The sequence below is a fragment of the Paracoccus alcaliphilus genome, from assembly GCF_028553725.1.
Taxonomy (GTDB): Bacteria; Pseudomonadota; Alphaproteobacteria; order Rhodobacterales; family Rhodobacteraceae; genus Paracoccus; species Paracoccus alcaliphilus.
The window spans coordinates 630,001-684,585 of record NZ_CP067124.1; the positions used below are offsets into that span (position 1 = coordinate 630,001).

Annotated in this window: 59 protein-coding genes (2 of these 59 cut by a window edge); 27 read left to right on the plus strand and 32 right to left on the minus strand. The window is 63.9% G+C overall.

The features are described 5' to 3' along the window. The 4 genes from JHW40_RS03370 to JHW40_RS03385 form a co-directional block, all read right to left on the minus strand. On the minus strand, positions 1-86 hold the start of the coding sequence (locus JHW40_RS03370; protein ID WP_090611199.1) for a protein-methionine-sulfoxide reductase heme-binding subunit MsrQ. 535 nt of this gene lie to the left of the window's left edge; 86 of the gene's 621 nt are visible here — the first part of the coding sequence; its start codon is at positions 84-86; the stop codon falls past the left edge of the window. Continuing rightward, positions 86-982, minus strand: coding sequence for a protein-methionine-sulfoxide reductase catalytic subunit MsrP (msrP, locus tag JHW40_RS03375; RefSeq protein WP_090611198.1), 897 nt, complete (start codon positions 980-982; stop codon positions 86-88). Before msrP ends, JHW40_RS03370 begins: the two co-directional genes overlap by 1 nt. A 117-nt stretch (positions 983-1,099) precedes the next feature. Further along, positions 1,100-3,148 (minus strand): DNA helicase RecQ, encoded by a 2,049-nt coding sequence (gene recQ, locus JHW40_RS03380; protein ID WP_090611197.1) that lies wholly within the window; start codon positions 3,146-3,148, stop codon positions 1,100-1,102. Continuing rightward, positions 3,148-3,441, minus strand: a complete 294-nt coding sequence (locus JHW40_RS03385; protein ID WP_090611214.1) for a YggT family protein — start codon at positions 3,439-3,441, stop codon at positions 3,148-3,150. Before JHW40_RS03385 ends, recQ begins: the two co-directional genes overlap by 1 nt. 144 nt (positions 3,442-3,585) lie before the next feature. Between JHW40_RS03385 and JHW40_RS03390 the strand changes: the two genes are divergently transcribed. From JHW40_RS03390 to JHW40_RS03415, 6 genes are all read left to right on the plus strand, one after another. Then, positions 3,586-4,146, plus strand: a complete 561-nt coding sequence (locus JHW40_RS03390) for an acyl-CoA thioesterase (RefSeq protein WP_090611196.1) — start codon at positions 3,586-3,588, stop codon at positions 4,144-4,146. Between the two features lie 43 nt (positions 4,147-4,189). Beyond that, positions 4,190-5,560 carry an MFS transporter gene (locus JHW40_RS03395; RefSeq protein ID WP_090611195.1) on the plus strand — a complete coding sequence of 457 codons (1,371 nt, stop codon included), beginning with the start codon at positions 4,190-4,192 and terminating at the stop codon, positions 5,558-5,560. Beyond that, positions 5,557-6,420 carry a penicillin-insensitive murein endopeptidase gene (gene mepA / locus JHW40_RS03400; protein ID WP_090611194.1) on the plus strand — a complete coding sequence of 288 codons (864 nt, stop codon included), beginning with the start codon at positions 5,557-5,559 and terminating at the stop codon, positions 6,418-6,420. The genes JHW40_RS03395 and mepA overlap by 4 nt, the downstream gene beginning before the upstream one ends. After that, positions 6,393-7,337, plus strand: coding sequence for an esterase-like activity of phytase family protein (locus JHW40_RS03405; RefSeq protein ID WP_090611193.1), 945 nt, complete (start codon positions 6,393-6,395; stop codon positions 7,335-7,337). The genes mepA and JHW40_RS03405 overlap by 28 nt, the downstream gene beginning before the upstream one ends. An 89-nt stretch (positions 7,338-7,426) precedes the next feature. After that, positions 7,427-8,029, plus strand: coding sequence for a queuosine precursor transporter (locus JHW40_RS03410; RefSeq protein WP_090611192.1), 603 nt, complete (start codon positions 7,427-7,429; stop codon positions 8,027-8,029). A gap of 367 nt (positions 8,030-8,396) precedes the next feature. Next, positions 8,397-9,296 carry a DMT family transporter gene (locus JHW40_RS03415; RefSeq protein ID WP_211657247.1) on the plus strand — a complete coding sequence of 300 codons (900 nt, stop codon included), beginning with the start codon at positions 8,397-8,399 and terminating at the stop codon, positions 9,294-9,296. A 3-nt stretch (positions 9,297-9,299) separates the two neighbouring features. Here JHW40_RS03415 and JHW40_RS03420 read toward each other — a convergent pair whose 3' ends face one another. Next, a complete protein-coding gene (locus JHW40_RS03420) occupies positions 9,300-10,481 on the minus strand; it encodes an acetyl-CoA C-acyltransferase family protein (RefSeq protein WP_090611191.1) in 1,182 nt (393 codons plus the stop codon). A 124-nt stretch (positions 10,482-10,605) separates the two neighbouring features. On the opposite strand from JHW40_RS03420, the gene JHW40_RS03425 reads away from it, so the two are divergent. The 6 genes from JHW40_RS03425 (at position 10,606) to JHW40_RS03450 (ending at position 15,818) form a co-directional block, all read left to right on the plus strand. Then, positions 10,606-10,965, plus strand: a complete 360-nt coding sequence (locus JHW40_RS03425; protein WP_090611212.1) for a winged helix-turn-helix domain-containing protein — start codon at positions 10,606-10,608, stop codon at positions 10,963-10,965. 30 nt (positions 10,966-10,995) lie between these two features. Next, positions 10,996-12,549, plus strand: a complete 1,554-nt coding sequence (glpD, locus tag JHW40_RS03430; protein WP_090611190.1) for a glycerol-3-phosphate dehydrogenase — start codon at positions 10,996-10,998, stop codon at positions 12,547-12,549. Between the two features lie 21 nt (positions 12,550-12,570). After that, positions 12,571-14,046 (plus strand): glycerol kinase GlpK, encoded by a 1,476-nt coding sequence (glpK, locus tag JHW40_RS03435; protein WP_090611189.1) that lies wholly within the window; start codon positions 12,571-12,573, stop codon positions 14,044-14,046. 69 nt (positions 14,047-14,115) lie between these two features. After that, positions 14,116-14,697, plus strand: a complete 582-nt coding sequence (locus tag JHW40_RS03440; protein ID WP_090611188.1) for a transglycosylase SLT domain-containing protein — start codon at positions 14,116-14,118, stop codon at positions 14,695-14,697. Between the two features lie 67 nt (positions 14,698-14,764). Further along, positions 14,765-15,181, plus strand: a complete 417-nt coding sequence (locus JHW40_RS03445) for a PaaI family thioesterase (RefSeq protein ID WP_090611187.1) — start codon at positions 14,765-14,767, stop codon at positions 15,179-15,181. Positions 15,182-15,230: 49 nt separating this feature from the next. Continuing rightward, a complete protein-coding gene (locus tag JHW40_RS03450) occupies positions 15,231-15,818 on the plus strand; it encodes a glutathione S-transferase family protein (RefSeq protein WP_090611186.1) in 588 nt (195 codons plus the stop codon). Positions 15,819-15,821: 3 nt separating this feature from the next. Here the strand turns inward: JHW40_RS03450 and JHW40_RS03455 are convergent, their stop codons facing one another. The 6 genes from JHW40_RS03455 to JHW40_RS03480 form a co-directional block, all read right to left on the minus strand. Beyond that, positions 15,822-16,040: a hypothetical protein gene (locus JHW40_RS03455; RefSeq protein ID WP_090611185.1), complete on the minus strand. Its 219-nt coding sequence runs from the start codon at positions 16,038-16,040 to the stop codon at positions 15,822-15,824. A gap of 93 nt (positions 16,041-16,133) precedes the next feature. Beyond that, the gene (locus tag JHW40_RS03460; protein WP_090611184.1) at positions 16,134-17,342 is read right to left on the minus strand and encodes a BaiN/RdsA family NAD(P)/FAD-dependent oxidoreductase; all 1,209 of its coding nucleotides are present in this window, start codon (positions 17,340-17,342) and stop codon (positions 16,134-16,136) included. Continuing rightward, positions 17,339-18,367: a DNA polymerase III subunit delta gene (gene holA / locus JHW40_RS03465; protein WP_090611183.1), complete on the minus strand. Its 1,029-nt coding sequence runs from the start codon at positions 18,365-18,367 to the stop codon at positions 17,339-17,341. Before holA ends, JHW40_RS03460 begins: the two co-directional genes overlap by 4 nt. Continuing rightward, positions 18,364-18,858, minus strand: a complete 495-nt coding sequence (gene lptE, locus JHW40_RS03470) for an LPS assembly lipoprotein LptE (RefSeq protein ID WP_090611182.1) — start codon at positions 18,856-18,858, stop codon at positions 18,364-18,366. The genes holA and lptE overlap by 4 nt, the downstream gene beginning before the upstream one ends. Next, on the minus strand, positions 18,845-21,379 hold the full coding sequence (gene leuS, locus JHW40_RS03475; RefSeq protein ID WP_090611181.1) for a leucine--tRNA ligase: 2,535 nt from the start codon (positions 21,377-21,379) through the stop codon (positions 18,845-18,847). The genes lptE and leuS overlap by 14 nt, the downstream gene beginning before the upstream one ends. 173 nt (positions 21,380-21,552) lie before the next feature. Further along, on the minus strand, positions 21,553-22,023 hold the full coding sequence (locus JHW40_RS03480) for a DUF3576 domain-containing protein (RefSeq protein WP_090611180.1): 471 nt from the start codon (positions 22,021-22,023) through the stop codon (positions 21,553-21,555). Between the two features lie 284 nt (positions 22,024-22,307). Here JHW40_RS03480 and JHW40_RS03485 point away from each other — a divergent pair, with 284 nt between their 5' ends. Continuing rightward, positions 22,308-23,303, plus strand: coding sequence for a porin (locus JHW40_RS03485; RefSeq protein ID WP_170851769.1), 996 nt, complete (start codon positions 22,308-22,310; stop codon positions 23,301-23,303). Between the two features lie 68 nt (positions 23,304-23,371). Next, positions 23,372-24,025, plus strand: a complete 654-nt coding sequence (locus JHW40_RS03490; RefSeq protein ID WP_090611211.1) for a YggS family pyridoxal phosphate-dependent enzyme — start codon at positions 23,372-23,374, stop codon at positions 24,023-24,025. Here JHW40_RS03490 and JHW40_RS03495 read toward each other — a convergent pair. Next, positions 24,016-24,519, minus strand: coding sequence for a L,D-transpeptidase family protein (locus JHW40_RS03495; RefSeq protein ID WP_244519136.1), 504 nt, complete (start codon positions 24,517-24,519; stop codon positions 24,016-24,018). The two genes, JHW40_RS03490 and JHW40_RS03495, sit on opposite strands and share 10 nt — an antisense overlap. 111 nt (positions 24,520-24,630) lie before the next feature. Here JHW40_RS03495 and JHW40_RS03500 point away from each other — a divergent pair, with 111 nt between their 5' ends. Then, on the plus strand, positions 24,631-25,866 hold the full coding sequence (locus JHW40_RS03500; protein WP_090611209.1) for a UbiH/UbiF/VisC/COQ6 family ubiquinone biosynthesis hydroxylase: 1,236 nt from the start codon (positions 24,631-24,633) through the stop codon (positions 25,864-25,866). A 16-nt stretch (positions 25,867-25,882) separates the two neighbouring features. Here the strand turns inward: JHW40_RS03500 and glf are convergent, their stop codons facing one another. From glf to hrcA, 12 genes are all read right to left on the minus strand, one after another. Further along, positions 25,883-27,028 (minus strand): UDP-galactopyranose mutase, encoded by a 1,146-nt coding sequence (gene glf, locus JHW40_RS03505; RefSeq protein WP_090611208.1) that lies wholly within the window; start codon positions 27,026-27,028, stop codon positions 25,883-25,885. A 110-nt stretch (positions 27,029-27,138) separates the two neighbouring features. Further along, positions 27,139-28,089, minus strand: a complete 951-nt coding sequence (locus JHW40_RS03510; RefSeq protein WP_272849059.1) for a glycosyltransferase — start codon at positions 28,087-28,089, stop codon at positions 27,139-27,141. Between the two features lie 104 nt (positions 28,090-28,193). Then, positions 28,194-28,892, minus strand: a complete 699-nt coding sequence (locus JHW40_RS03515; RefSeq protein WP_170851768.1) for a 5'-nucleotidase, lipoprotein e(P4) family — start codon at positions 28,890-28,892, stop codon at positions 28,194-28,196. A gap of 64 nt (positions 28,893-28,956) precedes the next feature. After that, entirely contained in the window at positions 28,957-29,724 is a 768-nt protein-coding gene (locus JHW40_RS03520; protein ID WP_090611176.1) for a 5'-nucleotidase, lipoprotein e(P4) family, read from the minus strand. Positions 29,725-29,795: 71 nt separating this feature from the next. Further along, positions 29,796-31,037 carry an MFS transporter gene (locus tag JHW40_RS03525; protein ID WP_090611175.1) on the minus strand — a complete coding sequence of 414 codons (1,242 nt, stop codon included), beginning with the start codon at positions 31,035-31,037 and terminating at the stop codon, positions 29,796-29,798. Positions 31,038-31,166: 129 nt separating this feature from the next. Continuing rightward, positions 31,167-31,775 (minus strand): LolA family protein, encoded by a 609-nt coding sequence (locus tag JHW40_RS03530; protein ID WP_090611207.1) that lies wholly within the window; start codon positions 31,773-31,775, stop codon positions 31,167-31,169. A gap of 123 nt (positions 31,776-31,898) precedes the next feature. Next, positions 31,899-32,738: an S-formylglutathione hydrolase gene (gene fghA / locus JHW40_RS03535; RefSeq protein ID WP_090611174.1), complete on the minus strand. Its 840-nt coding sequence runs from the start codon at positions 32,736-32,738 to the stop codon at positions 31,899-31,901. A 201-nt stretch (positions 32,739-32,939) separates the two neighbouring features. Further along, positions 32,940-33,569, minus strand: a complete 630-nt coding sequence (locus JHW40_RS03540) for an ATP-dependent Clp protease proteolytic subunit (protein ID WP_090611173.1) — start codon at positions 33,567-33,569, stop codon at positions 32,940-32,942. Between the two features lie 76 nt (positions 33,570-33,645). Next, positions 33,646-34,773 (minus strand): S-(hydroxymethyl)glutathione dehydrogenase/class III alcohol dehydrogenase, encoded by a 1,128-nt coding sequence (locus JHW40_RS03545; RefSeq protein ID WP_090611172.1) that lies wholly within the window; start codon positions 34,771-34,773, stop codon positions 33,646-33,648. A gap of 102 nt (positions 34,774-34,875) precedes the next feature. After that, entirely contained in the window at positions 34,876-35,460 is a 585-nt protein-coding gene (gene gfa / locus JHW40_RS03550; protein WP_090611171.1) for an S-(hydroxymethyl)glutathione synthase, read from the minus strand. A 113-nt stretch (positions 35,461-35,573) separates the two neighbouring features. Further along, positions 35,574-36,104 (minus strand): nucleotide exchange factor GrpE, encoded by a 531-nt coding sequence (locus JHW40_RS03555; RefSeq protein WP_090611170.1) that lies wholly within the window; start codon positions 36,102-36,104, stop codon positions 35,574-35,576. A 6-nt stretch (positions 36,105-36,110) separates the two neighbouring features. After that, positions 36,111-37,166: a heat-inducible transcriptional repressor HrcA gene (gene hrcA, locus JHW40_RS03560; protein WP_090611169.1), complete on the minus strand. Its 1,056-nt coding sequence runs from the start codon at positions 37,164-37,166 to the stop codon at positions 36,111-36,113. Positions 37,167-37,238: 72 nt separating this feature from the next. Between hrcA and rph the strand changes: the two genes are divergently transcribed. From rph to JHW40_RS03580, 4 genes are all read left to right on the plus strand, one after another. After that, positions 37,239-37,952, plus strand: a complete 714-nt coding sequence (gene rph, locus JHW40_RS03565) for a ribonuclease PH (RefSeq protein WP_090611168.1) — start codon at positions 37,239-37,241, stop codon at positions 37,950-37,952. Next, positions 37,949-38,557, plus strand: coding sequence for an RdgB/HAM1 family non-canonical purine NTP pyrophosphatase (gene rdgB, locus JHW40_RS03570; RefSeq protein WP_090611167.1), 609 nt, complete (start codon positions 37,949-37,951; stop codon positions 38,555-38,557). The genes rph and rdgB overlap by 4 nt, the downstream gene beginning before the upstream one ends. Positions 38,558-38,623: 66 nt before the next feature. Continuing rightward, positions 38,624-39,811, plus strand: coding sequence for a radical SAM family heme chaperone HemW (gene hemW, locus JHW40_RS03575; RefSeq protein WP_090611166.1), 1,188 nt, complete (start codon positions 38,624-38,626; stop codon positions 39,809-39,811). A 4-nt stretch (positions 39,812-39,815) separates the two neighbouring features. Continuing rightward, a complete protein-coding gene (locus JHW40_RS03580; protein WP_090611165.1) occupies positions 39,816-40,169 on the plus strand; it encodes a YbaN family protein in 354 nt (117 codons plus the stop codon). Between the two features lie 6 nt (positions 40,170-40,175). On the opposite strand, the gene JHW40_RS03585 is transcribed toward JHW40_RS03580, so the two are convergent. From JHW40_RS03585 to JHW40_RS03615, 7 genes are all read right to left on the minus strand, one after another. After that, positions 40,176-41,063, minus strand: a complete 888-nt coding sequence (locus JHW40_RS03585; RefSeq protein WP_090611164.1) for a ParB/RepB/Spo0J family partition protein — start codon at positions 41,061-41,063, stop codon at positions 40,176-40,178. Next, the gene (locus JHW40_RS03590; RefSeq protein ID WP_090611163.1) at positions 41,063-41,848 is read right to left on the minus strand and encodes a ParA family protein; all 786 of its coding nucleotides are present in this window, start codon (positions 41,846-41,848) and stop codon (positions 41,063-41,065) included. Before JHW40_RS03590 ends, JHW40_RS03585 begins: the two co-directional genes overlap by 1 nt. Beyond that, positions 41,841-42,431: a 16S rRNA (guanine(527)-N(7))-methyltransferase RsmG gene (rsmG, locus tag JHW40_RS03595; RefSeq protein WP_090611162.1), complete on the minus strand. Its 591-nt coding sequence runs from the start codon at positions 42,429-42,431 to the stop codon at positions 41,841-41,843. Before rsmG ends, JHW40_RS03590 begins: the two co-directional genes overlap by 8 nt. Next, positions 42,428-44,287, minus strand: coding sequence for a tRNA uridine-5-carboxymethylaminomethyl(34) synthesis enzyme MnmG (mnmG, locus tag JHW40_RS03600; RefSeq protein WP_090611161.1), 1,860 nt, complete (start codon positions 44,285-44,287; stop codon positions 42,428-42,430). Before mnmG ends, rsmG begins: the two co-directional genes overlap by 4 nt. A 12-nt stretch (positions 44,288-44,299) precedes the next feature. Then, positions 44,300-45,565, minus strand: coding sequence for a tRNA uridine-5-carboxymethylaminomethyl(34) synthesis GTPase MnmE (gene mnmE / locus JHW40_RS03605; protein ID WP_090611160.1), 1,266 nt, complete (start codon positions 45,563-45,565; stop codon positions 44,300-44,302). A gap of 11 nt (positions 45,566-45,576) precedes the next feature. Further along, positions 45,577-46,848, minus strand: coding sequence for a transcription termination factor Rho (rho, locus tag JHW40_RS03610; RefSeq protein WP_090611159.1), 1,272 nt, complete (start codon positions 46,846-46,848; stop codon positions 45,577-45,579). A 118-nt stretch (positions 46,849-46,966) separates the two neighbouring features. After that, the gene (locus tag JHW40_RS03615) at positions 46,967-47,413 is read right to left on the minus strand and encodes a CopD family protein (protein ID WP_090611158.1); all 447 of its coding nucleotides are present in this window, start codon (positions 47,411-47,413) and stop codon (positions 46,967-46,969) included. A gap of 481 nt (positions 47,414-47,894) precedes the next feature. Here JHW40_RS03615 and JHW40_RS03620 point away from each other — a divergent pair, with 481 nt between their 5' ends. Genes JHW40_RS03620 through JHW40_RS03635 form a run of 4 tightly spaced genes read left to right on the plus strand, consistent with a single transcriptional unit; the run spans position 47,895 to position 50,928 of the window. Beyond that, positions 47,895-48,740: a shikimate dehydrogenase gene (locus JHW40_RS03620; RefSeq protein WP_090611157.1), complete on the plus strand. Its 846-nt coding sequence runs from the start codon at positions 47,895-47,897 to the stop codon at positions 48,738-48,740. Then, complete coding sequence (gene coaE, locus JHW40_RS03625) at positions 48,737-49,324, plus strand: dephospho-CoA kinase (protein ID WP_090611156.1); 588 nt, start codon at positions 48,737-48,739, stop codon at positions 49,322-49,324. The genes JHW40_RS03620 and coaE overlap by 4 nt, the downstream gene beginning before the upstream one ends. Beyond that, positions 49,317-50,021 (plus strand): DNA polymerase III subunit epsilon, encoded by a 705-nt coding sequence (dnaQ, locus tag JHW40_RS03630; RefSeq protein WP_090611155.1) that lies wholly within the window; start codon positions 49,317-49,319, stop codon positions 50,019-50,021. Before coaE ends, dnaQ begins: the two co-directional genes overlap by 8 nt. A gap of 16 nt (positions 50,022-50,037) precedes the next feature. After that, positions 50,038-50,928 (plus strand): YihY/virulence factor BrkB family protein, encoded by an 891-nt coding sequence (locus JHW40_RS03635; RefSeq protein WP_090611154.1) that lies wholly within the window; start codon positions 50,038-50,040, stop codon positions 50,926-50,928. Here the strand turns inward: JHW40_RS03635 and JHW40_RS03640 are convergent. Further along, positions 50,925-51,728 (minus strand): response regulator, encoded by an 804-nt coding sequence (locus tag JHW40_RS03640; RefSeq protein ID WP_090611153.1) that lies wholly within the window; start codon positions 51,726-51,728, stop codon positions 50,925-50,927. The two genes, JHW40_RS03635 and JHW40_RS03640, sit on opposite strands and share 4 nt — an antisense overlap. A 95-nt stretch (positions 51,729-51,823) precedes the next feature. Between JHW40_RS03640 and JHW40_RS03645 the strand changes: the two genes are divergently transcribed. The 4 genes from JHW40_RS03645 to JHW40_RS03660 all read left to right on the plus strand — a co-directional run. Continuing rightward, positions 51,824-51,973 (plus strand): NepR family anti-sigma factor, encoded by a 150-nt coding sequence (locus tag JHW40_RS03645; protein WP_090611152.1) that lies wholly within the window; start codon positions 51,824-51,826, stop codon positions 51,971-51,973. Between the two features lie 4 nt (positions 51,974-51,977). Continuing rightward, a complete protein-coding gene (locus JHW40_RS03650) occupies positions 51,978-52,577 on the plus strand; it encodes an RNA polymerase sigma factor (RefSeq protein ID WP_090611151.1) in 600 nt (199 codons plus the stop codon). Positions 52,578-52,601: 24 nt separating this feature from the next. Continuing rightward, positions 52,602-54,395 carry a sensor histidine kinase gene (locus JHW40_RS03655; protein ID WP_090611150.1) on the plus strand — a complete coding sequence of 598 codons (1,794 nt, stop codon included), beginning with the start codon at positions 52,602-52,604 and terminating at the stop codon, positions 54,393-54,395. A gap of 88 nt (positions 54,396-54,483) precedes the next feature. After that, a protein-coding gene (locus tag JHW40_RS03660) for a paraquat-inducible protein A (protein WP_336390104.1) crosses the window boundary here: on the plus strand, positions 54,484-54,585 show its start. The gene runs 573 nt beyond the window's last position; 102 of the gene's 675 nt are visible here — the first part of the coding sequence; it begins with the start codon at positions 54,484-54,486; its stop codon lies off the right edge, out of view.

Consider the following 54,585-nt stretch of genomic DNA (forward strand, 5'->3'; position numbering starts at 1 on the left):
ATCAGCAATGCCAGCGGAATCAGCCCCAGCAGCCAGACCAGCCAGACGGGTATCCGCCGCAGCCAGCGGTTCAGCCACGCCGCCATCAATAATCTTTCGCCAGATCCATCCCGGCATAGAGCTGCGCCACCTGATCGCCATAGCCGTTGAACATCAGCGTCTCCTGCCGTCCGCCGAACAGGCCCGCGCCGATCCGCCGCTCGGTTGCTTGCGACCAGCGCGGATGGTCCACCTGCGGATTCACATTGGCATAGAATCCGTATTCGCGCGGTTGCATACGCTGCCAGGTCGAGGCCGGTTGCTGGTCGGTCAGGATGATGCGGACAATCGACTTGATGGATTTGAAGCCATATTTCCACGGCACCACCAGCCGGATCGGCGCGCCGTTCTGGTTGGGCAGCACTTCGTCATAAAGACCCGTCGCCAGAATCGTCAGCGGATGGGTGGCCTCGTCCAGCCGCAACCCCTCGATATAGGGCCATGTCAGCAGCGGATAACGCTGGCCGTGCATCTCTTCGGGGCGCAGCAGGGTGCGGAACTCGACGTATTTCGCGCCGGACTGCACGCCCACGCGATCCAGCACCGAGGCCAGCGTCACCCCGATCCAGGGAATCACCATCGACCAGCCCTCGACGCAGCGCAGACGATAGATGCGCTGTTCCAGCGCGTTGTCGGGGGCCAGATCCTCGACACCATACTGGCCGGGGCGGTCCACCATGCCCCCGATCTCGACCGACCAGGGATCGGTGGTCAGCGCGCCCGCGTGACGGGCCGGGTCCTCTTTGCCGGTGCCGAATTCATAAAAATTGTTATAGTTGGTGATCTGCTCCAGCGTGTTCGGTTTCTCATCGGTGGAAAGTTGCGACGGCCTGCCGGTCAGCGCCCATGCGGGCGCGGATGCCAGCGCAGCGCCAGCCGCGATAAAGCTGCGACGGTTCAGGTAATCGGCGCGTGGTGTCACGTCGGACCAGTTCAGTTTCATCGCCACACCCCGGATTGCTGCCGCATCGCCAGAAAGACCATGCCAGAGGTTACGCCGCAAAACCCGCCCGCGTCACAATCGCGATGCCGGTTTCACGCAATCCTGATCGAAAGAGGGTTATCCGGCGCTGATTTCAGCCAGAAAGGCCGCGCCGAACCGTTCCATCCGCGCGGAATCAAGGTGTCGCGACAGGGCGGCGGGATCGGCGGGCCGGGTCTCGGCGATGCGTTTGATCTGCCCGGTCGAACAGGACAGCGGCTTTTCGGTGCCGTCCTCGCCCCGCATCAGCCGGTTCTGGGCCTCGACCAGCCGGTCGAACAGCGCACCTTCGGGCCGCCCCGCCAGCTTGCGCCGCATCGGGTGCATGTCGGACACCTCGCCCGCGATCACCTCAAGGAAGGCGCGACCATAGCTGTCCAGTTTTTTCGCGCCGACGCCGTTGATCTGCGCCATTTCGTCCAGATCGCGGGGGCGGCGCTCGGCCATCTCGATCAGGGTGCGGTCGGGAAAGATGACATAGGCGGGCACGCGCGCCGCCTCGGCCAGCGCGCGGCGTTTGGCCTTCAGCGCCGACAGCAGTGGCTCGTCCTCTTCCGAGACCTGCGTGCGCAGGACCACGGCGGGCTTTTCGCGCTGCGTCACATCATGGCGCAGCGTCACCGGCTGATCGCCGCGCAGCACCGGATGGGCGGCCTCGGTCAGATGCAGCGCGCCGTGGCGGGCGGGGTCGGGGCGGCACAGGTCGCGGCCCATCATCTGCCGGAAGATCGCCTGCCACTGGCCCTTGCCGTATTCGCGGCCGACGCCGAAGGTCGGCAGGCGGTCATGGCCGCGCTCGCGCACCTTTTCGGTCTGGTTGCCGGTCAGGATGTCGATCAGATGGCCCGCGCCGAACCATTCGCCGGTCCGCACTATCGCCGACAGCGCCTTGCGCACCGCCTGCGTGGCATCGAACAGACGCGGCGGACTGGCGCAGAGATCGCAATTCCCGCAATCGCCCTCCAGCGTTTCGCCGAAATAGCCCAGCAACTGACGGCGGCGGCAGCCTGTGGCCTCGGCCAGTCCCAGCAGCGCGTTCAGCCGGCCGTGATCGGCGGCCTTGCGGGCGTCCTCGGCCAGCCCCTCGTCGATCTGGGTGCGGCGCAGGCGGATATCGTCGGGACCATAAAGCGCCAGCGCCTCGGCCGGGTCGCCGTCGCGCCCGGCGCGGCCGATTTCCTGATAATAGCCCTCGATCGACTTGGGCAGGTCGGAATGCATCACCCAGCGGATGTCCGGCTTGTCGATACCCATGCCGAAGGCGATGGTGGCGACGACGATCAGCCCGTCCTCGCGCTGGAAACGGGTTTCCACTGCGCGACGATGCAGCGCCTCCATACCGCCGTGATAGGCGACGGCGGCGTGACCCGCCTGTTCCAGCGCTGCCGCCAGGGTCTCGGTCCGGGCGCGGCTGGCGCAATAGACGATACCGGACTGGCCGCGCCGCGCTGCGGCAAAGTTCAAAAGCTGCTTGCGCGGGCTGTCCTTGGGCTGGAAGGCCAGCCGGATATTGGGTCGGTCGAAACCGCGCAGGAAGGTCGTGGGGTCCTGCCCGTCGAACAGGCGGGTGACGATCTCGGCCCGGGTCTCGGCATCGGCGGTGGCGGTAAAGGCCGATAGCGGCACGTCCAGTGCGCGTTTCAGATCGCCGATGCGCAGATAGTCGGGGCGGAAGTCATGGCCCCACTGGCTGACGCAATGCGCCTCGTCCACGGCGATCGCCGTCACGCCAGAGCGGCGCAGCAGGTTCACCGTCCCGCCCGCAGCCAGCCGTTCCGGCGCCATATAAAGCAGCTTCAGCCCGCCGCGCGACAGCGCCTCGAACACCGCATCGGTTTCATCCTGCGTATTGCCCGAGGTCAGCGCCCCCGCCGCCACCCCGGCCTCGGTCAGGGCGCGGACCTGGTCGCGCATCAGCGCGATCAGCGGCGAAATGACGACCGTCAGCCCCTCGCGCATCAGCGCGGGCAGCTGGAAGCACAGCGACTTGCCGCCGCCGGTGGGCATGATCGCCAGCACGTCCCGGCCTTCGGCCACGGCCTCGACAATCTCGCCCTGACCGGGGCGGAAACCGTCGAACCCCCAGACCTGCCGCAGCAGATCGCCCGCTGTTGGCCGGTCCAGCATCACATGCCGTAAAAGAAGCCTGCGTTATTCGCCAGCGCGCGCTGCAGGATGATGATGATGATGAACAGAACCAGCGGCGCCAGATCCAGCCCGCCGGTATTGGGCAGGATATTGCGGATCGGGCCGTAAAGCGGTTCCAGCAGCCGGTTCAGCCCGTCCCACAGCTGCGCGATCAGTGGCTGACGCAGGTTCAGCACCTGAAAATTGATCAGCCACGACATGATGATGTGGACGATCATGATGAACCACAGCACCTGAAGGATCAGTTGCAATGCCTGATAAAGCGTTACCATCGTGCCCTCTTTGTCGCTTTCCCGCACTGTATGGCCGCGCCGGGGGCCGGGCGCAACCCGGTTGCCGCCGCGTCGGTGGTTGACCTTGCCCATCCGCCGCGCCAAGCCGGTCTGATCCGCGCCAAACTGCCAGAAGGGACGCCGATGTATCCGCTGCTGCGCTTCGTCAAGGAAATGATCAAGTTCCGCAATGCCCCGCGCCTCGGGCCGCTGGAGGCGCATGTCTCGACCCATATCTGCTGGCCCTGGGATCTGGACCCGTGGATCGAGCTGAACAACGGCCGCACCCTGACGCTTTATGATCTGGGCCGCATTCCGATGGCGCAGCGCGTGGGGCTGGTGCCGATCCTGCGGCAGCGGGGCTGGGGCATCACCGTGGCCGGAAACTCGACCCGCTATCGCCGCCGCATCCGCATGTTCGACCGTTTCTCGATGGTGTCGCGGATGGTCGGCTGGGATCACCGCTTCTTCTATATGGAGCAAAGCATGTGGCGGCGCGGCGAGTGCTGCAACCAGATGCTGCTGCGTTCGGCGGTGACATCCCCGGCGGGCATCGTCGATCCGGGTCAGGTGCTGGCCGCGCTGGGGCACAGCCCCGACAGCCCCGCCCTGCCCGGCTGGGTCGCCGCATGGATCGAGGCGGATGCGCAGCGGACATGGCCCCCCGAATTACCCCTTGAAGCAAAAGCACTCTTGTCAGCCTGACCGCAGCCTGCCTTATTGCGCCAAGCGACAGGAAGGGGCAGGCATGGACCGCAAGAGGATCTGGGGCTGGTGGTTCTTCGACTGGGCCAGCCAACCCTATCATACATTGCTGCTGACCTTCGTCTTCTCGATCTATTTCGCCGAGGTCGCACAACGCCATTTCATCGCCATGGGCGACAGCATCACGCTGGCGGGCGCGAAGGCGCAGACGCTGTGGGGTTACGGGCTGGCGATCAGCGGCGCGGTGATCGCCATGCTGGCGCCGATCCTTGGCGCCATCGCCGATACGTCGGGGCGGCGGATGCCGTGGATCTGGCTGTTCTCGGGGCTTTACGTCATCGGCGCGGCAGGGCTGTGGTATCTGATGCCCAACCAGCCGGCGCTGATCCAGGCGGTGACGCTGTTCGGCATCGGCCTGATCGGGGTCGAGTTCGCGACCATCTTCACCAATGCCCTGCTGCCCGGACTGGCGCCGCGCGATGAGATCGGCCGCCTGTCGGGCTCGGGCTATGCCTTCGGCTATCTGGGCGGCGTGATCGCGCTGGCGCTGATGCTGGCGCTGTTTCAGGAAACCCCGTCAGGCAGGACGCTGGCCGGGCTGGAGCCGCTGTTCGGGCTGAACCCTGAACTGCGCGAGGGCACCCGCTTTGTCGGTCCCTTCGTGGCGATCTGGTATGTGATCTTCATGGTGCCGTTCTTTCTGTGGGTGCGCGAACCGCGCGGCCCGCGCCAGCCGATCCGGCTGGGCGTGGCGATGCGCGACCTGTGGGCGCTGATCCGCAGCCTGCGCAACCGCCGCAGCCTGGCGATGTGGCTGCTGTCCTCGATGCTGTCGCGGGACGCGCTGAATGCGCTTTACGGCTTTGGCGGGGTCTATGCGGGCACGGTGCTGGGCTGGCCGGTGTTTCTGGCCGGGGTCTTCGGCGTCGTCAGCGCGGTGGCGGCGACCTTCGTCAGCTGGCTGGGCGGTCGCGCCGATCGCCTCTGGGGGCCGAAACCCGTCATCATCCTGTGCAGCCTGATGCTGATCGTGGTCTGTACCATCATCATCGGCATGGACCGCAACACGATCTTCGGCGTCACCGCGCCCGCGCAGCCGATGCTGGCAGGGCTGCGCCTGCCGGACCTGATCTTTTTCGGCTGCGGCATGCTGATCGGCGGCGCGGGCGGCGCGTTGCAGGCCGCCAGCCGCACGATGATGGTGCGCCACACGACCGAGGAGCGCGCGACCGAGGGCTTTGGCCTCTATGCGCTGTCGGGCAAGGCGACGGCGTTTCTGGCGCCGTTTTCCATCGCCCTCGTGACCGATCTGGTCGGAAATCAGCGCATCGGCTTCTCTCCTGTGATCGTGATGTTCCTTCTGGCGCTGGTCTTGCTAGTCTGGGTCAAACCGGAGGGAGAGACAGAACAGTGATCCGCAAAATTCTGACGACGGCGGCCCTGATGCTGGGGCTGGCCGCACCGGCGGCGGCAGATCCGCTGGCCAAGGATGTGTTCGGCGGCTTTCGCGCCGCGTCGCAGGGGCCGGCGGTGTCGATCGGCTTTTACTCGCAGGGTTGCGGGCAGGGCTTCGTGCAACTGCCCGAATCCGGGCCAAGCTGGCAGGCGATGCGCCTGTCGCGCAACCGCAACTGGGGCCACCCGCAGATGATCGAGTTCCTGATCGGCCTGTCGCGCGCGGCGCAGCAGGCGGGCTGGCCGGGGCTGTACATCGGCGATATCAGCCAGCCGCGCGGCGGGCCGATGACCTCCGGCCATGCCAGCCACCAGTTGGGGCTGGACGCCGATATCTGGATGCTGCCGCCATCCTCGCTGAACCTGTCGCCGCAGCAGCGCGAGAACCTGTCCTCGGTCTCGGTCACCAATCAGGCGGGCACGCAACTGTCGAACCACTGGACGCCGGGGCATATGTCGATCATGCGTGCCGCCGCCCGCGATCCGCGCGTGGAACGCATTCTGGTCGATCCCGTCGCCAAGGTCGCCATGTGCCAGATGGAGACCGGCGACCGGCGCTGGCTGAACAAGGTGCGCCCGATCAACGCCCACAACTATCACTTCCATGTCCGGCTGGCCTGCCCGCAAGGCTCGATCTGCCGGGTGCAGGACCCGCCCCCGCCGGGCGACGGCTGCGAAGAGGCGCGCGAATGGATCCGCAACCGGATCGATCCCAGCCGCGTCAAACCCGTGCCGCCCGATCCCAATTACCGCCACCCCCGCACCTATCGGATGAGCGAATTGCCCGCACAATGCCAAACTGTCGCCTCGGCACCCTGATCGCGACGGCGACCATCATTCTGCTGACGGCCGGCGCCCCTGCGCCGGCCGCTGTGCTGGAACATGTCGGAACCTTCGTCTGGCGCGAAAAGGTCAGCCATTTCGGCGGCTTTTCCGGCATCGAGATCAGCGAGGACGGCCACGGCTTTCACGCCCTGTCCGACCGGGCGCAACTGTTCTGGGGCAGCATCGACCGCGACGCGGAAGGCCGCATCCGGGGCATGAACATCGCCGGTCGCGCGCATCTGAAGGACAGCGCCGGGGTGCCGCTGAAGCCCGGCTTTCAGGGCGACAGCGAAGGCATCGCCATCGGCGCCGACGGCACCATCTGGATCAGCTTCGAGGGGCTGAACCGCATCGCCGGCTATGCCGACCCGGATGCCGCCGCCACCCGCCTGCCCCGCCCGCCGCGCCTGCCGGAACTGAAGGTCAATCTTGGCTTCGAATCACTGGCGATCCTGCCCGACGGCACGCTGATGACCATGCCGGAACTTTCGCTGTCGCCCGACGATCCCTTCCCGGTGCTGCATTTCCGCGATGACGAATGGAGCCAGCCCTATACGATCCGCCGCGACGGAGAATGGCGCCCGGTCGGGTCCGATTACGGCCCGGACGGCTGGTTCTATCTGCTCGAGCGCGGCTTTCACGGCATCCTCGGCTTTTCCTCGCGCGTGCGGCGGATGCAGCTGACCGAAACCGGCCCGATAAACGAGGAAATCCTGCTGGAGACCCGGCCGCTGCAATATGACAATCTGGAGGGCATTTCCGCATGGCATGACGGTCACGGCGTGCGGCTGACGATGATCTCGGACGACAATTTCCTGTTCGTCCAGCGCACCGAACTGGTCGAATACCGCGTGATCGAACAGGACCCGACCGAGACCGCCGCATCAGCGCCGATCAAGCCGCAAGATTGACAAGGACGGCAGGCGCGGCGTATGGGCCGCGCTGTCCCGCCTTGCGGGGCCGAGTTCTTCCGCCACCTTGTAAAACGGAAATCGCGTCCATGACCCGCTATCTGCCCGGCGTCCTCGCCATGGCCATCATCGTGGTGGCCTCGAACATCCTTGTGCAATTCGTGGTCGGCAACTGGCTGACCTGGGGGGCGTTCACCTATCCGCTGGCCTTTCTGGTGACCGAGGTGATGAACCGCGTCTATGGCCCCGCCGCCGCGCGCCGCGTGGTCTTCGCGGGTTTCATCGCCGGTGTGCTGTGTTCGGTGATCGCCGCCGGGCTGGACAAGACCACCCTGCGCATCGCCATCGGCTCTGGCGCGGCCTTCCTTTGCGCCCAACTGACCGATATCGTGGTCTTCAACACCCTGCGCGACCGCAAATGGTGGGTCGCGCCGCTGACATCGTCGATGATCGGGTCCTGCGTCGATACGGCGCTGTTCTTTACCATCGCCTTTGCCGCCGCCCTGCCCGCAGACGGCAATACCGGCTGGGCGAACGAGCAGGTGGCGCTGCTGGGCGCGGGTCCGGTCACGTCGCTGTGGATATCGTTGGCAATTGCCGATTGGCTGGTCAAGATGTTGCTGGCAATACTGACTCTTGTGCCATTTCGCATCATCGTCCGCAATTTGTTGCGAGGTCGGCAAGAAATCTGATTGACAGAAAAACAATCTGTGTCACGGTTGCCCTTACAACGGCAACTTATTGAAAGGAGGTGGTCCAGTGTCGAGAGTGATATTGGAGAGAGGTGTCGGAACAGTCAGGGGGGCCGTGGCCTGAGGGCAGCCCCAAGGGTCGTAAACCCTGATTGGGACCGGACGGATCTTATTCCATCCCTAACCGGACCATCTCCGTAGATCTCGCGGGCCGTCTGATCTGGACGGCCCGTTTCTGTTGCGGCCCCGGTTGTCGCCGGGCCACATCGGTCACTCGGCATGGGGCGGAACGTCGCCCGGCCTTGTCCCGGCCCGGCAAATGGGGGACTAGGGGGCCATACCACCCATGATCCTCAGAGAAACGCCGATGACCACCCAGACAACCCGCCACGGCGCGGCATGGAACCTGCAAGGCGCCGCGTTCATGGTGCTGGCAATGGCCGCTTTCGCCGTCGAGGATACGCTGCTGAAACAGGCGGCGACCTCATTGCCGATCTCGCAGGTGCTGATCAGCTTTGGCCTGCTTGGCGTGATCGTCTTTGCCGTCTGGGCCGTCCTGTCGGACGAAACCCCGCTGAGCCGCGACATGCTGCGCCCCGCGATGATCCTGCGGTCGCTGTCGGAGGTCACCGGGCGGCTGTTCTTCATGCTGGCCATCGCGCTGACGCCGCTGTCCACCGCCTCGGCGATCCTTCAGGCGACGCCGCTGGTGGTCATGGTGGGCGCGGTCTTCGTCTTTGGCGAAACCATCGGGCCGCGCCGCTGGCTTGCGGTGATGGCGGGTTTTCTGGGCGTGCTGATGGTCTTGCGTCCGGGGACCGAGGGTTTCGGGCCGCTATCGCTGCTGGCCGTCATCGGGATGCTGGGCTTTGCCGGGCGCGATCTGGCGACGCGGGCCGCCCCCGCCAGCCTGTCCTTCCGCCAGTTGGGCGTGCTGGGCTTTTCGATGCTGATCGTCGCGGGCCTGATCGCCATGCCCTTTGGTCCGGCGCCGGTCATGCCCTCGGCCGCGACTTGGGCGGGGCTGGTGGCGGCGGCGGTGGCGGGGATCGGGGCCTATACCTCGCTGACTATCGCCATGCGCACCGGAGAGGTCGGCGCGGTCACACCCTTCCGCTATACAAGGCTGGTCTTTGCGATGATCGCCGGTGTGCTGGTTTTCGGGGAAAGCCCGGATATGTGGACGATCATCGGCTCGACCATCATCATCCTGTCGGGAATCACGGCGCTGCGGCTGTCGCGGCGCGGGGCCGCGACAGCCGGCTAGGGTTCAAAGCCGCTCGATGGCCAGCGCGATGCCCTGACCGCCGCCGATGCACATGGTGATAAGCCCGCGCCGTCCACCGCTGCGTTCCAGTTCCGCCAGTGCCTTGACGGTCAGGATCGCCCCGGTCGCGCCGACCGGGTGACCCAGCGCGATGGCGCCGCCATTGGGGTTCACGCGGGCCGGGTCCAGCCCCAGCGCCTTGTTCACCGCCAGCGCCTGCGCGGCAAAGGCCTCGTTCGATTCGATCACGTCGAAATCGCCCGCCGTCAGCCCGGTTTTCGCCAGCAGCGCCTGAACCGCCGGGATCGGGCCGATGCCCATCACCTCGGGGCGCACGCCTGCCACGGCATAGCCCAGAATCCGCGCCCGGGGCGTCAGACCCGCCTGCCCCGCCGCATTCGCCCGTGCCAGAACCAGCGCCGCAGCGCCGTCATTGATGCCGCTGGCATTGCCCGCCGTGACAGAGCCGCCCTTCTGGAATACCGCCTTCAGACCGGCCAGCTTGTCCAGACTGGTCTCTTTCGGGTGCTCGTCCACCTCAAATGCCACGACGCCCTTGCGGGTCTTGATCTGAACCGGGGTGATCTGATCCTGGAAATACCCCGCCGCAATCGCCGCCGCCGCCCGGCGCTGAGATTCCAGCGCGAATTCGTCCTGCGCCTGACGGCTGATGTCATGTTCCGCCGCGACGTTTTCGGCGGTGACGCCCATATGGCCGGTGCCCATCGGGCAGGTCAGCGCGCCGGTCATCATGTCCAGCATCACCTGATCGCCCATCTTGGCCCCGAACCGGGCCGAGGGCACCGCATAGGGCGCGCGGCTCATGCTTTCGGCGCCGCCCGCGATGGCGAAATCCGCATCGCCCAACAGCAGCGCCTGCATCGCGGACACCACCGCCTGCGCGCCCGATCCGCACAGCCGGTTCACGTTCATGGCGGGTGTGGTGTCGGGGATGCCCGCCTGCAACATGGCCACGCGGCTGAGGTACATGTCGCGAGGCTCGGTGTTGATGACATGTCCGAACACCACCTGCCCGACCCGGTCCGGCGCAAGCGATGCCCGATCCAGCGCGGCGCGGATCACCGTTTCGGCCAGATCGATCGGCGGGACCGAGGACAGGCTGCCCCCGAAGCCGCCGATCGCCGTGCGCGCACCCGACAGGATCACGATTTCTTCTGCTGACATCTTGTCCTCCGTCAATGTTGCGCAAAGCTTAGCCCAGAAGAGACCGGTCGCAACGCAGAAAACCGCATCCTGCCGCTGCGTCTTTGGACTTGCACGATTGGCGGCGCGGGCCGATACATATGCCATGCAGCAGGACAGCACGGACGAAACCAAAATCAAACTTCGGCTGGAATATGCCGCGCCGCTGGTGCTGGGCCCCGGCAAGGCCGACCTGCTGGAGCGGATCGACCGGCTTGGCTCGATCTCGGCCGCAGGGCGAGAGATGGGCATGAGCTATAAGCGCGCTTGGTCACTGGTCGAGGAAATGAACACCGCCTTTGCCCGGCCGGTCGTGGACAGCAGCCGTGGCGGATCGGGCGGCGGCGGTGCGGTGCTGACCGATCAGGGGCGCAGGATGCTGGAACATTACCGCGCGCTGGAAGACGTGCTGCGACGGCAGGGCGCCGATCATCTGGCCGCGCTGACCGCCATGCTGCGCGACTGACCCGCCGCCATGCCACACGACAGAGAGCCTATGCCCGACACGCCCCAGATCAGCGATCTGTTCATCATCGGCGGCGGCATCAATGGCTGCGGCATCGCCCGCGACGCGGCGGGGCGCGGTTTGTCGGTCACGCTGGCCGAAATGGGCGATCTGGCGCAGGCGACCAGTTCGGCCTCGACCAAGCTGTTCCACGGCGGGCTGCGCTATCTGGAATATCTGGAAATCCGGCTGGTGCGCGAGGCGCTGCGCGAACGCGAGGTGCTGCTGCGCGCCATGCCGCATATCAGCCGGCCGATGCGTTTCGTGCTGCCGCTGGACCCCGGCATGACCTTCGAAAGCGACACCCCGGTCAGCAAGGCGCTGGCGCTGTTGATGCCGTGGAAAAAGGGCCACCGGCCCAATCTGCTGATCCGGGCGGGGCTTTTTCTTTACGACCATCTGGGCGGGCGGAAGATCCTGCCGGGCACGACCTCGCTGTCGCTGAAGGGCACGCCCGAGGGCGCGCCGTTGCAGGACCGGCTGCAAAAGGCCTATGAATACAGCGATTGCTGGGTGGATGATGCGCGACTGGTGGCGCTGAACGCCCGCGACGCCGCACAGCACGGCGCCCGCATCATGGTCGGCGCGCAGGTGGCCGAGGCCCGGCGCGACGATGGGCTGTGGCGGATCACGCTGAGCGACGGGCGCGTCTTCCGGTCCCGCGCGCTGGTCAATGCGGGCGGGCCGTGGGTCGGGCAGATCATCCGCGACGTGGCGCATCTGCCGCTGTCGGAATCGGTGCGGCTGGTGCGCGGCAGCCATATCGTCGTGCCGCGCCTGTTCGACCACGAAAAAGCCTATTTCTTTCAGGGCCATGATGGTCGGATCATCTTTGCCATCCCCTATCAGGACGATTTCACCCTGATCGGCACCACCGACCGCGATCATCACGGCAGCCCGCTGGACGCCGAATGCACCCCTGAAGAGCAGGATTATCTTTGCGCCTTCGCCTCGGAATATTTCGCGCAGCCGGTGACGCGGGATCAGATCGCCTGGACCTATTCCGGGGTGCGCCCGCTTTATGACGACGGGGCGAAAACAGCGACGGCGGCGACGCGCGACTATGTTCTGTCATTGCAGGCCGATGGCCCGCCCTGCCTGAACGTCTTTGGCGGCAAGATCACCACCTATCGCCGGCTTGCCGAGCATGCGCTGGAAAAGCTGGTGCCGTATTTTCCGCAGGCCACTCCTGCATGGACAGCGGGCGCATCCCTGCCCGGCGGCGATTTCCCGGTCGATGGCGTGGCGGCGCTGATCGGGAAATTACTGCATGATTACCCGTTTCTGGACCATAAATGGGCCGGGCGGCTGGTGCGCGCCTATGGCACCGATGCGGCGCTGATCCTGTCGGGGGCGGGCAGCGCCGCCGATCTGGGCCGCGATTTCGGCGCCACCCTGACCGAGGCCGAGCTGCGCTGGCTGATGACCCATGAATTCGCCCGCCATGCCGGGGACGTCGTCTGGCGGCGCAGCAAGCTGGGCCTGCGCCTGTCGCCCGACCAGATCACCGCCATCGGGGATTACATGAGCCGAAACCCGGCCTGAACATCGAACGGAGGGAAGCCAATGACGATTCTGGCAATGGATCAGGGAACCACATCGTCCCGCGCATTGATCTTCAGCCCCGATCTGACGGTTCTGGCCAGCGCGCAGCAGGAATTTCCGCAGCATTTCCCGCAATCCGGCTGGGTGGAAAACGACCCCGACGATATCTGGACCACATCCGCCGCCACCGCCCGCGCCGCCATCGAGCGTGCGGGAAACCCGCGGATCGAGGCCATCGGCATCACCAATCAGCGCGAAACCACGCTGATCTGGGACCGCAAGACCGGCAAGCCGATCCATAACGCCATCGTCTGGCAGGACCGCCGCACCGCCGCGCTTTGCGCCCGGTTGAAGCAGGAAGGCCACGAGGATCTGGTCAGCGCCACCACCGGGCTGCTGCTGGACCCCTATTTCAGCGCCACCAAGATCGCCTGGCTGCTGGAAAACGTCGAGGGTGGGCGCGAACGGGCGCAGGCGGGCGATCTGGCCTTCGGCACCGTGGACACATTCCTGATCTGGAAGCTGACCGGCGGGCGGGCGCATGTGACCGACGCCACCAATGCCGCGCGCACGATGCTGTACGACATCCGCAAGGGCGACTGGTCCGACGAAATGCTGGAACTGTTCGGCGTGCCCCGCGCGCTGCTGCCCGAGGTCCGCGACAGCGCCGACGATTTCGGCATGACCCGCGCCGACCTGTTCGGGCGAGAGATCCCGATTCTGGGCGTGGCGGGCGATCAGCAGGCGGCGACGGTCGGGCAGGCCTGCTTTCAGCCCGGCATGCTGAAATCGACCTACGGCACCGGCTGTTTCGCGCTGCTGAATACCGGCGATCAGGCCATCCGCTCGGACCACCGGCTGCTGACGACCATCGCCTATCGGCTGGATGGCCGGACGACCTATGCGCTGGAAGGCTCGATCTTTGTCGCGGGCGCGGTGGTGCAATGGCTGCGCGACGGGTTGCAACTGATCCGGCATGCCAGGGACACGCAGGCCCTGTCGGCGCAGGCGGATGCCAGCCAGAACATCATCATCGTGCCCGCGTTCACCGGGCTGGGCGCGCCCTATTGGGCGCCCGATGCGCGCGGGGCGGTCTTTGGCCTGACCCGCAATACCGGCCCCGCCGAACTGGCCCGCGCCGCGCTGGAAAGCGTCGGCTTCCAGACCCGCGACCTGCTGGAGGCCATGCGCGCCGACTGGCCCGATGCGGGCGATGCGGTGCTGCGCGTCGATGGCGGCATGACTGCCAGCGAACCGGCGATGCAGTTTCTGGCCGACATCATCGGCGCGCCTGTGGACCGGCCCAAGAACAGCGAGACCACGGCGCAGGGCGCGGCCTGGCTGGCGGGTTATCGCGCAGGCATCTGCCCCGGCCCGCAGGAATATGCCCGCGACTGGCAGCTTGACCGTCGATTCCAGCCCGATCTGGACGCCACCACCCGCGATCAGCGTTATTCCGCTTGGAAACGCGCCGTTCAGGCAGTCCTTTCGGTGTGATCCAAGGCTTTGTGATTTTATCCTGCGGCGTTTTTCCCTATGATTGCTGAAAAACGACAAGAGGGCAGGATGAACAGGTTTCTGAAACTGGCGATCGTGGCGCTGGTCGCATCCTGCGGTGGCGGCAACTATTCGGCCCCCCGCAATCTTGAAAACGCCTGCGCCATCGTGGCCGAGCGACCGGCCTATCTGCGGGCGATGAAACGGACCGAGGCGCGCTGGGGCGTGCCGGTGCATGTCCAGATGGCAACCATCCATCAGGAATCCAAATTCATCGGCGATGCGCGCACGCCGCATCAATATGCGCTGGGGGTGATTCCAATCGGACGCCAAAGCAGCGCCTATGGCTATTCCCAGGCGCTGGACGGCACGTGGGAGGAATATATGCGCGAAACCGGCAACCGCCGGGCCAAGCGCAACGACATCGCCGACGCGACCGATTTCATGGGCTGGTACATGCACGGATCGTCGCAGCGGCTGGGCATATCGAAATGGGACGCGCCGTCGCAATATCTGGCCTATCACGAGGGGCGCAGCGGCTTTGCCCGCGGCACCTATCGCAACAAGGCCTGGCTGATGCGCGTCGCCGCCGAGGTCGGGCAGCGATCCAACCTCTACCGCTCGCAACTGGTGGCCTGCCGCCGCGCCTGATCCGCCCTTGCCTTCGTTCCCGCGCTGCGGCGATATGATCGCAGCGGATAGCAAGGACGGGGACAGGATGAAAGACGACGAACAGCTGCGCAAACTGGTCGAGAGCCAGCCCGAATACGCCCATCACATCGGCGCGCGGCCAATCTCGGCCACGCCCGAGCGGGTGGAATTCGAGATGGAGGTCACGCCCCTGCTGTCCAACCGCAACGGTGTGTTGCATGGCGGCGCGATCATGGGTCTGGCCGACAATGCAGGCGGCACCGGCACCCATCTGCACCTGCCCGAAGGCAAGGCGACCACGACGCTGGAAAGCAAGACGAACTTCCTGCGCCCGGTGCGACTGGGCGATACGGCGCGGGCGGTCGCGGTGCCGCTGCATCTGGGCCGCACCACCCAGATCTGGCAGACGACCATCACCCGAGGCGACGGCAAGATCGCGGCGATCGTCACCCAGACCCAGATGATCATTGACTGGACCGACTGACTGCGGCCCCATGTCTGAAGACCCCGTATCGAGGGAAAGGGGAAAGACGATGTATGTTGTGATCGGCACGTCGAACAGCCGCGCCCTGCGGGTGCTGTGGCTGTTGGAGGAATTGGGCCTGCCCTTCCAGCACGTTGCCGCCACACCCCGCAGCGAAGGCGTCGTCACCTTCAACCCGACGGGCAAGGTGCCGGTGCTGATCGACGACGGCACCCCGATCACCGATTCGACGGCGATCCTGACCTATCTGGCCGACCGTCATGGCGACCTGACCCATCCGGCGGGAACGCTTGACCGGGCGCGTCAGGACAGCCTGACCCAGTTCCTGCTGGACGAATTCGACGCGGCGCTGTGGCTGGCGGCGCGGCACAGCTTTCTGCTGCCCGAGGAAATGCGGCTGTCGGCGATCAAGAACACCCTGCGCTGGGAATTCGAGCGCAGCCAGAAGGTGCTGGTCCATCGGCTGGCGGAAGGCGAATTCCTGATGGGCGACCGCATGACCGTGCCCGACATCATCCTGACACATTGTCTGGTCTGGGCGCTGACGGCGAAATTCCCGATCACCGAAAGCAGGCTGACCGATTATCTGGAACGGATGAAAGCGCGGCCCGCCTATCAGCGCGCCGCCGCAAGATAGCCCTCAGACCCAGACCCCGGGCCGCAGCACATGACGCATGATCCGATCATGCCGCAGCCCTGTCCCCGCCGCGCCTTCGTCGCTGCCGTCCTCGGGCGCCTGCATCTCGTCACGCCGCGCCTGCCCGTCGATATAGCTGTTCACGGCCTTGCCGACACGATCCACCAGCCCATCCAGCCGCTGTCGCATATCCGGCGTGAAATGCGTGATCGTATGTGCCATCGGAAACCCTTTCGCTTGTCCGAGTGGTTTCCCCCCGTCCTTCTTTTCTAGCCGAATCAGCGTCATGCCGCAATGCAGCGAAAGTCGTAGCCGCTAGCCCCGCAACCTCTCCAGCGCCGCCGCCCCGGCGATCCGCCCAGTGGCCAGACAGCCGGTCAGAAGATAGCCGCCGGTGGGCGCCTCCCAGTCCAGCATCTCGCCCGCGACAAAGGTGCCGGGCAGCGCCGTCAACTCCAACCCCGGCCCGATCCCGCTCCAGCAGATGCCGCCCGCCGAGGATATCGCCCGCTCCAGCCCCATCGGCCCGGCATGGTCCAACGGCAAGGCAGCCGCCCGCCGCGCCCAGCCATCCGGATCGCCGGGCCAGGGCCGCCCCCATTCCAGCAGCAGCGCCACCTTGACCGGATCGCCCAGAACCTTCCGCAGCCAGTTGCCCAGCGACAACCTGCCACGCGGCCTCGCAAACCGCCCGGCCAGCGCCCCATGATCCAGATCCGGCGCCAGATCCACGACCGCCGGGGCCCCATCCCGGATGGCGGCGGCAACTTCGTAAATCGCTCCGCCCTCGATCCCGCAACGCCCGATCACCCATTCGCCGCGCGTGACCAGATCGCCCGCGCGGATCCGGGTCCCCTTGACGGCCCTGCCGAAATGACGCGCCATCCGTTCCGACCACGCCACCCTGAATCCCATATTGGCAGGCCGGAAATCCACTACGGGCACCCCTGCCTCACGCAATACCGGCACCCAGGCGGCATCCGAACCCAGCCGGGGCCAGCTTGCCCCCCCCAGCGCCAGAACCGCGACGCCGGGCCGCACATGCCGCACCCCCTGCGCCGTCTCGAACCGAAACCCCTGCTCCAGCCCGACCCAGCGCCAGCGGGTCCGCAACTCGACCCCCTGCCCACGCAACCGCGCCAGCCAAGCCCGCAACAGGGGCGATGCCTTCATCCCCACCGGAAACACCCGCCCGGTCGAGCCGGTAAACAACCCGATCCCCAGCCCCCGCGCCCAGTCCATCACCTGTTCCGGACCAAATGCCCCATCTTTGGTGCAGAAATATCCTCGGGGGTGCGGGGGCAGACAGCCCCCGCTGCCAAGGCTGAACCGCAGCGCAAACATCTCCAAAGGCTCGGCCTTGGTCAGGTTCAACCCTGACTTGCCCGCCATCAGAAACTTCCGCGCGGGCGTCGGCATCGCCTCGGCCAGCAGAACCGATGCGCCGCCCTGCGACAGGACCTCGGCCGCCATCAGCCCGGCAGGCCCCGCGCCGATGACCAGCGCATCGGGCGTCAGCGTCATCGCCTGCCTTTCGGCATCATCGCCAGCCGCAGCAGCACCCGCTCGACCAGTGCCATGGCCGGGGCCGAGGTCGAACTGCGCAGCGCCAGATCCGTATCCAGCAACTGCCGCAGCGCGTCCTCCAGCGGCCCCATCCCCCAGCTCTGCGCCTGCCGGGCCATGCGGTCGCGGCGCGGCCCGAAGACCGGAGGCCGCATCCGCGACAACCCCGCCCCCGGCCCGCCCGGATCGCAGGCGGCCAGATGCAGCGCCCGGAAATGACGCAGCGCGGCGATGCACAGACTGACCGGAGTAATGCCCTGCCCCTCGATTCGCCGCATCAGCTGGCCGAACTCGTCCGCGCGCCCCTCGGCCACCACATGCAGCACTTCGTCGATATCGGCCTCGATGGTTGCGGGCGCCATCAGCGCCACCTCGCCCGGAGTCAGCGGCGTCGCATCGCCATGCTTATACAGGCCGATCTTCTCGATCACCTGCCGCAGATCGCCCGGCGTCAGCGCGCGGGCCAGATCACCCAGATCGCGCATCGCATCGCGGGGCACATCGCGCAACCCGGCCTCTTCCAGCCAGCGGCCGATTTCCTCGGCCCCCGGCGGATCGTCATAGATCGGCGCGACCACCGCATCGCGATGATTTTCGAACAACTTGCGCAGGGCCGAGGATTTCGACAATCCGCCCGCCGTGACCACGATCACCGCATCGCCCGGCTGCCAGGCGCCGATCGCCGCGCCGACCCCATCGGCACCCGCATCGGGCGTATCTTCGGCCAGAACGACGCGCTGACCGGGAAAGAATCCGACCGCCTTGACCGCATCCATCAGTTGCGCGGGGTCCTTTTTCAACCCGGCCCCCGCCAGCCGCGTCAGGCGCATTTCCTCTTCGGCGCCGGGACCGACAAGGGCTGCAACCGCCTCGGCACGTTTCAGCGATACCCGCATCGCATCCTGACCATAGATCAGCAGGGCCGGTCGTGACGGGTCGGGACGCGCCAGATAGCGCGCGATTTCCCCGCCCTTCAGTATCATTGCGGCAACTTGTCCGAGGCCGCGAGCAACCGCGTGACCACCTGATCGGCCAGCATATGGGCCAGCCGCTGCCGGGCATCGGCCTCGGCGGTCAGGGTCGCGATGGTGGTCTCGGTGGTCGAATAGGACGTGAATCCGCTGACCCGCCCCTGCACCAGCACCACCCCCGCAGCGTCCCGCAGCGCGAAATCGGCGGTGCCGTTCAGCGAATATCGCGTGGTGACCTCTTCCGGCGTGATGGCCTGCGACACGACGCCGATGCTCAGCCGGTATTCCAGCTGCAATGCGCCATCCGCCTCGGGGCCCAGCCGTTCGGCCAGACGGCGATTGAAGGCGAAATCCTCGAATGTCTCGGGGTCCTGCGGGCGGATGCGGCCGAACAGCCGCCTGCCCGCCCCATCCGGCCCGTAAACCGGGGTCAGCCCGCAGGCCGCAACCGCCAGCAGCCCCAGCAGGGCCGCGCGGCGGGTGATGCCCTCAGGCGACCACATTGACGATCCGCCCCGGCACCACGATCAGCTTTTTCGGCGCCGCGCCCTCAAGGAACCGCTGCACCGTTTCATCGGCCAGCACCAGCGCCTCGATCTGATCCTTGGGCATGTCTTTGGGCACCGAGATCTCGGCCCGGCGCTTGCCGTTGATCTGGATCGGCAGGGTCACCGTGTCATCCTCCAGCATCGCCGGGTCGGCCTTGGGCCAGGGCGCATCGACGACCATGCCCTGACCGCCGGCCATGGTCCAGACATCCTCGGCCAGATGCGGCACCATCGGCCCCATCAGCTGCGCCATGATCCGCAGCACGGCCCGGCGCGATTCGCCCCCGGCCTTTGATTTGCCGACGGCATTGGCCAGCTCATAGACCTTCGCCACCGCCTTGTTGAAGGCGAAACCCTCGATGGATTTCGTCACATCGGCAATGGCGCGATGGGCGGCGCGGCTCAGATCGGGATCGTCCTCTCCCTCGGCCGTCTCATCCGCCAGCCGCCATACGCGGGCCAGAAACTTGTGCGCGGCCTCGGCCCCGGCAGCGGTCCATTCCACATCGCGCTCGGGCGGGCTGTCGGACAGCATGAACCAGCGCGCGGTATCGGCCCCGAAGCCCGTCACGATATCGACCGGATCGACCACATTCTTCTTGGATTTCGACATCTTGGCCGAGGGGATGACCTGCACCGCCGTACCATCGGCCAGTTTGCCGTCCGTCACATCCTCGGGCAGGTGATAGACCGGACGCCCCCGATCATCGCGGGTCATATAGATCTCATGCGTGACCATGCCCTGCGTGAACAGCGCATCGAACGGCTCTTTCGCCGCCTCGGGCAGATGCCCGGTCTTGACCATCGCCCGGGCAAAGAACCGCGAATAGAGCAGATGCAGAATCGCATGTTCGATACCGCCGATATACTGGTCCACATTCATCCAGTAATCGGCATCGGCCCGATCCGTCGGCGTATCCGCGCGGGGCGAGGTAAAGCGCGCGTAATACCATGAACTGTCCACGAAAGTGTCCATGGTATCGGTCTCGCGCCGGGCCGCATTGCCGCATTTCGGGCAGGTCGCCTGCCGCCATGTCGGGTGCCGGTCCAGCGGATTGCCCGGAATGTCGAAACTCACATCCTGCGGCAGCAGCACCGGCAGGTTTTCCTTCGCCTCGGGCACCGTGCCGCAGGCGTCGCAATGCACCACCGGGATCGGACAACCCCAGTAACGCTGCCGGGAAATACCCCAGTCGCGCAGACGGTATTTGGTCACACCCTTGCCCCAGCCACCGGCCTCGGCATGGGCGATGGCGGCACTGACCGCCGCATCGCCGGTCTGATCCGTATCGCCCGCGAAACCGCGCACATAGGTCACGACCTCGGATTTCAGCGGCGTGAACGGCGCATCCGCCACCAGCGCATCGGCGGCCACCTGATCCATGCCCGGCTGACCAAAACTTGCCCGGATCGCCAGCCCGTATCTGGTGGCGAATTCGTGGTCGCGTTCATCATGCGCCGGGCTGCCGAAGATCGCGCCGGTACCGTAATCCATCAGCACGAAATTCGCGATCCAGATCGGCAGTTCCCATTCCGCGTCCAGCGGGTGCCGCACCTTCAGCCCGGTATCGAAACCCAGCTTCGGCGCCGTCTCGATCGCCTCTTCGGTGGTGCCGATCCTGCGACATTCCTCGACGAAAGCCGCGACCTCGGGATCGGCGGCGGCCAGCCGCCCGACCAGCGGATGATCCGGCGACAGCGCGACAAAGCTGGCCCCCAGCAGCGTATCGGGCCGCGTCGTGTAAACCTCGATCTCGGGGAAATCCGGCAGATCCACCGTCTCGAACCGGAACTGCAGCCCGCGCGACTTGCCGATCCAGTTCGACTGCATCAGCCGCACCTTCTCCGGCCAGCCCTTCAGCCCATCCAGCGCCGCCAGCAACTCCTCGGAATAGTCCGAGATGCGAAAGAACCACTGCGTCAGCTCGCGCCGCTCCACCGCCGCGCCGGACCGCCAGCCCTTGCCGTCAATCACCTGCTCATTGGCCAGCACGGTCATATCGACCGGATCCCAGTTCACCTGCGCCGATTTGCGGGTGATCAGCCCGGCCTCCAGCATGTCCAGAAACAGCGCCTGCTGCCGGGCCACATATTCATCGTCGCAGGTGGCGAATTCGCGGCTCCAGTCGATGGACAGCCCCAGCGGCTTCAGCTGCTCGCGCATGGTGGCGATATTGCCATAGGTCCAGTCACGCGGATGGCCGCCCTGCTCCATCGCGGCATTCTCGGCCGGCATGCCAAAGGCGTCCCAGCCCATCGGATGCAGCACCGAAAACCCCTGCGCGCGTTTGAACCGCGCCACCACATCGCCCATGGTATAGTTGCGCACATGGCCCATATGGATGCGCCCGGAAGGATAGGGGAACATCTCCAGCACATAATATTTCGGCCGCTCGTCGCGCGTGGCGGTAAAGCTGGCGGCATCGGCCCAGGCCTGTTGCCAACGGGGCTCAAGGCTGGAGGGATCATAAGGCATGTCGGACCCTTGGCGTCATTCGTCGCCACCGGGTTTATACGGCGGCGACTGAAGGGTCCAGTGGCCCGCAACCGGACCTTCCGCCTGCCTCATCTCTGGTGCGCAAATATCCTCGGGGGTGAGGCCGCCTGCGGCCGAGGGGGCGGACAGCCCCCTTCACACAGCACCAGACCTTACAACCGGCCGTCCCGGATGCGCAATTGACGCGCGCGCGTCAGAATCGCATCCTCGACCGCGCGCACCGTGCCGGGCTCGACCGCGCCGCCGCCCGGCCCCTGCAAGGACAGCTTCAGGCTGCGCGCATCCAGCGCCGGGTCGGCCACGCGGATCGTCGCGCGATAGGACCGTCCCCCGCCCGGAGGCGTGCCATAGCCGGTCACGATCACGCCGGTGAACGGATCGACCGACTGGATCGGCAGGAAATCCAGCACTTCCAGACTGGCATTCCACAGATACTTGTTCACGCCGACCGAGGTATGCGGGCTCTCGTTGCTGCGGACCAGATCCCAGATCGTGCGGCTGTCGGGGTCGTACCGGTCCGATGCGTCCGAAGAGCCGCCGCGGCTGCCGCCACCGCCACATGCGGCAAGCGCGGCGCAGAAGGCCGTTGCGGTGATCAGCTTCGCGGCGCGTGCGGTGTTCATTCCAGCCCCCGGATAATGTCGCGTCAGCCGCAGCTTTAACGCGGATTGCCCCGCCGCCACAAGCGCCTTGGCGCATCCCCGCCGGTGCCGCACCGCTGTCCCGGCGGCAAGCCGCAACCATTGGTCAATTAAATGTGTGGCCCATGTGCATCACAGAAATGGCTAAAGAAATCAGGCAGGCAGTGATTCCGTTGCATCATGGGGTCGAAAGGGCGAAATACCTGAATATACCCAAAGCGGCGATCCGTTCTGGGCATGAGAGAGAGACAAGAGGGAAAACGACCATGAAAAAGGCTCTTTTCGCCACGACCGCCCTGGTGCTGTCGGCCGGCGTCGCCGCCGCTGACGTGACCATCTCGGGCTATGGCCGCACCGGTGTGATCTATTACGAAGACGGTGTTCAGACCGGCGGTTTCAACAATTCGCAGGTCATTTCGCGTCTGCGGATGAACATCGACGCCGCGACCTCGACCGATCAGGGCGTTGACTTCGGTGCCCGCTTCCGTCTGCAGTGGGACCAGAACAACGGTTCGCGCGGCGATGGCGGCACGACCAACGCCGGCAAACTCTACGTGACCAGCCAAGGCCTGACCGTCGAGGTCGGTAACGTCGATACCGCGATGGACACCAACGGCCTGATCTACGCGACCGAGCTTGGCGCATTCGACCGTTCGGTCGGCGGCAACGCCCTCGGTGGGTTCTTCGCCTACGAATCGTCGAAATACGGCAACGTCAACCGCGTCGGCGTTCGCGCTCTCTATGAGATCGACAACCTGACCGTTCAGGCGTCCTATGTCGACCCGGATCAAACCGGCGCGCTCGAAGCGTTCCACAAGGAAGAGATCAGCTTCTCGGTTGACTACGTCTGGAACGATGTTCTGGAACTGTCGGCTGCCGCCTCGCTGAACGCTGCTGGCTATGACGATCACGACGTTTACTTCGTCGGCGCCCGTTATGCGATCACCGAGCAAGCTCGCATCGGTCTGAACTACATCGACAACGGCGACGTGGGTTCGATCCCGGGCATCGTCGGCCCGAACACGGTCAGCGACTTCGGCAAGACCATCGCCCTGTATGGTGACTACACCCTGCTGGACGGCCTGACCAACATCGAAGCCTATATCGCCAACAACGATGGCGACTGGACGCAGAAAGAAACCGACAACGCGTTCGGTATCGGCGTCAACTACGATCTGGGTGGTGCCCGTCTGGGTGCTTCGCTCCAGCGCGACTATCAAGAGCGCGTGACCGCCGACATGGGCGTCCGCTTCAACTTCTGATCCCCGGATCATTGGTTAAGGACAGAGCGGGCCTTGCGCCCGCTCTTTTCTTTTTGTTTGGTCGCGACATGGGACTGGAACAGATCAAAACCCGCATCACCGCCGCCGAGACCGCCGCAGGCAGGCAGCCCGGACAGGTCCGCCTGATCGCCGTCAGCAAGGTGCAGCCGCCCGACCGGGTCGAATCCGTGCTCGATGCCGGGCAGCGCGTCTTTGGCGAAAACTATGTGCAGGAAGCGCAGGGCAAATGGCCCGCATGGCGCGACCGCTTCAACGGGGTCGAGCTGCACATGATCGGCCCGCTGCAATCGAACAAGGCGAAACAGGCGGTGCAGCTGTTCGACGCGATCCATACGCTGGATCGCATGTCTCTGGCCCGGAAGCTGGCCCAGCAGATCGCCGAGCAGGGCCGCAGTCCCGATCTGTTCATTCAGGTCAATACCGGGGACGAGCCGCAGAAGGCCGGGGTTCTGGCCGATGAGCTGCCGGGCTTTCTGGCATCCTGTCGCGATCTGGGGCTGGACCCGCAGGGGCTGATGTGCATCCCGCCCGAAGCCGATGACCCGGTGCCGCATTTCCGCCTGCTGCGCCGTCTGGCGCAGGAAAACGGCCTGCCCAACCTCTCGATGGGGATGAGCGCCGATTTCGAATCCGCCATCGCCGAGGGCGCGACCCATATCCGCGTGGGTTCCGCCATTTTCGGCGCCCGCGATTACGGCTGATCGACGATGATCCGGGTGCCGGGCCGCGCCCGCCGCGCGATCCAGATCAGGTCGCGGCGGGCGAAGGCGATGCAACCCTCGGTCCCGTAACCCGGCCTGCGCCATTGATGCAGAAAGATGGCCGAGCCGCGCCCCGGCTCCGCATCCGGCCAGTTCCAGTCCGTCGTCAGGATCAGGTCATAAAGCGGGTCGGCCCGCCGCAACCGCTCGTGACTGGCCGCCAGCGGCGCGCGGGCATGGTGGTTATAGGCTGGATGGCCCGGCGCATCGCACCACAGGTCGTCCGGCCCGATGGCCCGCGCCCATGCCGCGGGACGCGCCAGCCGGTCGGGCCGATACCACAGCCCGGTCACCCGCCAGACACCCGCCGGGGTGGCGCCGTCGCCCTCGCGCTTGGTGGCGGTGATGCCGGTCTTGCCGATGCTGCACGGAAACCGGCGGCCAAGAAACAACAGCCCCGTCGGCGTCAGCCGCATCCCCGCCAAAGCCCGCATTCCGCCACCTTTCCCCTGCCGCCCTTGCCACCTTATCGCATGTCCGCCGCCCGGTCGCAGCCGTGAAAACACCGCATTGCCTTTGCCGCGCGCGCGTGCATGATCGCGGCCATGACTGCGCCAACAAGAACCGATGTGGATGTCCTGATCGCGGGGGGCGGGCTGAATGGCCCGACGCTGGCGCTGGCGCTGGCCGGGGCGGGGCTGAGTGTCGCCGTCGCCGATGCGCGACCCGCCGATGACCGTGCGGCCAGGGATTTCGACGGCCGCGCCTATGCGCTGGCGCTGGCCTCGACCCGGCTGCTGAGGGCCCTTGGCCTGTGGGACGAACTGGCCCCGCTAAGCCAGCCGATCCTTCAGGTAAAGGCATCGCAGGGCCGCGCGGGCGATGGCGCCGGGCCGTTCTTTCTGCATTTCGACAGCGCCGAGATCGAGGAAGGCCCGGTCGGCTGGATGCTGGAGGATCGTTTCCTTTATGGTGCGCTGCTGGCGGCGATGCAGGACCGGGTGCGGCATCTGCCGGGCATCGCGGTGACCGGGCAGGAACCCGGCGCGGCAGGCATCACCGCCACCCTGTCGGATGGCAGCCAGATCACCGCGCGGGTGCTGATCGGCGCGGATGGGCGCGGATCGGGCGTGGCGGAACGTGCCGGGATCGTGCGGCGCGGCTGGGATTACGGGCAGACCGCGCTGGTCGCCTCGGTCGATCACGATCTGCCGCATGACGGCATCGCGCATCAGTATTTCATGGCGACGGGTCCGCTGGCGATCCTGCCGCTGCCCGGCAATCGCAGCAATATCGTCTGGTCGGAAACCCATGCCAATGCCCGCGCCATCGCGGCGCTGGATGACGACGGTTTCCTCGACGTGCTGCGCCCGCGTTTCGGGGATTTTATGGGCGCAATCCAGCTTGCCGGGCCGCGCTTTTCCTATCCGCTGTCGCTGAGCCTTGCGGAACGCTATGCCGCGCCGCGTGTCGCGCTGGTGGGCGACGCCTCCCACGGTGTGCATCCGATCGCCGGTCAGGGGCTGAATCTGGGGCTGCGCGACGTGGCCGCGCTGGCCGAGGTTCTGACCGATGCCAGCCGCCGGGGCGAGGATATCGGCGCCATCGACGTGCTGCAACGCTATCAGACATGGCGGCGCTTTGACGCGACTAGTCTTGCGCTGGGGATGGATACGGTGAACCGGCTGTTTGCCAGCGACAACGCGCTGATCTCGGCGGGCCGGGGTCTGGGCATGGGGCTGGTCTCGGCCATCGCGCCGCTGCGCCGCCGCTTCATGCGGCAGGCGGCGGGGCTGTCGCTTGATCCGATGCCCCGATTGCTGAGCGGGCAGCCTCTGTGACCGCCGGTCCGGTGCTTTAACGCGGGGATTTGACGAAGGCGCGGGGCGATTTGCCCTCGGCCAGACAGCCAAGGAAGGTCGCGGCGGTATCCATCGCCTCGCGGATGGTCACATCCATGTCCAGATAGCGATAGGTCCCCAGCCGCCCGACAAAGGTCACGCCCTCGGTCGCCTCGGCCAGCAGGATGTAATCCTCCAGAAGCGCCTTTTCCTGCACCAGACGGATCGGATAATAGGGGATATCCTCGGGGCCTGCCTCGCGGCTGAATTCGCGGTAACAGACGCTGGATTCGTGGCTTTCCCAGGGGCTGAAATGCTTGTGCTCGGTGATGCGGGTATAGGGCACCTCGCGGTCGCCGTAATTCATCACCGCACAGCCCTGATAATCGCCGTCATAGGTGAAACGCTGAAAATCCAGCGTGCGATAGCCCAGCCGCCCCAGGCGGTAGTCAAAGAACCCGTCCAGCGGACCCGACCAGAAAACGTGATCCACGCCGTCGCGCATCTGCGGATCGAAGGGCGTGTTCAGTTCGACAGTGATGCCAGGATGATCCAGAATCCCCGCGATCATCGCGGTATAGCCGTCGCGCGGCATCCCCTGAAAGCGGTGAAAGAAGTAATTGTCGTCATAGTTGAAGCGCACCGGCAGCCGCTTCAGGATCGAGGCTGGCAGATCGCGCGGCGAGCAGCCCCACTGCTTTTCGGTATAGCCCTTGAAGAACGCCTCGTAGAGATCGCGGCCAACGAAACGCAGCGCCTGCTCTTCGAAGCTTTGCGGGTCGGTGATGCTGTGATCTGCCTGTTCGGCGATGAAATCGCGGGCCTCGTCGGGGCGCATGGTCTTGCCGAAGAACTGGTTGATGGTCAGCAGGTTGATCGGCAACGAATAAACCGCACCCTGCGCCGTGGTCTTGACCCGGTTCTGGAAGGGCAGGAATTCGGCAAAGCTGTTGACATAGGCCCAGACGTCCTCGTCATCGGTGTGGAAGATATGCGGGCCATAGACATGCATCATCACGCCGGTTTCATCGTCGCGGCGGGTATGGCAGTTGCCGCCGATATGATCGCGCGCGTCGATGATGCGGCATTCGTGCCCCGCCTCGGCCAGCTTGCGTCCGATCACCGCGCCGGACAGACCGGCCCCCACCAAGAGAAACTTCATCAACACCCGCCCGCTGTTCCGGGCCCGGTCAGGCCGGACCCCCATCGCCGCCGGACCCTAGCCCCAGCCCTGCCCTCTGCACAAGGTGATGCGCGAAAAGAACACGTCCGCTAGCTGTTTTCGGCATATTCGCGCAACTCGGCATGGCTGCGATCCAGCCGCCCCGCCAGCCCGTCGCGGATCGCCAGCCGCAGCAGGCGCCGGAACATGGCCGCATCCGGGCCGTAATCGCGCGCCTTGCGGTGCCATTTCACCAGCAGCACCGGCACCAGCGGCCAGAACCACGGCCCCGCCGCGACGCGATAGGCGATCAGCGCGTTGCGATACATGAAATAGACCTTCCACAGTGGCCGCAGCACCACCCCGCTGGCGCCCTGCCGGGCCTCGGTGTCATGCTCGAAGCGGATGCCGGGGGCAAAGCCGATCCGCAGCCCCTTGCGCCGCATGTTCAGCGTATAAAGCTGATCGTCGCCATAGATGAACAGCCGCTCGTCCGGCATGCCCACAGCCGTCAGCGCGTGGCGCGACAGAAACAGCCCGACGAAAGAGGACATATCGACCTCGACCACCGGCGCATCGGGGCGATAGGCGGCATCGGCCAGATGAAAACCGCGCCGCCCCTTGCCGACAAGCGTGTGCAGGAATTCCCTGACCCGCCAGAAGGGGTTGCGATAGGGGCGGTTCATTTCGCAGATCTCGCCTGCGGGCGTGAATACCGCCGCGCCGATGGCGTCCCAGCCGGTCTTGTCCATCTTGCGAAATGCGGCAATGGCACCGGGCGCGGGGCGACCGTCATCATCCATCACCAGCAGCCAATCGGGATCGAGCCCCTGCACCACCTCGGCCAGCGCATGGGCAAACCCACCCGCCCCGCCCCGATTGGTGTCGCTGCGGCGAAAGGACAGCCGCGGCCCCGCCTGCCCGGCCAACCAGTCGCCGGTCCCGTCCTCCGAGGCATTGTCATAGACGAAGATATGATCCACCGGCTCGGCCAGCAGCCGCGCAACAGTGACCTGCAACTGGCTCAGGCGATTATGCGTGACGACGACGGCTGCGATCATGGTCTGCCTTTCCGTTTCGCGGGTGCGTGGCTTGTGCCCCTTGCGACATCCGGCAGCCTCGATAACGGTTTTTGAACGGCCAGGGTTCTGGGCGGCATCGCGCCTCAGGCCCCTTCGGCATGGGGCGGCAGTTGCCACGGGCGCAGATCGGCCTCCAGCCATGTGCCGTGGGCGGCGTTGGGAAAGACGATCCAGTCCTCGCCAAAGCGGCCGGCATGGTCGGCGGCCAGCCGGTGCTGATCGTCCAGCGTCTGGCCAGCGAAAGCCCCGTCGAAATCATGCAGCGTATCGCCCAATTGCAGCACGATGCGAAAGCGGTTGGCGATGGCGGCGCGGCGTTCGGCCTTGGGCGGGCCAAACAGCATCACCTGATCGGCCACCACCTGCGGCAGCCCCAGCCGCGACAGCGTGGCGATGGTGGCAAACTTGTTCTCGTCGAAACGATCCGAGACATAGAAAACCGTCACGTCCAGACTGTCGGCCAGCGCAAAGAAATCCGCGGCCCCCGGGATCAGGGCGGGTTCGCCCTCGCGCTCCCACCGTTTCCAATGGGTGAAGTCGGTGAAATCATGGCCCTCGGTCATCACATGGGCCATGATCGCGGTATTGTCGAGGATGGTTTCGTCGATATCCGACACCACCGCCAGCCCAGCCCCGCCGCCATTGGCCCGCACCGCCTCGCGCAGCCGCAGCGTCGCCAGCGCATAGCATTGACGCTGCAACGCCCCCACCTCGGCCGAGCGTTGCTGATATCGGATCGCGACCGCATGTTCATACGGATTGCGGTTGTTCTGGTCGGTCATGGAATTTCCCCTTCGCGCGGGCTGCAAACTAGGGCCCGCGCGGGGCAAGGTCAAACGCGATGGATCACCATTCCTCGATGACGGTTTCGGCATCCCATGCGGTCAGCGGCGCATCGGACCAGTCGCCATAGCTGGCATTGGGAAAGACGATCCATTCGGTGCCCCATTTCGCGGCCTCTTCGGCGACGGTTGCCTTCTGATCCTCCAGCGGAGTCTTGCGGAAACGGCCATCGAAATCATGCAGCGTGTCTCCCAGCAACAGGATGATCTGATGGTCCGCGCTGACGATCTCTCGCCGTTCAACCTTGGGCGGCCCCAGCAGCAGGACGGTGTCCGCGCTGACCTGCGGCAGGCCCAGATCGGCCAGCGTCGCCAGCGTGTGGTCCTTCTGCTCGTCCGCGCGGTCCGAGACATAGCGGATCGCCACCCCCAGACTGTCGGCGTGGTTCAGAAACTCTTTCGCGCCGGGGATCAGCACGGGCTGGCCATCGCGTTCCCACGGAAGCCAGGTGTCCCATGCGTCATAGATGTGGCAATTGGCCAGATCGCGCGCCAGCAGGGCGGTATTGTCGATCACCGTTTCATCAAGATCGGTAACGATGGCCAGTTTCGACGGATCGTCGGCTGCGGCAACGGCGGCATCCAGTCTTTCGGTGGCGATGTTATAGGCCTGCAATTGCAGCGCCCGGATCTCAGCCGATTGCTGCTGGAAACGCAGGCCCATGGTGAACTCGGCCACCGGGCAGGCATCCCCGGACGCGGCGTCCTGGGCAAAGGCGGCAGGCGCGGCCAGCGTGGCGGCCAGAAGGCAGGTGGCAAGGTGACGGGTCATTGGCGGGCTCCCTGTTTTTGGTCAGGCCCTATTGATCACGCCAATGTCATCCGCCGCAAGCCAAACCGCGTTCAGGCCGCAGCGGGCAGGCGCGAGGGCTGTTCACGCACCGGCAGATGGATCAGCGCGCTGAACGCGCCGACGCCGACGCCGACCCACCAGACCATCATGTAATCGCCCTGACTGTCATAGAGGCTGCCGCCCAGCCAGACGCCCAGAAACGACCCGATCTGATGGGACAGGAACACGAAGCCATACAGCGTGCCCATATAGCGCAGCCCATAGATATAGGCGATCAGCCCAGAGGTCAGCGGCACCGTCGCCAGCCACAGCGCCCCCATCACCAATGAGAACAGGATCACCGTTCCGGGCGTGATCGGCGTCAGGATGAAGGCCGCGGAAACAAGTGTGCGCAGCGTATAGATCCCGGCCAGCAGGTATTTCTTGGTGTAACGCTTGCCCAGCCAGCCCGCCATGATCGAACCGGCGATATTGGCCAGCCCGATCAGCGAAATGGCGATGGCCCCCAGCGCCGATGTCGTCGTGATCCCCAGCGCGGCCAGCATGCCGCCGGGATCTATCGGGCCACACATCTCGGTAATCATGGCGGGGAAATGGGCGGTGATGAAGCCCAGCTGATAACCGCAAGAGAAGAAGCCCACGAAGATCATCAGGAAAGACGGGTCGCGGAAGGCGCGCGACAGCACGCTGCCCATGCTTTCCTCAAGCTCGGTCCGGCTGGCGGGTTTGCCGCTGCCCAGCATCGGCAGAAAGATCAGACAGGACAGAACCACCACGCCAAAAATGATGAACACCGATTGCCAGCTGTAGAACGCCAGCAATATCTCGGCAAAGGGCGCGCCAAAGACCTGCCCTGCCGATCCCGCCGCAGTGGCGATCCCCAGCGCAAGGCTGCGGTTTTCGTCGCTGGCCGCGCGACCGACGACGGCCAGAATGACGCCAAAGCCGGTGCCGGCGATGCCGAAGCCGACCATCACCTCCAGCAGCTGCATCGTGGCGGGGGTGGTGGCGAAGGCGGTCAGGATCAGGCCGGCGGAATACAGCGCCGCACCCAGAATGATCGCCCAACGGTCACCCCAACGCTCGGCCAGGGCGCCGAAGATCGGCTGGCCGATGCCCCAGGCCAGGTTCTGAATCGCGATCGCCATGCTGAATTCGACCCGGGGCCATGAGAACTCATCGGCAATCGGGATCTGAAAGACGCCGAAACTGGCCCGCAGGGCAAAGTTGATCAGCAGGATCAAACAGCCGCCGACAAGGACCGGCGTGAAAAGTCTGGCTTGGGACGACATGGGAAACCTGCGCGGGCTGATCAGTCCACGCAGGCTTGCCAAGTCCGGGACCCAAGATCAAGCCCGGTTCGGTTGATCCGTTCCATCAACGCGGCTGATGGGACGCCGCGCAAGCGTCAATCCGCGCGATCAATTACGGCGCCCGATCTCGTTGGTGATCGAGAAACGCGACGCGGGCATCGAGCCGACCTTCTGCAGGTCGCCCAGAATGACCGTGGTCTTCTGACCGCTGTCATCGGTGATGACCCATTGGCGCAGCTCGGTCGGGCCGGGGGTGAACACCATCTGGATATTGCCATATTCAGGATGTTTCGGGTCCTGCGCGGTGACCACGGTGGCGTTTTCGGTTTCCGTATGGCCGGTGACCATATTGGCCTGCCCCAGATTCACATTCGCCGCCAGAATGATTGACAGCGGCGTTTGCGACAGCGGATATTGCTGCGGCCCGCCCGAGGATTTGCCGTCGAAGATCGCCACATTTCCGCCCGAGGCCAGCACCAGCGTATTGTCATTGGCATATTCGAACCGCACCCGGCCCGGACGATGGATATACAGCGTCCCGGTCGAGACGGTGCCATCCGGATTCACCTGCGTAAAGGCCGAGGTCACAGTGCCGAGGCTGTTGAGATAGCGGGATATTTCGTTCAGCGGAATACGCTCGGCCAGCGCCGGAAAGGCAAGGCCGAGGCAAAGAACGAAGGCGGCGGCGGGCGCAAGGGCGAAAGAGCGAATGTTCATGGTCCGGATCATAATCCTTTCGTCGCATCATGCACATCACAAGACGCAGATCGGTTTGCCGGTTAACGCTCTCGGTGAAGTGAATGTTCCGGGCGGCGCGTCGGCCGCCCGGCAGGGGATGGGTCAGGCCAGACGCTCGGCATGCCACATGACGTGGTCGCCCATGAAGGACTGCACGAAGAAATAGCTGTGGTCATAGCCCGGCTGCATGCGGAACTGGCCGGGCTGGCGACGCTCCATCATGGCATGGGCCAGCGCCTCGGGTTTCAGCAGGTCCAGAAACTGGTCGCTGCTGCCCTGATCGATCAGGATTTCGCCGGGATAGCCGCGCTCGCGCATCAGCAGGGTCGAATCATGCGCCTTCCATGCCTCGCGGTCATCGCCCAGATAGGCGCCCAGCTGCTTGCGCCCCCAGTCCGATTCGGTCGGGTTGGCAATGGGCGAAAAGGCCGAGACCGACCGGTAACGCTCGGGGTGGGTCATGGCGATGGTCAGCGCGCCGTGACCGCCCATCGAATGACCGGAGATGCCCATCGCCTCGCGGTCGATGGCGAAATTGTCGCTGACCAGTTCGGGCAGTTCGTGAACGATATATTGCCACATCTGGTAATGCGGCTTCCACGGATCCTGCGTGGCGTTGACATAGAAGCCCGCGCCCTTGCCCAGATCATAAGCCTCGTCATCGGCGACATCGTCGCCGCGCGGCGAAGTATCGGGAAAGATGATCGCCAGCCCGGTTTCGGCGCACCATTCCTGCGCGGCGGCCTTGGTCATGGCGTTTTCATGGGTGCAGGTCAGACCCGACAGATACCACAGCACCGGCACCCGGCCATGCTGCGCGGCCTCGGGCAGGTAAACGGCGAAGGTCATGTCGGTCCCGGTCGCCTGCGACTTGTGGCGATAGACGCCTTGCGTGCCACCGAAGCTGCGATTTTCGGAAATGGTTTCAAAGCTCTGGGTCATTGGGATTCTCCCTTGGTCAGATCGGCAAACATGAACGGCACGCGGATGGGGCCGGTCGTCGGGGCGATCAAAGGCGGCGGGCAGGCCAGCGGCAATGGCTAATCCGGCTTTCTGCCACAAATGGACGGCATCGCCGCCCCTGGTGACGGCGATGGCGGTGAATGGCCGGGGCTGCGGGGCGAAGGATCACCCCGCCCGCCCTTACTTCAGTTCATCCGCGGAACGGATGACCTTGCCCAGCAGGCCGTAATCCAGCGCCTCTTGCGTGTTCAGCCAGAAATCGCGCTGGGTGTCCTTCTCGATCCGCTCGATCGGCTGGCCGGTGGCCTCGGCAAAGATCTGGTTCAGTCGGTCGCGCATCAGGCGCACCTGCTCGGCCTGGATCATCATGTCCGACGAGGTGCCGCCGATCCCGCCCGAGGGCTGGTGGATCAGAAAGCGCGTATTGGGCAGGCAGAAACGGTTTTCCTTGTCCGCGCCGACAAAGATCAGCGCCCCCGCGCTGGCCACCCAGCCCGAGCCGATGGTGCGCACGGTCGGGCGGATGAACTTGATCACGTCATGGATCATGTCACCCGATTCCACATGCCCGCCGGGCGAGGAAATCAGCATGTTGATCGGATCGTCGCTGTCTTCGGCCAGCGCCAGCAGATGCGCCACGGTGCGCTGCGCCAGCTTGTCATTGATCGGCCCGGCGACGATCACCGTGCGCGACTTGAAATACAGCTTGCCGATCTTGTCGCCTTCGGGAAGGCCCAGTCCGCCATCCTTGTCGCCCTGACGGCGATCATCGTCGTCGTCATCCTCATCGTCCAGCCAGTGATGGCGCATGCCTGCTCTCCTTCGTTTTCATGGCGACGGCGAGGCCATTGGCCCCGCCGTCTTTTAACTAAGCAGCCATGAAGGATCAGTAAAGGACGACCGAGCGGATCGATTCGCCCGAATGCATCAGATCGAAGCCCTTGTTGATGTCATCCAGCCCCATGGTGTGGGTGATCATCGGGTCGATCTCGATCTTGCCCTCCATGTACCAGTCAACGATCTTCGGCACATCGGTCCGGCCACGGGCGCCACCAAAGGCGGTGCCTTTCCAGACCCGGCCGGTGACCAGCTGGAACGGACGGGTGCTGATTTCGGCCCCTGCCGCCGCCACGCCGATGATGACCGACTGGCCCCAGCCGCGATGCGTACATTCCAGCGCGTCGCGCATAACCTTGGTGCTGCCGGTCGCGTCAAAGCTGTAATCCGCGCCGCCGATCTGGTCGAACGGGGTTTTCGTCATCTCGACGATTTCCTGCACGACATTTTCGACATTCTTCGGGTTGACGAAATGGGTCATGCCGAAACGCTCGGCCATCTCTTTCTTGTCGTCGTTCAGATCGACGCCGATAATCATGTCGGCACCGGCCAGACGCAGGCCCTGAATGACGTTCAGCCCGATGCCACCCAGACCGAAAACGACGGCCTTGGCGCCGATTTCCACCTTGGCGGTGTTGATGACGGCACCGATACCGGTGGTCACGCCGCAACCGATATAGCAGATCTTGTCAAAAGGCGCGTCCTCACGAACCTTTGCCACGGCGATTTCCGGCAGCACGGTGAAGTTCGAGAAGGTCGAGCAACCCATATAGTGATGGATCGGCGTGCCGTCGGGCAGCGAAAAGCGCGAGGTGCCATCGGGCATCAGGCCCTGACCCTGCGTGGCGCGGATCCGGGTGCAGAGGTTGGTCTTGCCCGACAGGCAGGACGCGCATTCGCGGCATTCGGGGGTATAGAGCGGAATGACATGGTCGCCCGGCTTGACCGAGGTGACGCCCGGGCCGACCTCGACCACGATACCGGCGCCTTCATGGCCCAGAATGGCCGGAAAGATGCCTTCCGGGTCCGCGCCCGAACGGGTGAATTCGTCCGTGTGGCAGATGCCGGTGGCTTTGATTTCGACCATCACCTCGCCGGCCTTGGGGCCTTCAAGATTGACCTCCATGACTTCCAGCGGTTTGCCGGCCTCAAGGGCCACGGCGGCGCGGGTTTTCATCGTTAATCTCCTGTCTTTGCGAAGAGCTTCCGTAAGAATGCACGGTCGGGCCAGTGCGGCCCGCCGTTTTGTTTTATCGCCACGTGCAGCCGGACAAAGCCCTCAGGCTGCCAGCGCGCCGGACTGTTTCGCCACATGGGTCGCAATCGCATCCATCAGCGGTGGCGACAGCGCATCATAGGGCTCCAGCCCCAGCTCGCGCAGACGCGACCGGATGCCATCCATACGCGACGGATCGACACCCGATTCGATGATCGAGCTGACGAATGCCGCGAATTCCGGCGCCGACCAGCCGTCATCCGACGACAGTTCGGTATGCACGAAATCCAGACCATAGAACGGATGGTCCTTGTTTTCGATGCGGCCATACATATGCACGCCGCAATCGCGGCAGGCATGGCGTTGAATGGGGGCGTCCCGGTTCACGATATCCAGCTTGTCGCCGTTTTCGACGACCTCGACCGAATCGCGTGACACGACGGCAACCTGACTGAAAATCGCGCCCGAAGGCTTCCAGCATTTGGTGCAGCCGCAGACGTGGTTATGCGCCGTCTGGGCGCCGACCCGAACCTTGACCGGGTTCGAGGCGCAATGACAGGTCAGAACGCCGCCGTTGAAATTGGGGTTACCCGCTTTGATGCCGTTATCCACGGCGGGGTGAATTTTCACCCCCTCAGTATTCGACATGGTCCCTTCCTCCGATAGACCGAACGCTGTCAGGGTCGCGCGCTGGCGCCGAATCAACAAGTCAGAGGAAGGTTGTAGCGCCCCGCGACCTTCAGCGGGGCGCAACGGGCGGATCAGGCCGCCGGAGTGGAGGAAACACCGACCTTTGCAGGCCGCAAAAGCCGCTCATGCAGGCTGAAGCCGTTTTCCATGACCTGAATGATCTCTCCGGCATTGGTGCCGGGGACGGCGGCCTCGAACATGGCTTCGTGAATCTGCGGATCGAATCGGTCGCCGGGCTGAGGCTTGATGATGGTGATCCCATGCTTGCCAAAGACGTTCGACAGCTCTCTCAGCGTCAGTTCGACGCCTTCGATCAGCGCGGCGGCAGCAGCACGCTGTTCATCGCCCGCCACATCCAGCGCGCGGGTCAGCGCATCATGGACCGGCAACAGATCGCGGGCCAGCCGCGAGCCGCCATATTGTTCGGCATCGCGACGGTCCTTTTCGGCCCGCTTGCGCGAGTTTTCGGCGTCAGCCAGCGCGCGCATGAACTTGTCGCGAAATTCGTCGCGTTCGGCGGCCAGCCGGACGATCTCGTCCGTCGGCTCGGCCAGCGGGTCATCCAGGATATCCTCGATCGGCTGTTCGTTCTGCTCGTTCATTTCCACTCATCCTTTCCGGCCGGACAGCACCCGCCCGACCAGTTGCGCGGTATAATCGACAATCGGCACGATCCGCCCATAGTTCAGGCGCGTCGGACCGATGACGCCAACCGCGCCGACAATCTTCCGGTCGGCATTCATATAGGGTGAAACGACCAAAGCGGAACCCGAAAGTGAAAAAAGCTTGTTTTCAGAGCCAATAAAGATCCGCACCCCCTCGCCCTGCTCGGCCAGCTCCAGAAATTCGACGATGTCGCGCTTGCGTTCCAGATCGTCGAACAACACTCGGATGCGGTCCAGATCGGCGGCCTCACTGTCCAGCAGGTTCGAGCGGCCGCGCACGATCAGCCGCGGATCGGTCTGCCCGTTGTCCCACAGCGCCAGACCGGATTCGACCAGATCGGCGGCCAGCGCGTCCAGTTCCGACCGCCGCGCGGCGATTTCACGGGCGATATGGCCGCGTAATTCCGACAGGGTGCGGCCTTCGGCCATGGCGTTGAGGAAATTCCCCGCCTCGCGCATCGATGACGGCGTCTGGCCCGGCGGCGGCGTGAACAGCCGGTTCTCGACATGGCCATCGGCAAAGACCAGCACCACCAGCGCCCGGTCATAGGCCAGGCTGACGAATTCGATATGGCGCACCGGCGCCTCGTGCTTGGGCATCAACACCAGCGAGGCGCCATGCGTGATCGAACTCAGCGCGGTGCTGATCCGGTCCAGCAGCGCGCCGGTATCGCGGCTGTCATTGCCGATGGTCTGGTCGATCATCTCGCGGTCGTTCTGGGTGACCGAATCGATTTCCATCATCCCGTCCACGAACAGCCGCAGCCCACGCTGCGACGGCAACCGCCCGGCCGAGACATGCGGACTGTCCAGCAGGCCCAGAAGTTCCAGATCCTGCATGACATTGCGCACGGTGGCCGCGCTCAGCTGTTCCGACAGCGCCCGGGTCAGCGTCCGGGAACCGACCGGCTCGCCGGTTTCCAGATAGGTCTCGACCACGCGGCGGAAAACCTCGCGAGAGCGGTCGTTCAGTTCTGACAGCAGCGATTCCTGGCTCATTTTCCTCGGGGGTTGCGCCTTGGGGTGACGGCCCTGTATTGGGCAGCCATTCTTCAGTGAAAAGGACTTCTCATGCGCCCTTCAGGCAGGAATTTAAGCGATATGCGCCCGATTTCAATCGAAACCGGGGTGATGGGGCACGCAGAGGGCTCTTGCCTGATCCGTTGCGGCAACACCCATGTGCTGTGCAGCGCCACCATCGAGGAAAACCCGCCGCGCTTTCTGAAGGGCACCGGGCTGGGCTGGGTGACCGCCGAATACGGCATGCTGCCACGCGCGACCAATACCCGCAACCGCCGCGAGGCCGCCTCGGGCAAGCAATCGGGCCGCACGCAGGAAATCCAGCGCCTGATCGGCCGCAGCCTGCGCGCGGGCGTTGATCGGGTGGCTTTGGGCGAACGCCAGATCACCATCGACTGCGACGTGATCCAGGCCGATGGCGGCACCCGCTGCGCCTCGATCACCGGCGGCTGGGTGGCGCTGCGTCTGGCGGTGAACAAACTGCTGAAGGCGGGCGCCATCGTCAGCGATCCGATCATCGACCATGTGGCAGCGGTCAGCTGCGGCATCTATGCCGGCCAGCCGGTGCTGGATCTGGACTATGCCGAGGACAGCGAGGCCGGCACTGACGGCAATTTCGTCCTGACCGGCGCGGGCAAGCTGATCGAGGTGCAGATGTCGGCAGAAGGCGCGACCTTCTCTCGTGACGAGATGGGCCAGTTGCTGGATCTGGCCGAGGCAGGCATGACGCAGTTGGTCGCCGCCCAGAAGGCCGCCGTGGCATGAGGCGTTTTACCGAAAAGCGCCTGCTGGTGGCAACGCATAACGCGGGCAAGCTGTCCGAGATGCGCGCCCTGCTGGCGCCTTACGGGGTCGAGGTCGTCGGCGCGGCAGAGGCCGGGCTGGCCGAACCCGTCGAGACCGAGGACAATTTCGTCGGCAATGCCCGCATCAAGGCCCGGGCGGCGGTGACCGCCACCGGCCTGCCCGCACTGGCCGATGACAGCGGCATCAGCGTCGATGCGCTGGACGGCGCGCCCGGCGTCTATACCGCCGACTGGGCCGAGACCGGCAATGGCCGCGATTTCGGCATGGCGATGCAGCGCACATGGGACGAGCTGGAGGCCAAAGGCGCCCCTGCCCCCCGCAAGGCGCAATTCCGCTGCACGCTGGTCCTGATGTGGCCTGACAGCCATGACGAGGTGTTCGAGGGCGTGCTGCCCGGTCAGGTCGTCTGGCCGCCACGCGGGGCCGAGGGGCATGGTTATGACCCGATCTTCATGCCCGACGGCCATGATGTGACCCTGGGCGAGATGTCGGCGCAGATGAAAAACAGCCTCAGCCATCGCGCCATCGCTGCCCGGAAACTGATCAAGGGTTGTTTTGCCTGACGCCGCGCACATCTTTATCCTTCAGGACCCGGCCTCGATGGCCGGGTTTTCACTGGTGGCGCCCGCATGATTGTCGAAGATTCAATCCGCTATGACATTGCAGAGGACTGGCGGCATGGCGGCTTCGGTCTCTATGTGCATTGGCCCTTCTGCGCCGCGAAATGCCCCTATTGCGATTTCAACAGCCATGTCGTCCCCGCCGTCGATCAACGCCGTTGGGCGGCCGCACTGGTGGCCGAGATCGCCCGGCTGGGCCGTGAACTGCCGGGGCGTACGCTTGGCAGCATCTTCTTTGGCGGCGGTACGCCCTCGCTGATGGCCCCCGACACCGTGGATCAGGTGCTGCGCGCCGCACGGGCCGCCTGGGGCTTTGCCAACGATATCGAGATCACGCTGGAGGCCAACCCCACCAGCGTCGAGAAGGGCCGCTTTCATGACTATGCGCAGGCCGGGGTGAACCGCCTGTCGATGGGCATTCAGGCGCTGAACGACGATGATTTGCGCCGTCTCGGGCGGTTGCATTCGGTGGCCGAGGCCCGCGCGGCCTTCGACGTGGCCCGTGCCAGTTTTCATCGGGTCAGTTTCGATCTGATCTATGCCCGGCAGGGGCAAGGCATCGACGCATGGCGCAGCGAATTGCGCGAGGCGCTGAACATGGCCGTCGATCATCTGTCGCTGTATCAACTGACCATCGAGCCCGGTACCGCCTTTGGCGCCCGCGCCGCCGCGGGGAAACTGCGCGATCTTCCGGATGATGACGTATCGGCGGACATGTATCTGGAAACGCAAGATATTTGTGCGGAATTCGGCATGTCAGGCTATGAGATTTCCAACCACGCCCCGCCGGGCCGCGAAAGCCGTCACAACCTTGTCTATTGGCGTCAGGGCGATTGGGCGGCTGTCGGACCCGGCGCGCATGGTCGCATCACCCTGCCCCGGGCGCGCTTCGCGACCGAGGCATATCGCGCCCCCGGCAAATGGCTGGAGCAGGTCGAGCAGAACCACAGCGGCGAATCGCTGCGCGAATTGCTGCCCCGATCCGAGATCGCAACCGAATATCTGCTGATGGCCATGCGCCTGTCCGAGGGGCTGGACCAGCACCGCTATGAACAGCTGGCCGGATCTCCGCTGAATGAGAATATTATCGAGTCTTTACAAGAACTTGGAATGATTTTGCATCGCGATGGGCGGATCTGCGCGACCACGCAAGGCCGCCCGCTGCTGAACGCCATCCTGAGAGAGCTGGCGGCGTGATCTGATGCGTATCCTCTGGGCCATCATCGGCAGTATCGCGCTGGCTTTGGGAATTATCGGGGCGTTTCTGCCGGTTTTACCGACCGTGCCCTTCCTGCTGGTTGCCGCGTGGGCCTTTGCCCGCTCATCGCCTGAATTGCGGCAACGTATTCTGGACAACCCAACCTATGGCCCGCAGGTTCGCGCATGGCAGGATAAGGGCGTGGTCAGCCGGGTTGCGAAGATCTGGGCGGTTTCCGCCATGACGCTGGGTGTCGCAATCGCGCTGTGGCTGGCGCTGCCCCTGTGGTTGATCGCGATTCAAAGCGGAATCTGCACCGCGGTCGCCGTTTTCATTGTCACCCGACCGGAAAGCTGAACGACCCTAGCGATCACCACCCAGAATCTGACAGATCCGGTCAAGCTGATCCAGATCCTTATAGGCGATGGTCAAACGCCCGCCCTTCTCGCCAGCGTGATCGATATCGACCTTCATCCGCAGATGCGCCGACAGATCGGATTCCAGCGCGATGGTATCTGCGTCCTTCTCGGACCTGCGCCGGCCGGGTTTCGGGGCGCCCGGCTGTTGCTGCGCCAGTTTGCGCACCATTTCTTCGGTTTCACGAACCGACATGCCCTTCTCGATCACCCGCTGCGCCAGCTGAACCGGGTTCGGCGCCGTTATCAGTGCTCGTGCGTGACCCGAGGTCAATTTGCCTTCCTTGACCCAGTCCTGAATCTGGTCCGGCAGGGTCAGCAAACGCAGAAGGTTGGCAATATGGCTGCGGCTTTTGTTCAGCGCCTCGGCCAGCCGCTCCTGCGTATGACCGAAGCGATCCATCAACTGACGGAACGAGGCTGCCTCTTCCATCGCGTTCAGGTCAGCGCGCTGGATGTTCTCGATGATGGCGACTTCCAGAACCTCGGTATCATCCAGATCGCGGATGATGACCGGCAGTTCGTGCAGTTGCGCCATCTGCGCCGCGCGCCAGCGACGCTCTCCGGCGACGATCTGATACAGCCCGTCATCGCGCGGATGCGGACGAACGATCAGCGGCTGAAGCACCCCGCGATTCTTCAACGAGGCCGCCAGTTCCTGCAACGCCTCGGGGTTAAAGCTGCGGCGCGGCTGATCCGGGTTGGCGGTGATCTGCTCGATCGGGATCATGGTCCGGTCACGCGCGGTCGGCGCCGGGCTGTTCAGATCGACATCCGCCATCAGCGCCGAAAGGCCCCGACCCAGACCCCGTTTAGCGATTTTATTGTCCGACATCACGCGGCCTCCGGGATCAATTTCAGTCTTGCGGCGAATTCGGCCGCGAAATTCCGATATGCGGTGCTGCCCTTGGACATCGGATCATAGTTCAGAACCGGCTGAGCATGCGACGGCGCCTCGGAAACGCGAACATTTCGTGGAATTACAGTAGGATAGACCAAATCACCCAATGTTGCGCGTGCGTCAGCCTCGACCTGTTGGGACAGGGTGGTCCGGCTGTCGGCCATGGTCAGCAACACACCATTGATCCGCAATTCGCGATTGGCCGATTGCCGCACCTGCCGCACCGTGGTCAGCAGTTGAGACAGCCCCTCCAGCGCCAGAAACTCGGTCTGCAAAGGCACCAGAACGCTGTCGGCGGCCACCATCGCGTTGACGGTCAGCAGCCCCAGAGCCGGCGGGCAGTCGATGAGAACAATCGTCCCCCGCGGCACCTGTTTCAGCTTCTTGCTAAGCACCCGAACCCGGTCCGCAGTCTGAGACAGTTCGATCTCGGCCGAGGACAGATCCGAAGTGGCAGGCACAATCCGCAGATTGCGGATTGCGGTATCCTGAACCACATCCTCGATCGTTTCATCGCCGACAAGCAGATCGAAGGTGGTTTTCTTGCGCCGCTCGGCATCGATCCCCAACCCGGTCGAGGCATTCCCCTGCGCATCCAGATCAATCAGGATCGTGTCATGCCCTGCCTGTGCCAGCGCAGCCCCAAGGTTGATGGCCGTTGTCGTCTTACCAACCCCGCCCTTCTGGTTGGCGATGGCCACTATATGCAGATCATCCATGGGAAAGCCCGCTGATTTTCAGAATTGCCGCACCCTGCTGAGTCTCACTGGGAAACGCCTCACAAGTGAAGGTCCAGTCTGCGCGCGCGTCCTCTATTTCGGTTTGCCACTGCTGCCCCTTCATAAGCCACGCCTGCCCGTCTTTTGAGAGATGATGATCCAGATATGCCATGAGCCGTGGCAACGGAGCAAGGGCCCGCGCGCTGATATAATCAGTATTAAGCGGTTCCACGCCTTCAATCCGCTTCGCAATCACCCGGCAGTTGGTCAAAGCCAGTTCCCGAACCACAGTTCGCAAAAATGTCGCCTTGCGCTGATCGCTCTCGATCAGGGTGAATTTCAGATCACTGTCAGCCTTGGCAATCGCCAGAATCAGGCCGGGAAGTCCACCACCGCTGCCGATATCCAGCCATGTCCCTTTGCTGGCAGGGCAGATCCGGGCCAGTTGCAGACAATCCTCGATATGACGTTGTCGAATATCGGACACTGTCGAGGGAGCAATGAGATTGATCCTGCTGTTCCAGTGTCTCAGAAGATCCTCGTACTGTTCCAGGCGCGCCTCTGTTTCACGTGAAACATTCATGCGCTGTACCGCTTTCCGTCTCGCGCGATGACCAACAACAGTGTGAGCGCCGCAGGCGTCATCCCTTCCAGTTTCGATGCGGCGGCCAGAGAGGTGGGTTTCGCCTTATTCAACTTAAGGCGCAGCTCGGAAGACAAGCCCGGAACCGCCGAATAGTCAAAATCACGGGGCAAAGCGACATCTTCATCAGCTTTCAGCAGCGCCACATCGCGCCGCTGGCGATCCGCATATTGATCGTAAAGCGCGTCAATCTCAATCTGGCGCAGCGTTCTCGGGTCAAAATCAGCCAATTCCGGGGCCAAAGAACTGGCAGTTTCCTGATCGATCACCTGGCTACCGAGAAGAGAGAATATCGACCTACGCTGACCATCCTGCCGCACCGCAACACCCAGAGATTGAAGCTGAGACGGCGTAAACGAAGTTTCCTCCGTCAAAACACGTGCGGAACTATAGCGATCCATTTTATCGTTGAACTGCGCTGCCCTTTCGGCGCCAACACAGCCCAGATCAATACCCTTTTGCGTCAACCGCTGATCGGCGTTATCCGCACGGATCATCAGCCGAAACTCGGCGCGAGAGGTAAACATCCGGTAAGGTTCCGTCACGCCTCTGGTGGTCAGATCATCGATCATAACGCCAATATAGCTGTCCGCGCGGCTGAAACGGCAGGTATCGCGACCAGTCGCGGCCAAAGCCGCGTTAATTCCGGCCAGCAATCCTTGGGCACCCGCCTCTTCATAACCGGTTGTGCCGTTGATCTGCCCCGCCAGAAACAACCCTTTGACCGTTTTGACGGAAAGATCAGCATCAAGCGCGCGTGGATCTACGTAATCATATTCAACCGCATAGCCCGGTTGGGTGATCTCCGCCCTTTCCAGTCCGACAATCGAGCGGACATAGTCCAGTTGCACATCGGCCGGAAGCGAAGTCGAAATCCCGTTCGGGTAAACAGTTGTATCGTCCAATCCTTCCGGTTCCAGAAAAATCTGATGCGATTCCTTCTCAGCGAAACGGACGACCTTATCCTCAATTGACGGGCAATAGCGTGGGCCACGACCCGATATGGCGCCCCCGTACATCGCGGAACGGTGCAAATTTTCTCTTATTATTTCATGTGTTACGGCGTTTGTATGGGTGATTCCGCAAGAAATCTGGCGCGCCACCACGGTATCATTCAGATATGAAAACAACGTTGGTTCCTGGTCGCCCTCTTGCATCTCCAACCGATCCCAGGCGATACTGCGCCCATCGATACGCGGCGGCGTACCTGTTTTCAGCCGACCTAACGGCAGGCTAAACCGATTCAGGGAATCCGCGAGGGAAACCGAAGCCGCGTTCCCCCATCTGCCCGCTTGCCGCGACACATCTCCGATATGGATGACGCCATTCAGGAACGTGCCCGTGGTCAGGACTACGGAAGTCGCAAGGATTTCGCTGCCATCTGCCAGAGTCACACCTGAAACATGATTGTCCCTGCCACTAAATGCTGCGACCTCCGCAAATATCATTTCAAGATTTGGTACAGTTGAAAGATAGCGTCGAGCAGCCACACGATACCGGGCGCGATCCATCTGCGCTCTTGGACCCTGCACAGCCGGGCCTTTCCGGCGATTCAGCAAGCGAAACTGGATCCCCGCCCAATCGGCAACCCGTCCCATGACACCATCAAGAGCGTCGATTTCGCGAACCAGATGCCCCTTGCCCAACCCGCCAATCGCTGGATTACAGGATAAAGTGCCGATATCGCTCTCTTGCATGGTGATCAGCGCCGTTCTGGCGCCCATACGCGCGGCTGCAGCCGCAGCCTCGATGCCCGCGTGTCCGCCGCCAATGACTATCACGTCGAAATGTTTCACGTGAAACACTCCTCACTTTCCAATGCAAAAAGAGCTAAAGATCACGTCCAGATACTCTTCCGCGCCGATTCTGCCAAGTAGTCTGTCCAGAGAAACAGCCGTTTGCCGAATTAATTCCGCAAGAATCTCGGGTGGCAAATCATCAACCTGTTGCAAGGTATCCCGGGCGTCGCGAATCGCGCTTAGCTGTCGCTGCCGACTGACAAGCCCTGCCCCGGAAACGCGAAGGGACAACCGTTCATAAAGTTCATCCAGCAGCTGATTGATCCCGGCCCCCGTCACCGAAGATATCGCCATGCCTGTGTTCTGCGCCGCAAGATCCGCCTTCGTTGTCACCGCAATATCGCCGTCAGACCACAGCGAATCATCCACCTGCCCCGTTGAAGACAAATGCAGACGAAGATCGGCCGTCAACGCCCGGTTTCTGGCCCGATCAACGCCCATCGCCTCGATCTGGTCGTTCGATTCTCGCAGACCTGCCGTGTCCAGAAGCGTGACCGCCAAACCCTTCAGATCAATCCGCAACTCGATGATGTCACGCGTTGTTCCGGAAATGTCGGACACCAAGGCAACCTCGCGCTGCGCGATCCGGTTGATCAGGCTTGATTTTCCGGCGTTGGGGGGGCCTATGACCGCCACCTCAAACCCTTTGCGCAAACGCTCTGCCGCGTGAAAGCCATCTATCTCGCCGCTGAACTCACTGCGCAACTGGTGCAAGATATGAAAAACCTCGTTCGGTACATCATCTGGCACATCTTCATCGGCGAAATCGACGCTGACTTCGATCAGAGCGCCCGCCCGGATCAGCATCTGTCGCCACGTCTCGACCTTCCGGCTCAGCCCACCGCTGGCATTTTGCAGCGCCAGCTTGCGTTGTGCTTCGGTTTCAGCCTCCAGCAGATCGCCCAGTCCTTCAACGGCCGCAAGATCCATCCTTCCGTTCACATAGGCGCGGCGTGTGAACTCTCCTGCCTCGGCCTGCCGGCAACCGGCGGCTTGCAACGCCGCGGAAACGCGCCGGACGACAACCGGCGCACCATGCAACTGCAATTCCGCGACTTCCTCACCGGTAAAGCTGCTTCCGGCTTCGAACCAGATCACCAGAGCCTGATCCAGTTGTTCGTCGCCATCCCGGATCAGACGCAGCACCGCCTTGCGTGGTTCAGGCACCCGACCCGCGAACCGTTCCAGCATCGCGCGGGCCCCGGCACCGCTGAGCCTGATAACAGAAACGCCTCCCCGACCAGGCGGGGAGGCTTCGGCAAAGATCAGATCCATTTCAGCCCCGTCTAGGCGTTCATAGAATCGAAGAATTCCGCGTTCGATTTCGTTTGCTTCAGTTTCGAGATCAGGAATTCGACCGCATCCGTCGTCCCCATCGGGTTCAGGATACGCCGCAGCAGATAGGTTTTTTGCAGATCCTTGCTATCGACCAGCAATTCTTCCTTCCGCGTACCGGATTTCAGGATATCCATCGCCGGGAAGACGCGTTTGTCAGCCACCTTCCGATCCAGCACGATCTCGCTGTTGCCGGTGCCCTTGAACTCCTCGAAGATCACTTCGTCCATGCGCGAGCCGGTATCGATCAGCGCCGTCGCAATGATCGTCAGCGAGCCGCCCTCTTCGATATTCCGCGCCGCACCGAAGAAACGCTTGGGCCGCTGCAGGGCATTCGCATCGACACCGCCGGTCAGAACCTTGCCCGAGCTGGGCACCACGGTATTGAATGCCCTACCAAGTCTTGTGATCGAGTCCAACAAGATCACCACATCTCGTTTATGTTCAACCAGACGCTTGGCCTTTTCGATCACCATTTCGCTGACCGCGACGTGACGGCTGGCAGGTTCGTCGAAGGTCGAGGAGACAACCTCGCCGCGAACGCTGCGCTGCATGTCGGTCACCTCTTCGGGGCGTTCGTCGATCAGCAGTACGATCAGATAGCATTCCGGGTGATTTTTCTCGATCGAATGGGCAATATTCTGCAGCAGCACCGTCTTGCCGGTGCGCGGCGGCGCCACGATCAGCGACCGCTGACCCTTGCCGATGGGCGCCACCAGATCAATGATGCGCGCCGAACGGTCCTTGATCGTCGGGTCCGGGATTTCCATGTTCAGCCGCTCATCGGGGTAAAGCGGCGTCAGGTTGTCGAAGGCAACTTTGTGGCGGGCCTTTTCGGGGCTTTCAAAGTTGATCTTTTCGACCTTGGTCAGCGCGAAATAACGCTCATTCTCGCCCGGGGCGCGGATCACGCCTTCGACCGTGTCGCCGGTGCGCAGGCTGTGCTGGCGGATCATGTCGGGGCTGACATAGATGTCGTCGGGACCGGGCAGATAGTTCGCCTCGGTCGAGCGCAGAAAGCCGAAACCGTCCTGCACCACCTCCAGCACGCCATCGCCGCCGATGTCCCAACCGTCTTCCGCATGTTCCTTGAGCAGCGAGAACATCATCTCGCCCTTACGCATGGTCGAAGCGTTCTCTATTTCCCATTCCTCGGCCATCGACAGCAGGTCGGCCGGGCTTTTCGCCTTGAGGTCGGACAGGTTAAGGCGCTCTTCGCTCATTTCATCACCGATTGGCCGCCAGATGCGGTCGCATATGTCATGTCGTGGAGAATCCCGTGCCGGACGGCCGGTTTGGCGGTTCAGATAGAGACGAAATCCCCGCGAGTCAATCTTTGAGTCAGAATTTGACGATCACCGCCAGAACAATGCCGATCATCAGCAGCGTCGGAACCTCGTTCATCATCCGATAGGTTCGTCCGCTCAGCGCCCTGCCCGCCGCCAGTTCGCGGCGCTGGACCGAACACCAGCCGTGAAACGCGCTCATCCCCAGAACGCAGATGGCCTTGATCCAGGGCCAGATCATCGACCAATCGACGATTCCGGGTGTCATCACCAGCGCCAGACCACTGATCCAGGTGGCGATCATCGCCGGGCGCATGATGAAGCGCAGCAATTTGTGCTCCATGATCGTCAGACTGGCCGCAGGCTCGGTCCCTGATTGCCCCCGTTCGGCGTGATAGACGTACAAACGCGGCAGATAGAACAGCCCCGCGATCCATGACAGCACCGCCATGACGTGAAACGCCTTCGCATAGGGATAGATCGTGACCAACAGGTCCTGCATCGCAAATTCTCCTGACCGAAAGGCTTCTAAAATAAAGATAGAGGAAAAGGAATGTTGTAGATGTAGGGGCTGTGGAGAACGGGATTACCATGATTTTCACCATTCGATCCCTAGTTCGTGGTGTTGTGGATAAACCCTGAATAACCTCACAAGTAAGAATTTTTAACATTTATATTCAATGTGTTGTATTGTGGATAACTATGTGGAAAGTTGCCACGACGACAGCTTATCCACATTTTTGTTCAAGCAGCGCGCCGGGTTGTGCACCTGTGGATGACCGGCATCTGTTGACGCTTCGTTCTGGCGTCATCTTCGAGGGTTTCGCGGCGGACGCCAGTTACCCACGGATTCGTTCAGCGATCCTCCACCGGGTTATCCACAGTTTGCCCGAAAGACACATAAAAGCCGCCAGATGGCTTTCCTCGGCGGACATCGCGGCCTAATCTGCCCTGACGGGAAATCAGCAGAAACAAGCAGCGCCATGTCCGATACGACGCCTCACCCCTCGATCCCGCTGGCCGGGGTCATCGGTATGCCCATCGCACACAGCCGTTCGCCAAAGGTGCATGGGTTCTGGTTGCAGCGTTATGGCATCGCCGGGCATTACATCCCCATCCCGGTGATGCCGGATCATCTGGCCGAGGTTCTGCGCGCCCTGCCCCGGATGGGCTTTGTCGGGCTGAACGTGACCATCCCGCATAAAGAAGCCGCGCTGACGCTGGCCGATGTGGTGACCGACCGGGCGGCGCTGATCGGCGCGGCAAATACGTTGATCTTCCGGCCAGACGGCAAGATTCATGCCGACAATACCGACGGATATGGCTTCATCGCCAATCTGCGCCAGCATGCGCCGCAATGGCAGCCCTCGGCCGGTGCGGCTGCGGTGATCGGCGCGGGAGGGGCTGCACGGGCGGTCGTGGCCTCGCTGCTGGACAGCGGCGTGCCGGAATTGCGCATCACCAACCGCACCAAAATCCGGTCCGAGCAGATCAAATCCGAATTCGGCGCGCGGGTCGTGGTCTATGACTGGGCGCAGGCGGGCAATATGCTGGAGGGCGCGACAACCGTGGTCAACGCCACCGCGATGGGGATGGATGGCAAGCAGCCGCTGCGGGTGCCGCTGGACGCGCTGTCAGGTGACGCGCTGGTGACCGATCTGGTCTATACCCCGCTGATGACCCCCTTTCTGGTCGAGGCGCAGGCGCGTGGCTGTCAGGTCGTCGATGGGCTGGGAATGCTGCTGCATCAAGCCGCGCCGGGTTTCGAGCGCTGGTTCGGCAAGCGCCCCGAGGTTGACGAGGACACCAGACAGGCCGCCCTCGCATGACATTCCGGCTGGGACTGACCGGCAGCATCGGGATGGGGAAATCCACCACTGCCCGCATGTTCCGCGATCTGGGTCACCCGGTCTGGGACGCGGATGAGGCCGTGCATCGCCTTTACGCCGCAGATGGCGCGGCGGTGGGGCCGGTCTCGCAGGCTTTTCCAGCGGCGCTGAAGGATGGCGGTATCGACCGCGCGGCGCTGAAATGTGCGCTGGCGGGCGATCCGGATGCGTTGTCGCGGCTGGAATCCATCGTGCATCCGCTGGTGGCCGCGGATCGGGCGCAATTTCTGGACCGCCACCGCGACCGGCCGCTGGTGGTGTTCGACATTCCGCTGTTGTTCGAGGCGGGCGGCGCGCAGGATATGGACGGAATCGCCGTGGTCTCGACCGACGCCGCCACCCAGCGCGAACGTGTGCTGGCCCGGCCCGGCATGACGCCGGAAATGCTGGAGATGATCCTGTCGCGGCAGCTTCCCGATGCCGACAAGCGTGCCCGCGCCGACTGGATCATTCCAACCGACAGCCTGACGACCGCCCGGGCCGCCGTCGAACGGATCTGCAAAGAGGTGACAACACATGCGTGAGATCGTTCTGGATACCGAAACCACCGGCTTTTACGCTGAAAAGGACGACCGCATCGTCGAGATCGGGGCGCTGGAACTGATCAACCACCTGCCCACGGGCCGGACGTTTCATGTCTATATCAACCCCGAGCGCCCGATGCCGCAAGAGGCGTTCGAGGTTCACGGGCTGGGCGACGATTTCCTGCGCGACAAGCCGAAATTCGCGGAAATCGCGCAGGGTTTCATTGATTTCATCGCCGATGATGCGCGGCTGGTGATCCATAATGCCAGCTTTGACATGAAATTCCTCAATGCCGAGCTGAAACGCGCAGGCCATGCCACCTTACCCTTCAGCCGCGCGCTGGACACGCTGGCGATGGCGCGCGAGAAATTTCCCGGCTCGCCCAACACGCTGGATGCCCTGTGCCGCCGCTTTGGCGTGGACAACTCGGGCCGGGAACTGCACGGCGCGCTTCTGGACAGCGAATTGCTGGCCGAGGTCTATCTGGAGCTGATCGGCGGGCGTCAGCCCGATCTGGTGCTGGACCGGCCCGGACAAGCTGCGCGGACGGGCGAAAGCCGCGACACCCGCGCCACGCCGCGTCAGGCCCGGCCTGCACCCCTGCCGCCGCGCCTGACCGAAGACGAGGCCGCCGCACATGCCGAATTCATCGCCCGTCTGGGTGAAAACTCCGTCTGGGCACGATATTCCGCCTGACCCGCAAGGAGATCGGATGCTGAATTACCTGCGCGACCTGTGGAGCTTCTGGGCCTCGGTCTTCGACCGGCTGGACAAGACGCATATGACGCTGATCGCCGCCGGGGTGGCCTTTTACGCCATGTTCGCCGTCTTTCCGGGCCTTGCCGCGATCCTTGCGCTGTGGAGCCTGTGGTTCGACCCCAACGCGATCATGGCCTATGTCGAGGTGGCGCATGAATTCGTGCCCGAGGGCGCGGTGGACATCATCGACGGGCAGATCACCGATCTGACCTCGGCGGGGCGGACCTCGATCGGCTGGGCGTCCTTCGTCTCCTTCATGATTGCGACGATCGCCGCCCGTGCCGGGGTGGATGCGCTGATCCGGGGGCTGAACGCGGCCCATGGGGTGCGGGCGCATTCCACGATCTTCGGCTTCATCCTTGCCTATGTGCTGACGCTGGCCATCGTCGGCATTTCGCTGGCCGGGCTGGCGACCATCGTGGCGGTGCCGGTGATCCTGAATTTCATGGTGATCGGACCGGTGCGGGCATGGCTTCTGACCGGCCTGCCCTGGGCGGGAATGTTCGCGCTGGTGATCGTGGGCATCGGCATCCTTTACCGATACGGCCCCAATGTGAAGGCGCCGCGCACGCCGATCTTTACATGGGGATCACTGTTCGCCGCATTGCTGTGGGCGGCGGGATCGGTGGCGTTTTCGGCCTATCTCAGCAGTTTCAACAGCTATAACCGCATCTATGGCTCTATCGGTGCGGTCGTGGCGCTGCTGATGTGGTTCTATATGGGCGGGTTTTCGGTGCTGCTGGGGGCGCTGGTCAATGTCGAACTGGCCCGGCGCAAGCGTATCGCCGCCGCGCGGGCGGCGCGGCAGGCGGGATCAGATGACGGGCTGGCCGAAAAGGCCTAGGCCTCCAGCCCCTCGGTCGTGGCAAAGAACATCGCCTGCGACACGGCCGAGCGGACCTGTTCCTCGGTATAGGGTTTCGAGATCAGGAAGGCCGGTTCGGGCCGGTCGCCGGTCAGCAGCCGTTCGGGGAAGGCGGTGATGAAGATCACCGGGATTTCGCCCAGATCGCCCAGCAATTCGTTGACCGCATCGATGCCGGAAGAACCGTCGGCCAGCTGGATATCGGCAAGGATCAGGTCGGGACGCGCCTTGCCGGCCAGATCGATGGCCTGGCTGTGGGTGCGCGCGACGCCGGTCACGTCATGGCCCATCGCCTGCACGATGCCCTTCAGGTCCATGGCGATGATGGTTTCATCCTCGATCACCATGACCTTGCCGCACAGGGCCGCGCCCATTTCGTTCAGCGCGATCTGCACCAGCTCTTCGGCCTCGGGCTGCTCGACCTGCATGATCCGCGCGATCTGGTCATAGCGCAGCTCTTCGATGGTGCGCAGCAGCAGCGCCTCGCGCGAATTCGGGGTCAGCGCCTGCAGGTGATCCTGCGCGCGCCTTTCCCGGGCGGTCTGGTCGTCGGTCGCGACCGGCTGGCCGGAACTTTGCCAGATGGCGTGGAAGGTTCGGAACAGGCCGACGCGGGTATCGTCTTCGCCACCCAGAACCGAGCGGTCCGACAGGATCGCCTCCAATGTGGCTGCCGCGTAATTGTCGCCTGCGCTTTGGCTGCCCGTCAATGCACGCGCATAACGACGCAGAAAGGGAAGCTCGCGCCCGATGGATTGGGCCAGGTCGGCAGTTGCCATGATCAAGTCCTTGGAATTCGCATATTGCGTGGAACCATTGTTAACCCCTACAGGTTGGTGCAGGTGCGCACAAGATTGTCGGGACTAACAAAAGCATGACCACCACCAAACGGGATGATCGTCGAAAGGCGGAAATAGAAAAACAGATCGACGAGAATCTGCGGCGTGTCTATGAGCAGGACGTCAGCGACGAGATTCCGGATCGCTTTCTTCAATTGCTTGACAAGCTGAAACAGCAGGACTGACCGCATGACTTCGGCTGCCAAGCGCAATGACGACGGTAACACCGCTGCGGATGAACGCCATCCCCGCGATCAACTGGTGGATCACCTGCCCGCCCTGCGCGCATTCGCCCTGTCGCTGACGCGCGAGGGCGCCTCGGCCGACGATCTGGTGCAGGACACCATCGTCAAGGCATGGACCAATATGGACAAGTTTCAGGCGGGCACCAATCTGCGCGCCTGGCTGTTCACGATCCTGCGCAACACCTTCTATTCGGCCCGGCGCAAGACCAAGCGTGAAGTGTCCGACACCGACGGCATCCATGCCGCGAAACAGGCGACCCGGCCCGACCATGACGGACGTCTGGCGTTGCGCGATTTCCGCGCCGCGTTCGAGCAATTGCCCGATGAGCAGCGCGAGGCGTTGATTTTGGTGGGCGCGTCCGGCTTTTCCTATGAACAGGCCGCCGCGATGACCGGGGTTGCCGTCGGCACGGTGAAATCACGCGCTAATCGCGGTCGCCGCAAACTGGCCGAACTGCTGGACCTGTCGGGCGCCGACGATCTGGACATGACCGATCAGGCGACGCTGGCCGTCATGTCGGCCAGCCAGACGATCATGCGCTGACATCCCCGGACAGAAAGGGCTGCCATGCTGCGCAGGCTTGCCAACCGGCTGGACTTCACCAAGGGCCTTGGCTTTCGTCTGGGCGCGCTTCTGTCGGTGGCGATCCTGCCCATCGGGATGATCTCGCTGATCCAGAATCTCAGCCTGTCGCAGCAGGCCGAACGCAGCAATGAAATGGCGATCCTGGGCCGCACCTCGCTGGCGGCAGCGGGCGAGCGGGCGCTGTTGCAAAGCGCGCTGGGGTCTGCCGATGCGCTGGGGCCCGCCGTGCTGGAGGTGATGGACGATCCGCAGGCCTGTTCCGACCTGATGCGCAGCTTCATCGAGCGCAGCGCCACCTATGCCGCCGCCGTCTTCGTGCGTGCGGATGGAATGTCGGACTGCACCTCGTCCCGCGACGGGCCGCAATTGCTGGATATGCGCGATTCCGTCAGCTATCGCACGTTTTCCGAAGCGCCGGGCACGCTGGTTACATCCGTTGACCGGGGGCGGGTCAGCGACCGCTCGGTCATTTCGGTGATCCAGCCGCTGTATCGTGAACGCGAGATGCTGGGCTTTGTCGCCATCTCGCTGACGCAGGAACTGCTGCGGTCCACCCATGCGATCTATCAAAGCTCGGACGAGGCGCGGATCGTCACCTTCAACCACCGGGGCCGGATCCTGACCTCGGATGTGCGCGACGGCGAGGAGGTGGGCGCGTTCCTGCCCAAGGATGTCGCCCTGCCCAGCCTGCTGGCGCGGACCGAAACCACCTTCCGCGGCAAATCGAACAATGGCGAGGCGCAGGTCTTTGCCGTGGCGCCGGTGGTGCCGGGTCTGGTCTATGCCATCGGCAGCTGGAATCCGCGGATGGTCGGCCTTGGGGCCTTTCAGGCATCGCATTTCGGCGCTTTCTTTCTGCCCATCGCGCTGTGGCTGGTGTCGCTGGCCGTCGCCTATTTCGCGGTTTTTCGCCTTGTGCTGCGCCATATCCGCGAATTGCGCGGCCAGATGCGCCGTTTCGCCATCGGCAGCCGTGCCAGCCCGCCCCCGGTCCTTCAGAACGCGCCAAGCGAGATTGCCGATGTCAGCCAGACCTTCCACAACATGGCGCGCATCCTGATCCGCGACGAAGCCGCGATGGAGGCCGCCGTCGCCGAAAAGACCGTGCTGTTGAAAGAGGTTCACCACCGGGTCAAGAACAACCTGCAACTGATCGCCTCGATCATCAACATGCAAAGCCGGGTGATCGACGATCCCGACGCCAAACGGGTGCTGCGCTCGGTTCAGGACCGGGTGGCGGCGCTGGCGACGATCTATCGCAACCTCTATCAGGCCGAGCATCTGGACGCGGTCGAGGCCGACCGGCTGATCGGCGACATCATCAACCAGATGACCAACGCCACCGTGGGACCGGGCAATTCGCTGCGGATCGACACGAAACTGCAACCGCTGATCCTGCTGCCCGATCAGGCGGTGCCGCTATCGCTGCTGGCGACCGAGGCCTTTACCAACGCGCTGAAATATGCCGGTACCGCGCCGGGCGAGGATCAGCCCTGGGTGCGGGTTTCGCTCAGTTCGCCGCAGCCGGGGCGGGCGGTGCTGGAAATCGTCAATTCGGTGGGGTCCAAAGAGGAAAACCCGGACGGTACCGGCCTTGGCAGTCAGCTGATCGAGGCGTTCTCGACCCAGCTGGAGGGCGATTCATTTTCGGGGATCGAGGGCGATACTTTCGTGTTGCGCCTGCCCTTCGCGGTTGAACAGGTGGCCTCGACGCAGCCAGACGATAGCCGGCAGGTGGTGCTGACCTCGGCCGCGCGACAGGGCGCAAGTCATTGAGACGCTGCGGCAGGAATGTCGCTGATGGCCACAGATCGCGGACCGGGCGCTTGTCTGTGGATGAAAGCGTCATATTCTGCGGGGAATGATGCAGGAAGGCGAATATGATCTGAGGACCGGCACGGGGCTGATCGCCTGTCCGCGCTGCGATGCCCTGCATGTTGAGCTTGAGCTGACCTCGGGCGAGACC

Excerpts from the sequence above, each read along its gene's own strand:
- msrP (WP_090611198.1), bottom strand. The coding sequence starts at position 982 with ATGAAACTGAACTGGTCCGACGTGACACCACGCGCCGATTACCTGAAC.
- recQ (WP_090611197.1), bottom strand. The coding sequence starts at position 3,148 with ATGCTGGACCGGCCAACAGCGGGCGATCTGCTGCGGCAGGTCTGGGGG.
- JHW40_RS03385 (WP_090611214.1), bottom strand. The coding sequence starts at position 3,441 with ATGGTAACGCTTTATCAGGCATTGCAACTGATCCTTCAGGTGCTGTGG.
- JHW40_RS03390 (WP_090611196.1), top strand. The coding sequence starts at position 3,586 with ATGTATCCGCTGCTGCGCTTCGTCAAGGAAATGATCAAGTTCCGCAAT.
- JHW40_RS03395 (WP_090611195.1), top strand. The coding sequence starts at position 4,190 with ATGGACCGCAAGAGGATCTGGGGCTGGTGGTTCTTCGACTGGGCCAGC.
- JHW40_RS03405 (WP_090611193.1), top strand. The coding sequence starts at position 6,393 with ATGCCAAACTGTCGCCTCGGCACCCTGATCGCGACGGCGACCATCATT.
- JHW40_RS03410 (WP_090611192.1), top strand. The coding sequence starts at position 7,427 with ATGACCCGCTATCTGCCCGGCGTCCTCGCCATGGCCATCATCGTGGTG.
- JHW40_RS03415 (WP_211657247.1), top strand. The coding sequence starts at position 8,397 with ATGACCACCCAGACAACCCGCCACGGCGCGGCATGGAACCTGCAAGGC.
- JHW40_RS03420 (WP_090611191.1), bottom strand. The coding sequence starts at position 10,481 with ATGTCAGCAGAAGAAATCGTGATCCTGTCGGGTGCGCGCACGGCGATC.
- JHW40_RS03425 (WP_090611212.1), top strand. The coding sequence starts at position 10,606 with ATGCAGCAGGACAGCACGGACGAAACCAAAATCAAACTTCGGCTGGAA.
- glpD (WP_090611190.1), top strand. The coding sequence starts at position 10,996 with ATGCCCGACACGCCCCAGATCAGCGATCTGTTCATCATCGGCGGCGGC.
- glpK (WP_090611189.1), top strand. The coding sequence starts at position 12,571 with ATGACGATTCTGGCAATGGATCAGGGAACCACATCGTCCCGCGCATTG.
- JHW40_RS03440 (WP_090611188.1), top strand. The coding sequence starts at position 14,116 with ATGAACAGGTTTCTGAAACTGGCGATCGTGGCGCTGGTCGCATCCTGC.
- JHW40_RS03445 (WP_090611187.1), top strand. The coding sequence starts at position 14,765 with ATGAAAGACGACGAACAGCTGCGCAAACTGGTCGAGAGCCAGCCCGAA.
- JHW40_RS03450 (WP_090611186.1), top strand. The coding sequence starts at position 15,231 with ATGTATGTTGTGATCGGCACGTCGAACAGCCGCGCCCTGCGGGTGCTG.
- JHW40_RS03455 (WP_090611185.1), bottom strand. The coding sequence starts at position 16,040 with ATGGCACATACGATCACGCATTTCACGCCGGATATGCGACAGCGGCTG.
- JHW40_RS03460 (WP_090611184.1), bottom strand. The coding sequence starts at position 17,342 with ATGACGCTGACGCCCGATGCGCTGGTCATCGGCGCGGGGCCTGCCGGG.
- holA (WP_090611183.1), bottom strand. The coding sequence starts at position 18,367 with ATGATACTGAAGGGCGGGGAAATCGCGCGCTATCTGGCGCGTCCCGAC.
- lptE (WP_090611182.1), bottom strand. The coding sequence starts at position 18,858 with ATGTGGTCGCCTGAGGGCATCACCCGCCGCGCGGCCCTGCTGGGGCTG.
- leuS (WP_090611181.1), bottom strand. The coding sequence starts at position 21,379 with ATGCCTTATGATCCCTCCAGCCTTGAGCCCCGTTGGCAACAGGCCTGG.
- JHW40_RS03480 (WP_090611180.1), bottom strand. The coding sequence starts at position 22,023 with ATGAACACCGCACGCGCCGCGAAGCTGATCACCGCAACGGCCTTCTGC.
- JHW40_RS03485 (WP_170851769.1), top strand. The coding sequence starts at position 22,308 with ATGAAAAAGGCTCTTTTCGCCACGACCGCCCTGGTGCTGTCGGCCGGC.
- JHW40_RS03490 (WP_090611211.1), top strand. The coding sequence starts at position 23,372 with ATGGGACTGGAACAGATCAAAACCCGCATCACCGCCGCCGAGACCGCC.
- JHW40_RS03495 (WP_244519136.1), bottom strand. The coding sequence starts at position 24,519 with ATGCGGGCTTTGGCGGGGATGCGGCTGACGCCGACGGGGCTGTTGTTT.
- JHW40_RS03500 (WP_090611209.1), top strand. The coding sequence starts at position 24,631 with ATGACTGCGCCAACAAGAACCGATGTGGATGTCCTGATCGCGGGGGGC.
- glf (WP_090611208.1), bottom strand. The coding sequence starts at position 27,028 with ATGAAGTTTCTCTTGGTGGGGGCCGGTCTGTCCGGCGCGGTGATCGGA.
- JHW40_RS03510 (WP_272849059.1), bottom strand. The coding sequence starts at position 28,089 with ATGATCGCAGCCGTCGTCGTCACGCATAATCGCCTGAGCCAGTTGCAG.
- JHW40_RS03515 (WP_170851768.1), bottom strand. The coding sequence starts at position 28,892 with ATGACCGACCAGAACAACCGCAATCCGTATGAACATGCGGTCGCGATC.
- JHW40_RS03520 (WP_090611176.1), bottom strand. The coding sequence starts at position 29,724 with ATGACCCGTCACCTTGCCACCTGCCTTCTGGCCGCCACGCTGGCCGCG.
- JHW40_RS03525 (WP_090611175.1), bottom strand. The coding sequence starts at position 31,037 with ATGTCGTCCCAAGCCAGACTTTTCACGCCGGTCCTTGTCGGCGGCTGT.
- JHW40_RS03530 (WP_090611207.1), bottom strand. The coding sequence starts at position 31,775 with ATGAACATTCGCTCTTTCGCCCTTGCGCCCGCCGCCGCCTTCGTTCTT.
- fghA (WP_090611174.1), bottom strand. The coding sequence starts at position 32,738 with ATGACCCAGAGCTTTGAAACCATTTCCGAAAATCGCAGCTTCGGTGGC.
- JHW40_RS03540 (WP_090611173.1), bottom strand. The coding sequence starts at position 33,569 with ATGCGCCATCACTGGCTGGACGATGAGGATGACGACGACGATGATCGC.
- JHW40_RS03545 (WP_090611172.1), bottom strand. The coding sequence starts at position 34,773 with ATGAAAACCCGCGCCGCCGTGGCCCTTGAGGCCGGCAAACCGCTGGAA.
- gfa (WP_090611171.1), bottom strand. The coding sequence starts at position 35,460 with ATGTCGAATACTGAGGGGGTGAAAATTCACCCCGCCGTGGATAACGGC.
- JHW40_RS03555 (WP_090611170.1), bottom strand. The coding sequence starts at position 36,104 with ATGAACGAGCAGAACGAACAGCCGATCGAGGATATCCTGGATGACCCG.
- hrcA (WP_090611169.1), bottom strand. The coding sequence starts at position 37,166 with ATGAGCCAGGAATCGCTGCTGTCAGAACTGAACGACCGCTCTCGCGAG.
- rph (WP_090611168.1), top strand. The coding sequence starts at position 37,239 with ATGCGCCCTTCAGGCAGGAATTTAAGCGATATGCGCCCGATTTCAATC.
- rdgB (WP_090611167.1), top strand. The coding sequence starts at position 37,949 with ATGAGGCGTTTTACCGAAAAGCGCCTGCTGGTGGCAACGCATAACGCG.
- hemW (WP_090611166.1), top strand. The coding sequence starts at position 38,624 with ATGATTGTCGAAGATTCAATCCGCTATGACATTGCAGAGGACTGGCGG.
- JHW40_RS03580 (WP_090611165.1), top strand. The coding sequence starts at position 39,816 with ATGCGTATCCTCTGGGCCATCATCGGCAGTATCGCGCTGGCTTTGGGA.
- JHW40_RS03585 (WP_090611164.1), bottom strand. The coding sequence starts at position 41,063 with ATGTCGGACAATAAAATCGCTAAACGGGGTCTGGGTCGGGGCCTTTCG.
- JHW40_RS03590 (WP_090611163.1), bottom strand. The coding sequence starts at position 41,848 with ATGGATGATCTGCATATAGTGGCCATCGCCAACCAGAAGGGCGGGGTT.
- rsmG (WP_090611162.1), bottom strand. The coding sequence starts at position 42,431 with ATGAATGTTTCACGTGAAACAGAGGCGCGCCTGGAACAGTACGAGGAT.
- mnmE (WP_090611160.1), bottom strand. The coding sequence starts at position 45,565 with ATGGATCTGATCTTTGCCGAAGCCTCCCCGCCTGGTCGGGGAGGCGTT.
- rho (WP_090611159.1), bottom strand. The coding sequence starts at position 46,848 with ATGAGCGAAGAGCGCCTTAACCTGTCCGACCTCAAGGCGAAAAGCCCG.
- JHW40_RS03615 (WP_090611158.1), bottom strand. The coding sequence starts at position 47,413 with ATGCAGGACCTGTTGGTCACGATCTATCCCTATGCGAAGGCGTTTCAC.
- JHW40_RS03620 (WP_090611157.1), top strand. The coding sequence starts at position 47,895 with ATGTCCGATACGACGCCTCACCCCTCGATCCCGCTGGCCGGGGTCATC.
- coaE (WP_090611156.1), top strand. The coding sequence starts at position 48,737 with ATGACATTCCGGCTGGGACTGACCGGCAGCATCGGGATGGGGAAATCC.
- dnaQ (WP_090611155.1), top strand. The coding sequence starts at position 49,317 with ATGCGTGAGATCGTTCTGGATACCGAAACCACCGGCTTTTACGCTGAA.
- JHW40_RS03635 (WP_090611154.1), top strand. The coding sequence starts at position 50,038 with ATGCTGAATTACCTGCGCGACCTGTGGAGCTTCTGGGCCTCGGTCTTC.
- JHW40_RS03640 (WP_090611153.1), bottom strand. The coding sequence starts at position 51,728 with ATGGCAACTGCCGACCTGGCCCAATCCATCGGGCGCGAGCTTCCCTTT.
- JHW40_RS03645 (WP_090611152.1), top strand. The coding sequence starts at position 51,824 with ATGACCACCACCAAACGGGATGATCGTCGAAAGGCGGAAATAGAAAAA.
- JHW40_RS03650 (WP_090611151.1), top strand. The coding sequence starts at position 51,978 with ATGACTTCGGCTGCCAAGCGCAATGACGACGGTAACACCGCTGCGGAT.
- JHW40_RS03655 (WP_090611150.1), top strand. The coding sequence starts at position 52,602 with ATGCTGCGCAGGCTTGCCAACCGGCTGGACTTCACCAAGGGCCTTGGC.